The organism is Ralstonia chuxiongensis, from assembly GCF_024158925.1.
Lineage (GTDB): Bacteria > Pseudomonadota > Gammaproteobacteria > Burkholderiales > Burkholderiaceae > Ralstonia > Ralstonia chuxiongensis.
Window position 1 is genome coordinate 225,793 of the sequence record NZ_JAMYWC010000003.1, and the last position, 57,671, is coordinate 283,463.

General features: G+C 62.9%; 45 protein-coding genes, 1 other RNA gene and 1 pseudogene (2 of these 47 only partly in view). 33 read left to right on the forward strand and 14 right to left on the reverse strand.

What is annotated here, in order from left to right:
• The 4 genes from NKG59_RS10270 to NKG59_RS10285 form a co-directional block, all read right to left on the reverse strand.
• Positions 1–450, reverse strand: the 5' portion of a protein-coding gene (locus NKG59_RS10270; protein WP_045204539.1) for a tripartite tricarboxylate transporter permease. It extends 1,053 nt beyond the left edge of the window; the window shows 450 of its 1,503 coding nt (coding positions 1–450); its start codon is at positions 448–450; its stop codon lies off the left edge, out of view.
• Positions 451–469: 19 nt separating this feature from the next.
• On the reverse strand, positions 470–892 hold the full coding sequence (locus NKG59_RS10275; protein ID WP_253537477.1) for a tripartite tricarboxylate transporter TctB family protein: 423 nt from the start codon (positions 890–892) through the stop codon (positions 470–472).
• A gap of 295 nt (positions 893–1,187) precedes the next feature.
• Positions 1,188–1,640: a DUF2214 family protein gene (locus tag NKG59_RS10280; protein ID WP_045204537.1), complete on the reverse strand. Its 453-nt coding sequence runs from the start codon at positions 1,638–1,640 to the stop codon at positions 1,188–1,190.
• A 32-nt stretch (positions 1,641–1,672) separates the two neighbouring features.
• Positions 1,673–2,893 (reverse strand): CaiB/BaiF CoA transferase family protein, encoded by a 1,221-nt coding sequence (locus NKG59_RS10285; RefSeq protein ID WP_045204536.1) that lies wholly within the window; start codon positions 2,891–2,893, stop codon positions 1,673–1,675.
• Positions 2,894–3,099: 206 nt separating this feature from the next.
• Here NKG59_RS10285 and alaS point away from each other — a divergent pair, with 206 nt between their 5' ends.
• On the forward strand, positions 3,100–5,742 hold the full coding sequence (gene alaS / locus NKG59_RS10290; RefSeq protein WP_253536630.1) for an alanine--tRNA ligase: 2,643 nt from the start codon (positions 3,100–3,102) through the stop codon (positions 5,740–5,742).
• A gap of 79 nt (positions 5,743–5,821) precedes the next feature.
• Here the strand turns inward: alaS and NKG59_RS10295 are convergent, their stop codons facing one another.
• Entirely contained in the window at positions 5,822–7,642 is a 1,821-nt protein-coding gene (locus NKG59_RS10295) for an ArnT family glycosyltransferase (RefSeq protein WP_253536631.1), read from the reverse strand.
• A gap of 412 nt (positions 7,643–8,054) precedes the next feature.
• Between NKG59_RS10295 and NKG59_RS10300 the strand changes: the two genes are divergently transcribed.
• The 3 genes and pseudogenes from NKG59_RS10300 (at position 8,055) to NKG59_RS10310 (ending at position 12,550) form a co-directional block, all read left to right on the forward strand.
• Positions 8,055–9,170 (forward strand): purine-nucleoside phosphorylase, encoded by a 1,116-nt coding sequence (locus NKG59_RS10300; protein WP_024976299.1) that lies wholly within the window; start codon positions 8,055–8,057, stop codon positions 9,168–9,170.
• A pseudogene (locus tag NKG59_RS10305) lies at positions 9,167–10,204 on the forward strand (purine-nucleoside phosphorylase); the annotation flags it as partial. The gene NKG59_RS10300 and the pseudogene NKG59_RS10305, both read left to right, overlap by 4 nt.
• Positions 10,205–10,441: 237 nt before the next feature.
• Positions 10,442–12,550 carry a TonB-dependent siderophore receptor gene (locus NKG59_RS10310; protein WP_253536632.1) on the forward strand — a complete coding sequence of 703 codons (2,109 nt, stop codon included), beginning with the start codon at positions 10,442–10,444 and terminating at the stop codon, positions 12,548–12,550.
• Between the two features lie 6 nt (positions 12,551–12,556).
• Here the strand turns inward: NKG59_RS10310 and NKG59_RS10315 are convergent, their stop codons facing one another.
• The 3 genes from NKG59_RS10315 to NKG59_RS10325 form a co-directional block, all read right to left on the reverse strand.
• Positions 12,557–13,315: a slipin family protein gene (locus NKG59_RS10315; protein WP_253536633.1), complete on the reverse strand. Its 759-nt coding sequence runs from the start codon at positions 13,313–13,315 to the stop codon at positions 12,557–12,559.
• Between the two features lie 11 nt (positions 13,316–13,326).
• A complete protein-coding gene (locus tag NKG59_RS10320) occupies positions 13,327–14,715 on the reverse strand; it encodes an NfeD family protein (protein WP_253536634.1) in 1,389 nt (462 codons plus the stop codon).
• 75 nt (positions 14,716–14,790) lie between these two features.
• Positions 14,791–15,699, reverse strand: coding sequence for a LysR family transcriptional regulator (locus NKG59_RS10325; RefSeq protein ID WP_253536635.1), 909 nt, complete (start codon positions 15,697–15,699; stop codon positions 14,791–14,793).
• 102 nt (positions 15,700–15,801) lie between these two features.
• Between NKG59_RS10325 and NKG59_RS10330 the strand changes: the two genes are divergently transcribed.
• From NKG59_RS10330 to NKG59_RS10355, 6 genes are all read left to right on the forward strand, one after another.
• Positions 15,802–17,016 (forward strand): YbfB/YjiJ family MFS transporter, encoded by a 1,215-nt coding sequence (locus NKG59_RS10330; protein ID WP_253536636.1) that lies wholly within the window; start codon positions 15,802–15,804, stop codon positions 17,014–17,016.
• Between the two features lie 75 nt (positions 17,017–17,091).
• A complete protein-coding gene (locus NKG59_RS10335; RefSeq protein WP_253536637.1) occupies positions 17,092–17,877 on the forward strand; it encodes a class II aldolase/adducin family protein in 786 nt (261 codons plus the stop codon).
• 37 nt (positions 17,878–17,914) lie between these two features.
• Positions 17,915–18,103, forward strand: a complete 189-nt coding sequence (locus tag NKG59_RS10340) for a 4-oxalocrotonate tautomerase (protein ID WP_004629375.1) — start codon at positions 17,915–17,917, stop codon at positions 18,101–18,103.
• A 35-nt stretch (positions 18,104–18,138) separates the two neighbouring features.
• On the forward strand, positions 18,139–19,185 hold the full coding sequence (locus tag NKG59_RS10345) for a threonine aldolase family protein (protein ID WP_253536638.1): 1,047 nt from the start codon (positions 18,139–18,141) through the stop codon (positions 19,183–19,185).
• Positions 19,186–19,199: 14 nt separating this feature from the next.
• Positions 19,200–19,781, forward strand: coding sequence for an NUDIX hydrolase (locus NKG59_RS10350; RefSeq protein ID WP_253536639.1), 582 nt, complete (start codon positions 19,200–19,202; stop codon positions 19,779–19,781).
• Between the two features lie 47 nt (positions 19,782–19,828).
• Positions 19,829–20,056, forward strand: a complete 228-nt coding sequence (locus NKG59_RS10355; RefSeq protein WP_024976289.1) for a sulfurtransferase TusA family protein — start codon at positions 19,829–19,831, stop codon at positions 20,054–20,056.
• Positions 20,057–20,149: 93 nt separating this feature from the next.
• Here the strand turns inward: NKG59_RS10355 and NKG59_RS10360 are convergent, their stop codons facing one another.
• Positions 20,150–20,782 (reverse strand): LysE family translocator, encoded by a 633-nt coding sequence (locus NKG59_RS10360; RefSeq protein ID WP_253536640.1) that lies wholly within the window; start codon positions 20,780–20,782, stop codon positions 20,150–20,152.
• A gap of 271 nt (positions 20,783–21,053) precedes the next feature.
• Between NKG59_RS10360 and NKG59_RS10365 the strand changes: the two genes are divergently transcribed.
• From NKG59_RS10365 to NKG59_RS10405, 9 genes are all read left to right on the forward strand, one after another.
• Entirely contained in the window at positions 21,054–21,389 is a 336-nt protein-coding gene (locus NKG59_RS10365; protein WP_253536641.1) for an RcnB family protein, read from the forward strand.
• A 189-nt stretch (positions 21,390–21,578) separates the two neighbouring features.
• Positions 21,579–24,041, forward strand: a complete 2,463-nt coding sequence (locus NKG59_RS10370) for an ExeM/NucH family extracellular endonuclease (RefSeq protein WP_253536642.1) — start codon at positions 21,579–21,581, stop codon at positions 24,039–24,041.
• A 77-nt stretch (positions 24,042–24,118) separates the two neighbouring features.
• Positions 24,119–24,625 (forward strand): rhombosortase, encoded by a 507-nt coding sequence (gene rrtA, locus NKG59_RS10375; RefSeq protein WP_253536643.1) that lies wholly within the window; start codon positions 24,119–24,121, stop codon positions 24,623–24,625.
• Positions 24,626–24,893: 268 nt separating this feature from the next.
• Positions 24,894–27,347, forward strand: a complete 2,454-nt coding sequence (locus NKG59_RS10380) for an ATP-binding protein (protein ID WP_253536644.1) — start codon at positions 24,894–24,896, stop codon at positions 27,345–27,347.
• 341 nt (positions 27,348–27,688) lie between these two features.
• Positions 27,689–28,282 carry a fimbrial protein gene (locus tag NKG59_RS10385; protein ID WP_253536645.1) on the forward strand — a complete coding sequence of 198 codons (594 nt, stop codon included), beginning with the start codon at positions 27,689–27,691 and terminating at the stop codon, positions 28,280–28,282.
• Between the two features lie 83 nt (positions 28,283–28,365).
• A complete protein-coding gene (locus tag NKG59_RS10390) occupies positions 28,366–29,112 on the forward strand; it encodes a fimbrial biogenesis chaperone (protein WP_253536646.1) in 747 nt (248 codons plus the stop codon).
• A gap of 118 nt (positions 29,113–29,230) precedes the next feature.
• Positions 29,231–31,798: a fimbria/pilus outer membrane usher protein gene (locus tag NKG59_RS10395; protein ID WP_253536647.1), complete on the forward strand. Its 2,568-nt coding sequence runs from the start codon at positions 29,231–29,233 to the stop codon at positions 31,796–31,798.
• A 208-nt stretch (positions 31,799–32,006) separates the two neighbouring features.
• A complete protein-coding gene (locus NKG59_RS10400; RefSeq protein WP_253536648.1) occupies positions 32,007–33,017 on the forward strand; it encodes a fimbrial protein in 1,011 nt (336 codons plus the stop codon).
• Between the two features lie 381 nt (positions 33,018–33,398).
• The gene (locus NKG59_RS10405) at positions 33,399–34,394 is read left to right on the forward strand and encodes a fimbrial protein (RefSeq protein WP_253536649.1); all 996 of its coding nucleotides are present in this window, start codon (positions 33,399–33,401) and stop codon (positions 34,392–34,394) included.
• A 142-nt stretch (positions 34,395–34,536) separates the two neighbouring features.
• On the opposite strand, the gene ssrA is transcribed toward NKG59_RS10405, so the two are convergent.
• The 4 genes from ssrA to ubiG form a co-directional block, all read right to left on the reverse strand.
• Positions 34,537–34,894: a transfer-messenger RNA gene (gene ssrA, locus NKG59_RS10410) on the reverse strand.
• Between the two features lie 32 nt (positions 34,895–34,926).
• Positions 34,927–38,703 carry a DUF748 domain-containing protein gene (locus NKG59_RS10415; RefSeq protein WP_253536650.1) on the reverse strand — a complete coding sequence of 1,259 codons (3,777 nt, stop codon included), beginning with the start codon at positions 38,701–38,703 and terminating at the stop codon, positions 34,927–34,929.
• Positions 38,704–38,822: 119 nt separating this feature from the next.
• Positions 38,823–39,512, reverse strand: a complete 690-nt coding sequence (locus NKG59_RS10420) for an HAD family hydrolase (RefSeq protein WP_253536651.1) — start codon at positions 39,510–39,512, stop codon at positions 38,823–38,825.
• The gene (gene ubiG, locus NKG59_RS10425; RefSeq protein WP_253536652.1) at positions 39,509–40,225 is read right to left on the reverse strand and encodes a bifunctional 2-polyprenyl-6-hydroxyphenol methylase/3-demethylubiquinol 3-O-methyltransferase UbiG; all 717 of its coding nucleotides are present in this window, start codon (positions 40,223–40,225) and stop codon (positions 39,509–39,511) included. Before ubiG ends, NKG59_RS10420 begins: the two co-directional genes overlap by 4 nt.
• A 160-nt stretch (positions 40,226–40,385) precedes the next feature.
• Here ubiG and NKG59_RS10430 point away from each other — a divergent pair, with 160 nt between their 5' ends.
• Positions 40,386–40,892 carry an outer membrane lipoprotein gene (locus tag NKG59_RS10430; protein ID WP_045204514.1) on the forward strand — a complete coding sequence of 169 codons (507 nt, stop codon included), beginning with the start codon at positions 40,386–40,388 and terminating at the stop codon, positions 40,890–40,892.
• A gap of 177 nt (positions 40,893–41,069) precedes the next feature.
• On the opposite strand, the gene ompA is transcribed toward NKG59_RS10430, so the two are convergent.
• On the reverse strand, positions 41,070–41,726 hold the full coding sequence (gene ompA / locus NKG59_RS10435) for an outer membrane protein OmpA (protein WP_253536653.1): 657 nt from the start codon (positions 41,724–41,726) through the stop codon (positions 41,070–41,072).
• 432 nt (positions 41,727–42,158) lie between these two features.
• On the opposite strand from ompA, the gene gyrA reads away from it, so the two are divergent.
• From gyrA to NKG59_RS10500, 13 genes are all read left to right on the forward strand, one after another.
• Entirely contained in the window at positions 42,159–44,828 is a 2,670-nt protein-coding gene (gyrA, locus tag NKG59_RS10440) for a DNA gyrase subunit A (protein WP_045204513.1), read from the forward strand.
• Positions 44,829–44,956: 128 nt separating this feature from the next.
• Positions 44,957–45,517 (forward strand): DUF2059 domain-containing protein, encoded by a 561-nt coding sequence (locus NKG59_RS10445; protein ID WP_253536654.1) that lies wholly within the window; start codon positions 44,957–44,959, stop codon positions 45,515–45,517.
• Between the two features lie 114 nt (positions 45,518–45,631).
• A complete protein-coding gene (gene serC, locus NKG59_RS10450) occupies positions 45,632–46,768 on the forward strand; it encodes a 3-phosphoserine/phosphohydroxythreonine transaminase (protein WP_253536655.1) in 1,137 nt (378 codons plus the stop codon).
• A gap of 87 nt (positions 46,769–46,855) precedes the next feature.
• Entirely contained in the window at positions 46,856–47,971 is a 1,116-nt protein-coding gene (gene pheA, locus NKG59_RS10455) for a prephenate dehydratase (protein WP_045204512.1), read from the forward strand.
• Between the two features lie 52 nt (positions 47,972–48,023).
• The gene (gene hisC, locus NKG59_RS10460; RefSeq protein ID WP_253536656.1) at positions 48,024–49,148 is read left to right on the forward strand and encodes a histidinol-phosphate transaminase; all 1,125 of its coding nucleotides are present in this window, start codon (positions 48,024–48,026) and stop codon (positions 49,146–49,148) included.
• 96 nt (positions 49,149–49,244) lie between these two features.
• Positions 49,245–50,153, forward strand: a complete 909-nt coding sequence (locus NKG59_RS10465) for a prephenate dehydrogenase (protein WP_253536657.1) — start codon at positions 49,245–49,247, stop codon at positions 50,151–50,153.
• A 25-nt stretch (positions 50,154–50,178) separates the two neighbouring features.
• Entirely contained in the window at positions 50,179–51,483 is a 1,305-nt protein-coding gene (gene aroA, locus NKG59_RS10470; protein ID WP_253536658.1) for a 3-phosphoshikimate 1-carboxyvinyltransferase, read from the forward strand.
• Positions 51,484–51,509: 26 nt separating this feature from the next.
• A complete protein-coding gene (cmk, locus tag NKG59_RS10475; RefSeq protein WP_253536659.1) occupies positions 51,510–52,205 on the forward strand; it encodes a (d)CMP kinase in 696 nt (231 codons plus the stop codon).
• A gap of 135 nt (positions 52,206–52,340) precedes the next feature.
• Positions 52,341–54,029: a 30S ribosomal protein S1 gene (rpsA, locus tag NKG59_RS10480; protein ID WP_045204507.1), complete on the forward strand. Its 1,689-nt coding sequence runs from the start codon at positions 52,341–52,343 to the stop codon at positions 54,027–54,029.
• A gap of 45 nt (positions 54,030–54,074) precedes the next feature.
• Positions 54,075–54,503: an integration host factor subunit beta gene (locus NKG59_RS10485; protein WP_045204506.1), complete on the forward strand. Its 429-nt coding sequence runs from the start codon at positions 54,075–54,077 to the stop codon at positions 54,501–54,503.
• Positions 54,504–54,685: 182 nt separating this feature from the next.
• Entirely contained in the window at positions 54,686–55,009 is a 324-nt protein-coding gene (locus NKG59_RS10490; protein WP_253536660.1) for a LapA family protein, read from the forward strand.
• 3 nt (positions 55,010–55,012) lie between these two features.
• Entirely contained in the window at positions 55,013–56,287 is a 1,275-nt protein-coding gene (gene lapB, locus NKG59_RS10495; RefSeq protein WP_253536661.1) for a lipopolysaccharide assembly protein LapB, read from the forward strand.
• Positions 56,288–56,351: 64 nt separating this feature from the next.
• Positions 56,352–57,671, forward strand: partial view of a UDP-glucose dehydrogenase family protein gene (locus NKG59_RS10500; protein ID WP_253536662.1) — the 5' portion only. It continues 45 nt past the right edge of the window; the window shows 1,320 of its 1,365 coding nt (coding positions 1–1,320); its start codon is at positions 56,352–56,354; its stop codon lies beyond the right edge, outside the window.

Genomic DNA, 57,671 nt, shown 5'->3' on the forward strand with positions numbered 1-57,671 from the left:
CAGCGCGAAATACTCCGCCGGCCCGAAGTTGAACGCGAATTCCGACAGCGGCGTGGCAAACGCCGCCAGCACCAGCGTGGCCACGCAGCCGGCGAAGAACGAGCCGAGGCCCGCGGTGGCCAGCGCCACGCCTGCGCGCCCCCGCCGGGCCATCTGATAGCCGTCAATGGTGGTCACTACCGATGACGATTCGCCCGGCAGATTGACGAGGATGGCCGTGGTGGAGCCGCCGTACTGCGCGCCGTAGTAAATGCCGGCCAGCATGATGAGCGCGGCCACCGGAGGCAGTGCGTATGTGGCGGGCAGCAGCATCGCAATCGTGGCGATAGGGCCAAGGCCAGGCAACACGCCGATCAGCGTGCCAAGCACGCAGCCGATGAACGCGTAGATCAGGTTCTGTATGGAAAGCGCGGTGGAGAAACCGAGCGCAAGATTGGCAAAGAGATCCATGATGTCGTCCGCGTCCCGCTCAATTGCCGATGAAGGCGGGCCACACCGGAAACTGCAGCTTGAGCCCGTAGACGAAGGCCGCGAGGCTCATCACCACCATCGCGATGGCGGTGCCGGCGGCGCCCTTGAGCGTGAACTCGTGGCTCGCCATGCTGGAGACCAGCACGAGCACCACAATCGAGAGCACCAGCCCAAGCGGTTGCAGCAGCAGCCCGAACAGCACCACGGAGCCGAGAACCCACAGCAGCGTTTTGACGTCCCAGCGCGGAATGCGATCGGCCACACCCTTGCGCGACAACGATTGCACGACCACGACCACGCCCAGCAGCACGAGCACCACGCCCAGCCAGAACGGGAAGTAGCCCGGGCCCATGCTGCCCGCCGTGCCCATGCGGTAGCTGCGCGCCAGAATGGCAAACGCCGCACCGGCGACGATGAACATGATGCCGGATGCAAAGTCCTGGTGACTGCGGATCACCGGACGACCTTGTGGATCGTTCTGCAAGTCTGGTCTCCTCGGGATGGCGTGCTGCGCCGGGTATGGCAGGGCGCCTTATGCCTTGTAAGGCGGCCAAGTTTGCACGCTAAGCAGACCGGCTTTCAAGCACCTTGCGGAGGGGAAGGCGGGCTTTCTCATGGCCCGGCGCGGCGCCTGGGCAAACGATTCAGGGTTTGTCCCTAGCGTTGCCTTGGGGAAGACTTGGGGCCGAGCAATGCGGTTGCGCGGCCCTGTGTAATTACATGCCGATACCGCGCGCCATCAACACAGCCGCCAGCGGAATGAAGATGATCAGGTGCGACTCGATCATGACCCAACGCCGCGTTTTTGCAATTTCCGCGGGCGTGGGCACGAAGTTGGGCAGCGTCTTACCCTGCTTCTTCCAGCGCAGGATCGTGACAGTCGGAATGATCGACATCAGGCCGATCAGGATGAACAGGCCGACCTTGACGTGGAATACCGGGTTGTGAACGTAGAACGCGTAGCCTTTGGCACCATAGAACACGCGCAGCAGCCCCGTTATCAGCACCGCGAGGGCGGCAAACCCGAACACGGCGTCATAGCGCGCCAGGCGCTTGCACGTCTCGGGCGTCATGTCCGGGCGCAGTACCACGGCCTCGGCGGTGAGAAAGACGATCAGCGTGAAGATCGAGATGTAATGCAAGTAAGCCAGCAACGCATCAAGCCACATGAGGACCTCGTCTTGGGTGGAAGAAGTTGCGATTAGATGACGCCTTGCGCGCGCAGTGCTTCGATCTGCTCGGGCGAGAAGTCGAGCACGTCGCGCAGCACGGTTTCGGTGTGTTCGCCCAGCAGTGGCGGGTGGCTCGCGGCCTTGGGTGGCGTGGCACTCATCTTGACCGGACTGCCGACCAGCTTGACGGTACCGGCGCTCGGGTGAGGTAGGTCGACGCGCAGGCCGCGCGCCTGTACCTGCTCGTTGTCGAACACCTCGTCGAGCGAATTGATCGGGCCGCACGGCACGCCGGCGGCTTCGAGCTTGTCGATCCATTCGCCCTTGCCGAAGCGTTTGACCATCTCGGCCAGGATCGGCACCAGCACGTCGCGGTTGGCCACGCGCTGCGGGTTGGTGGCAAAGCGCGGGTCGTCGGCCAGTTCGGGCATGCCGCCGGCGTCGACAAAGCGGCGAAACTGGCCGTCATTGCCGACTGCCACGATGATCCAGCCATTGGCGGCCTGGAAGGTCTGATACGGCACGATGTTCGGATGTGCGTTGCCCCAGCGCTTGGGTGCCTGACCGCTCGCCAGATAGTTCGTGTTCATGTTCGCCAGCATCGCGACCTGCACGTCGAGCAACGCCATGTCGATGTACTGGCCCTCGCCGGTGCGGTCCCGATGGGCAAGGGCGGCCAGCACGGCCACGGTGGCGTACATGCCGGTCATCAAATCCGAAATGGCCACGCCGGCCTTCTGCGGGCCGCCGCCGGGCAGGTCGTCGCGCTCGCCGGTCAGGCTCATGAAGCCGCCCATGCCTTGGACGATGAAGTCGTAGCCGGCACGCGCGGCGTAAGGGCCGGTCTGGCCGAAACCTGTGATGGAGCAGTAGACGAGGTCCGGCTTAACGGCTTTGAGCGATGCGTAGTCGAGCCCGTATTTCTTGAGCTGGCCGACCTTGTAGTTTTCGAGCACCACGTCCGCATGTGCCGCCAGTTTGCGGACGATGTCCTGGCCCTCTGGCGTGCTGATGTCGACGGTGATCGAGCGCTTGTTTCGATTGGCCGCGAGGTAATAGGCGGCTTCGGTGGTGTCCTGGCCGGCTTCGTCCTTGAGCCACGGCGGGCCCCATGTGCGCGTGTCGTCGCCGGCGCCTGGGCGTTCTACCTTGATGACATCGGCGCCGAAGTCGGCAAGATTCTGCGCGCACCAGGGGCCGGCAAGCACGCGGGTCAGGTCGAGAACACGGAGATGGCTCAGAGCGCCCATGGATTGACGAATCGACACGATTGGAACGGGTGCACTCTACACCACGCCCCGGCAGGGCCCCAGCCCCATGCGTCAAACCGGGGAAAATGCGGCGCAGAATGGGCGCGACCCGGGCGCGAACCCCGTATAATCAACGGTTTGCACTAATCCAAGGCGCTCAGGGGCGGATGCTCCAAGGCGCAATGCTGACTCCGGCACCCCGCGACATGAAAGCCTCCGATATCCGCCAAAAATTCCTGACCTTCTTTGAGGGCAAGGGCCACACTGTGGTGCGCTCCTCGCCGCTGGTGCCGGGCAACGACCCGACGCTGCTGTTCACCAACTCCGGCATGGTGCAGTTCAAGGACGTTTTCCTTGGTACCGACAAGCGCCCGTACGTGCGCGCAGCCTCCGTGCAGCGCTGCCTGCGCGCCGGCGGCAAGCACAACGACCTGGAAAACGTCGGCTACACCGCGCGTCACCACACGTTCTTTGAAATGCTGGGCAACTGGTCGTTCGGCGACTACTTCAAGCTCGACGCCATCACGTGGGCGTGGGAACTGCTGACCAAGGAATACAAGCTGCCGGCCGACAAGCTCTGGGCCACCGTTTACCAGACCGACGACGAGGCCTACGACATCTGGACCAAGGTGATCGGCCTGCCGCCGGAGCGCGTCGTGCGCATCGGCGACAACAAGGGCGCGCCGTACGCCTCCGACAACTTCTGGCAGATGGCCGAAACCGGCCCGTGCGGCCCGTGCTCGGAAATCTTCTACGACCACGGCCCGGACGTATGGGGCGGCCCCCCGGGGAGCCCGGAAGCCGACGGCGACCGCTACATCGAAATTTGGAACAACGTGTTCATGCAGTTCGATCGCCAGCTCGATCCGGCGACCGGCGAATACACGCTGACCCCGCTGCCCGCACCGTGCGTCGACACCGGCATGGGCATGGAGCGTCTGGCTGCGATTTTGCAGCACGTGCACAGTAACTACGAGATCGACCTGTTCCAGGCGCTGATCGCCGCCGCCGCGCGCGAGACCAACACCAAGGATCTGGCCAACAACTCGCTGCGCGTGATTGCCGACCACATTCGCGCGTGCTCGTTCCTGATCGTCGACGGCGTGATCCCGGGCAATGAAGGCCGCGGCTACGTGCTGCGCCGGATCATCCGCCGCGCTATCCGCCATGGCTATAAGCTGGGCTGCCGCGCCGCGTTCTTCCACAAGCTGGTGGACGATCTCGTCGCCCAGATGGGCGAAGCCTATCCGGAACTGCGTGAGGCGCGCGACCGCGTGGTCGAGGTGCTGCGCACGGAAGAAGCCCGCTTCTTCGAGACCATCGAGCACGGCATGTCGATCCTCGACACTGCGCTGGGCGAGCTGAAGACCTCGGGTGCCAAGATGCTCGACGGCGAACTCGCTTTCAAGCTGCACGACACCTTCGGTTTCCCGCTGGACCTGACGCAAGACGTCTGCCGCGAGAACGACGTGATCGTCGACGAAGCTGCCTTTGACGCGGCCATGAACCGCCAGCGCGAGCAGGCACGCGCGGCCGGCAAGTTCAAGATGGTTGCCGGCACGCTCGACTACACCGGCGACAAGACCACCTTCCACGGCTACGACCAGCTTGTGCGCGAAACCGCGCGTGTGACGGCGCTGTTTGTTGACGGTGCGTCGGTGCAGGAAATGCACCCGGGCCAGACCGGCGTGGTGGTGCTGGACCACACCCCGTTCTATGCGGAATCGGGCGGCCAGGTTGGCGACCAGGGCACGCTCAAGGCCGCGACCGTCTGGTTTGACGTGGCGGACACGCTCAAGGTGCAGCCGGAAGTATTTGGCCACCACGGCGAGCTGCGCACCGGCGTGCTGAAGGTTGGCGATGCCGTGGCGGCGGAAGTGGACGCTGTGCGCCGCGCGCGCACCATGCGCAACCACTCGGCCACCCACCTGATGCACAAAGCCCTGCGTGAAGTGCTGGGCGGCCACGTGCAGCAGAAGGGCTCGCTGGTCGATGCCGACAAGACCCGCTTCGACTTCTCGCACAACGCGCCGATGACGCCGCTGCAGATTCGCGAAGTGGAAGCGCGCGTCAACGCAGAAATTTTCGCCAACGCCGCGACGAGCGCCCAGCTCATGGGCTTTGACGATGCGGTCAAGAACGGCGCGATGGCGCTCTTCGGTGAAAAATACGGCGATGAAGTGCGCGTGCTGTCGATCGGCTCATCGAAGGAACTGTGTGGCGGCACGCACGTGGCGCGCACGGGCGACATCGGCCTGTTCAAGATCGTGAGCGAATCAGGCGTGGCAGCGGGCATCCGCCGCGTGGAAGCGATCACCGGCGACAACGTGCTGCATTACCTGCAGACGCTCGACACGCGCATCAACGAAGCGGCCGCTGCACTGCGTGCGCAGCCGTCGGAGCTGACGCAGCGTATCGGCCAGGTGCAGGATCAAGTCAAGACGCTGGAGAAGGAGCTGGAGCGCCTGAAGTCGAAGTTGGCCGCAAGCCAGGGCGACGAACTGGTGAGCCAGGCGGTGGACGTTGCCGGCATCAAGGTGCTGGCCGCCAAGCTGGATGGCGCCGATGCCAAGACGCTGCGCGAGACCATGGACAAGCTCAAGGACAAGCTGCAGACCGCCGCCATCGTGCTGGGCAGCGTCACCGACGGCAAGGTTGCGCTGATCGCCGGCGTGACGGCTGACGCCACGGGCAAGGTCAAGGCCGGCGAGCTGGTCAACTTCGTCGCCCAGCAGGTCGGTGGCAAGGGCGGCGGCCGCCCGGACATGGCACAGGCCGGCGGCACGGAGCCGGACAACCTGCCGCAGGCGCTGGCGGGTGTGGCAGCGTGGGTGCAGCAGAAGGTCTGATGTAACGCCTTCGCATCGGATGCGCTGAACGGCGCGCGTTCCCGGCAACGGGGCGCGCGCCGTTTTTGTTTTGGGGCGATCAGCGAGGCGGCGTGGTGTCCAGCCGGAAGACGCGCAGCCGTTCATTCCGATCGCCATGGCGGGCGCCCGACCAGAACGGTGCCCACTCATCTCCTGGCGTCCGCGCGTGTGCGTGGCTGTCTTGGACGATCAGCCATCGGCACGTGTGGGCTGTGGATTGTGCAACGGGCCGGTGCAGGATGCCGGTGAAGTAGCGCAGCATGGGGGCTTCCGATTCGCCCAGATGCCAGCTCGCCATGCAATCGTCGGTGCGCCATGCCGGCGCCAGCTTGGCACTGAGACTGTCGAACACCGAGCGATAGCTCTTGGCCTCGTCCAACCAGGGCAGCAGCAGGGTGCCGATCAACCCCCAGCCGACCAGGGTGCCGGCCGCCCACGAGAGCGCACCGCGCCATGCGCCGGCTTGTTTCAGCCGTGGCAGCAGCCAGAGCCATCCCCCTGTCAGGGCGAGTGCCGCGGCCACCAGCGTGGGGTCGAGCGGCAAGGTCCAGTCGACCGGCAACCAGCGGTCGAGCCAGCGCAGGCCTGCATGCGATGTGTTTTCCGTCATGACGGCCCACAGCAGCCATGCGAGCAGCACGATGCTGCCGAACAGCGCGCGGCTGAGGTAGTCCCACATGGCGTGCACGCGCATCGGCAGCCGCGCGATCGCCTGCTGGCCCAGCATCGCCAGCGGCACGATGAACGGCAGCAGATACAGCGGGCGAGCGGTCGCCGAGACCTGGAGTGCAAGCAGCCCCACGGCCGCGAACGCCAGCGGCAGCGCCACACGCGGTGTACGCCAATCACGCCACGCGCCGCCAGTCAGTGCGACGAGCGCGAGTGGGCCGGCCGGAAACCCGATGGTCAGCAGCGAATGCCAGACGTAGAACGGATCGTCGTTCTCCGCGCCCAGCACGGGTACGGAAAAGCCCAGGAAGCGGCCGATGTTGTTGTCCCAGAACCAGACGTGGAAGAGATCTGGCGCGCGCAGGTAGAAGAGCGTCGGCCAGATCGTGGCGAATGGAAGGAAGACCAGCACCGCCGTGCCGAGTTGTCGCACAAACGCGCGAATGCGGCACGCGGGAAGCAGCACGCAAGCCCCGGCGATCGTGATGCAGAACACCAGCGGAATGAATACGCCCTTGGCCAGCAGCGCCATCCCCATACCGATGCCGAGCAGCCATGCCGCGCCGCGAGAACGCGTTGCCGGCAGCGCGCATTCGAACAACCCGCAGAAGCCGATGGCAGTGCCCGCCAGCAACGCCACGTCGGTGATCATCTCGTGCGCGTGCTTGACCACGATCAGCGAGCCTGCGCACAGCGCCACCGTGCCCAGCACGCGTAGGTCCGTCCATGAAGAGGCACCTGTCGCCGCCCGTGCGAGCCGCGCGGTAAACGCAAGGGCCAATCCGGCAAACAGCGCACTAGCAAGCCGCGCGGCGTCATGCGCGGGCAGCACGTCACCCAGCAGCCAGACCAGCGCGCTTGCTGCCCACGCATAAAACGGTGGTTTCTCGACAAAGGGTTGGCCGGCGCTGACCGGCACGATCGCGTCTCCGGTTTCCACCATGTGCTGGACGATGCCGAACGTATAGGTTTCGTCCTGCTTCCATGGGTCGTGGCCGAGGGTGCCGGGCAGCAGGTAGGCGCAGGCGATCAGCGCGACGAGAAGCCATTTGCGCAACGCTTGCCATGGCCATACGCGCACTGATGGCGAAGTGGGTGCGAGCACCCCGCCTGCGGCAAGCAGGGCAGGGTTTGCCGTGAAGTCACGCGCGTGCGTGGTCGCGGCGGGCGTGGGTGCGCTCCGCCGTCCAGGGCGTGTGGGTTCCTGCATGGTGCGAGGTTTCCGGTTTGCCGGATGCGGCCCGGAAGGTGGCCGGCCGATCGGCTTGGATGACTGACAGAACGCCCCGATCCGGTCTGGGTGGGGCGCTGTGCAGTACATCACGCACAACTTACGGAGACCCTGAGCGCCGCGTCGCAAACCTGAGCAACGGATTTCCATGGGGCAGGCCGCGCGGCTTTCGGGGCACAGCGCGCCCTTCGTTGGGGCTTGTCTGCGTCATGAGAACAAGCTCGGGAACGCGGCCCGGCTGGAGACAGGCCCCGCCATGGCCTATACCGGGAAAACGTTGCCGATTGTGTAGGGATTGTGTGCCGCTTGGCAGGCAATTTGCATCGGTGGCGCGTGCTGTTCCCCACAGCGCGGGTTGATCCCATTCCTATCCCCAAATCCGAGGAGAACCATGAGCGTCCTATCTGACAAGGTCGACGCCCCGCCACCGCAGCCGCCGCACCGGCTGCTCGGGCGCAAAGGCAAACGATTGGCGCGTGCCGTCGCGGTTGGCGCCTTGCTGGCGGCTGGCGTCGGTGCATCGACACAACCGGTTGCGCAACTTGCGCCGGAGTCGCACGCGCGCAAGGTCAAGGTGCTGATCATCAGCATGTTCGCGCCCGAGGCGCAGCCGTGGATCGACAAGCTTGGCCTCACGCAAGACGTGCCGGTGCCGGGCCTGTCGATCGACTACCCGAACGTGCATTGCAACGCCAGCGACGTCTGCCAGCTCACCACGGGCATGGGGAAGGCGAATGCCGCGTCGTCGGTGTCTGCGCTGATCTACAGCGGCAAGTTCGACCTGCAGCGCACGTACTTCCTTGTTGCCGGCATTGCCGGGATCGATCCGTCGCAGGGCACGCTCGGCAGCGCGGCGTGGGCGCGCTTCCTGGTCGACAGCGACATCGCGTGGGAGATCGATGCGCGCGAGGTGCCCGCCAACTGGCCCAACGGCTTCATCGGCATCAACACGCAGGGCCCGGGGCAGAAGCCGCCGCTGGATTACAAGACCGAAGTCTTCCGCGTGAACGAGGCGCTGCTACAGAAGGCGCTGGCGCTTTCCAAGGGCGCGGTGTTGGACGACAACGCAACTGCACGCGCCTATCGCGCCAACTACCCGAGCGCACCGGCCAACCAGCCGCCTTCTGTCGTGCAATGCGACACCGCTGCGGGCAACACGTACTGGCACGGCGCCAAGCTGGGCGAGCGCGAAGCGGCATGGGTCAAGCTGCTGACGGACGGGCAGGGCACGTACTGCACCACGCAGCAGGAAGACAACGCCACGTTCGAGGCGCTCACGCGTGGCTCCAAGGCGGGGCTGCTCGACCTGCAGCGTGTGGCCGTGCTGCGCACTGCATCGAACTTCGACCGGCCGTATCCGGGGCAAACGCCGTATGACTCGCTGGTCAACAGCAACTCGGGCGGGTTCGTGCCGTCGCTCAACAACCTGTATCTGGCGGGCGGTCCGCTGGTCAACGAGATCGTCACGCGCTGGAGCGTGTGGAAACACGGAGTGCCTTCGCCATGATCGATTCCCGACTCAAGACACCCATGCGATCCATCGCCAAGCTTTGTGCGGTCGGTGCCGCTGCGCTGACCTTGAACAGTTGTGCGTATGACGGAGTGAAAGTCATCGTCATCAACATGTTCCAGGGCGAGGCACAGCCCTTCATCGACCGCTACGACCTCAAGGAGAGGGTCTACATCTCGGGCCTGTCACCCGACGCGCCCAACATGCTGTGCAACTACGATGGCATCTGCCAGGTCACCACGGGCATGGGCTATGCGAATGCCGCGTCCACGATTTCCGCGTTGCTCTATCGCAGCAAGCTGGACCTCTCGCACACCTACTTTGTGATTGCCGGCATTGCGGGCATCGATCCGGGCCAGGGTACGGTGGGCTCGGCGGCGTGGGCGCGGTATGCGGTCGATTACGGCCTCTCGCACGAGATCGATGCGCGCGAGATGCCGGCAGGCTGGCCCTACGGCTACTTCGGCATCGGCACCAAGGGCCCGGGCGAGAAGCCGCCGATGGACTACCGCACCGAAGTGTTCCAGCTCAACGAGACGTTGCTGCAGCGGGCATACACGCTGTCGAAATCGGCGACGCTGGAAGACAGCCCCGAGGCCATCGCCTTCCGCAAGAACTACCCTTATGCGCCGGCCAATCAGCCACCCGCCGTCATCCAATGCGACGTGGCCTCCGCCGACACCTGGTGGGCCGGCCGCAACCTGGGCCAGCGGGCGCGTGACTGGGTGAAGACGATGACCGACAACAAGGGCACGTATTGCACGACCGCGCAGGAGGACAACGCCACGCTGGAAGTGCTCACGCGGGGCGCCCGTGCTGGCAAGGTCGACTTCAGCCGCGTGGCGTTGCTGCGAGCCGGGTCCGACTTCGATCGCCCGTACGATGGCCAGAGCGCCTCCGACGGGCTCATCAACTACGCGCAGCAGGGCGGTTTTGTGCCGGCCACGCACAACCTCGTCAATGCGGCCAAGCCGTTGTTGGACGACATCGTGCAGCACTGGCCTCAATGGAAACAGGGGGTACCGGCGAATTATCAGTTGCTGACATCACATTTCAATCTATATAATGCGAATCATTCTCATTTGTTGGGTGGCGACGGGCAACTTGCCTGACCGCTGACCATCGCTCTTGCCGGGCGAGCCAGCGGGTTTCCACCTGCCAGCCAACGGATCGACGCGCCGCGTGATGTTTTGCGGCGCGTTTTCTCTTCTCTAAGCGCATTTCCGCGCGCCCGGTTTCGCTAATCCTGATCGACCCTGTTGCCTGCGATGAACCGTCATCTCGCGGCCCGCGCATTCTCCTGCGCGCTCGCCGCCATTCCTCTCGCCGTTTCTACATTGACGCATGCCGAAGAGAGCCAGCCGGCCGCAGGTGCCGCCACGGTCGACCTCAACGAGACGACCGTCACGGCTGGCAGTCAGCGCGGCTTTGCGGCCAGCACAGCGCAGGTCGGCGCGTTCCGCGGCATGGCGCTGCGCGACATCCCTGCCACCGTGAATGTGGTCACGCGCGAGGCGCTCGATGCGCAGCAGGACACGTCGCTGCACGACGCCCTGCGCAATACGGCGGGCGTGACGCGCCAGCAGTTGTCGGGCGAGACGTTCGACAACCTCGCCATTCGCGGCGTGACGCTGGAGAACCGCACCAATTTCCGCTTCAACGGCTCGATGCCGATTCCGGCGCTTACGGCAATCCCGCTTGAAGACAAGGAACGCGTGGAAGTGCTCAAGGGCGTGTCAGCGCTGTATTACGGCTACACGACCCCGGGCGGGGTGGTGAACCTCGTCACCAAGCGGGCAGGCAACACACCGGTCACCACGCTGGGCATGCAGTTCGACAGCAACGGCACCGTGGTCGGCACGCTCGACGTGGGGCGCCGCTTTGGTGAAGACAATCAATATGGCCTGCGCTTCAACGCGGCGGGTGGCTCGCTGCAGTCGCCGACGAGCGGCATTGACGGCACGCGCCAGCTTGCCGCTGTGGCTTTCGACTGGAAGGTCAACAGCCGCCTGAGCCTGAAGGCCGACGTGGAATACTCGCGCAAGGTCATCACGGAGCAATCGGTGGTGACGCTGCCTGCTGCCAAGAACGGCGTCATCACATTGCCCACCATGCCCGACCCGGCCAAACGCATTTCACCGGGGTGGGCCGACTTTGACGGCAACAACACCAATGCGTTGCTGCGTGCCGATTACGCGCTCGCCGATACGTGGCTGCTGACGGTGGAGGGCGGCATGTCGGAGACGGCGCGCACGCGGGCGTTTTCGGAATTTCGCCTGACCAACGCGGTGACGGGCGCCGGCACGCTGTCCGGCCAGCGTCAGAGCGGTCGGTGGAATACGAGCCACGTGCGGGTGGACGTTTCCGGCACCCAGAAAACGGGCTGGATCACGCATGACCTGACCTTCGGCATTGCGCGATCCGACATGCGCCAAGCGGCGGTGTTCTCGGACCGCTTCTCCGGCGCGCAGAATCTGTACAACCCGGTCGACCTCGGCTGGTTGCCGACCACGGGCACGGGCTTCACCGCCGAGCAGCGTGCCGTGGATACGGGCGTCTACGCGCTGGACCGCATGACGTTGTCGCAGCACTGGCAGGTGATCGCCGGCCTGCGCTATACGCGCTACACCAGCGAGCAGGCGCCCAACCGCTACGAGGCCAGCAAGACCACGCCGCTGGGCGCCGTCATCTACAAGTTCACGCCGGCACTGTCGGCATACGCGTCGTACGCGCAGGGTTTGGAAGCCGGCGCGCGTGCGCCCAACACGGCCGCCAACGCCAATGTGGCCATGCCGCCTGCGCTGTCGGAACAGAAGGAAGTGGGCGTGCGCTACGAGACGCCGGCCGGGACGCAGCTTGCCGCTGCCGTGTACGACATCGACCGCGCAGCGAGCTACACCAACGACGCGAACATCTTCGTGCAAGACGGCCGCGAGCGGATTAGGGGCGTCGAGCTGACCGCCCAAGGCCGCGTCACGAAGGACCTGTCGCTGCTGGCTTCCGCTGGCTGGACGGACGCGAAGTTCCGCGGTGTCGGTAACGGCCTCGACGGAAAAACGCCGGAGAACACGCCGCGCAGCACCGCCAGCCTCTTTGCTGAATACACGTTGCCGATGTTGCGTTCGGTCTCGTTCAATGCAGGCGCCTATTACCTTGGCCCGCGCCCTGTGAATGACGCCAACCAGGCAGAGCTGGGCGGCACGACGCTCTTCAGTGCAGGCGTGCGTTACGTAACGCGTATCTCGGGCAAGCGGACAACGCTGCAGTTCAATGTCGACAACCTGACCGACAAGCGCTACTGGGCGGGCGCCGGCAACAACCGCCTGTCGATGGGCGCGCCGCGGCTGTTCAAGCTCGGCATGAAGATCGATTTGTGATGCGTGTCAGCCGGCGGCGGCTTTCTTCACCGCGCCCAGCACTTCCATCGGCAGCGGAAAGACGATCGTCGAACTTCTGTCACCAGCGATCTGCGTGAGCGTCTGCAGATAGCGCAACTGGATTGCTTCGGGCTGCTGGGCCAGCATGCGTGCGGCTTCGAGCAGCTTTTCCGACGCCTGCAGCTCGCCTTCTGCGTGGATCACCTTGGCGCGGCGTTCGCGTTCGGCCTCGGCCTGGCGGGCGATGGCGCGGATCATCGATTCGTTGAGGTCAACGTGCTTGATCTCCACGTTCGCGATCTTGATGCCCCACGGGTCGGTCTGGATGTCGAGCACCTTCTGGATGTCGAGGTTGAGCTTTTCGCGCTCGGCCAGCATTTCGTCCAGTTCGTGCTTGCCGAGGATGGCGCGCAGCGTCGTCTGCGCGAGCTGGCTCGTGGCTTCCAGATAGTTGGCCACCTGAATGATGGCGCGCTCCGGGTCGACCACACGGAAATACACCACCGCATTGACCTTGACCGATACGTTGTCGTGCGAGATCACATCCTGGGGCGGCACGTCCATCACCACCGTGCGCAAGTCCACGCGCACCATTTGCTGGATGGCCGGCACGATGAGCACCAGCCCCGGCCCTTTCACGCGCCAGAAGCGGCCGAGCAGGAACACCACGCCGCGCTCGTATTCGCGCAGCACCCGAAACGACGAGATGACCAGCAGTACGGCCAGGAAAATCAGGCCGCCTGCACTGAAGAAGCCGTAGAGCATTTTTCTTCTCCCTATGAAGACGCGGCGAGGGGGGCGACGGGTTCGACCATCAGTGTCAGCCCATGCCGGGCGATCACACGCACCTGATCGCCACGCGCAATGCCACCTTCGCAGCGAACGCGCCAGCGCTCGCCATGGATGCGCGCCCAGCCATCGTTGTCGGCATCGGCATCCGGTGTATCGACGTCCAGCACTTCGCCTGTCATGCCGATGAGCGTATCGCCGCCGCTCACGATCGGCCGCCGTCGTGCACGCACCGCCAAGCTGGAGATCGCTAGAACAACGGTCAGGCTCACGAAGGCCAGTCCGATGATGAGCGGCAGCGGCACGCCAAAGCCCGGCGTTTGCGTGTCGATCAGCATCACCGCGCCCAGCACGAACGCAACGATGCCGCCCACGCCGAGTGCGCCGAACGTCGGCAGGAATGCTTCAGCAACCATGCAACCGAGGCCGAGCGCGATGAGGGCAAGGCCCGCGTAGTTGATCGGCAGCATCTGCAGCCCGTAGAGCGCCACCACGATGCACACTGCGCCGAGGATGCCGGGCACAACCATGCCTGGCGTCGAGAACTCGAAGATCAGTGCATACACGCCCGCCGTCAGCAGCAACAGCGCCAGGCTTGGATCGGTGATGACGCCGAGGAAGTGGTTGCGCCAGTCCGGCTCCAGCGTGACGATCGTGGCCTCTGCCGTATGCAGCGTGACCACGCCGGCGGATGTGCGCACCGCGCGGCCGTCGACTTGCTTGAGCAGATCAGGAAGGCTCGCCGCAACAAGGTCGATCACGTGCTGGCTGGCGGCTTCGGGCGCGTCGAGGCTCACGGCTTCACGCACGGCGCGCTCGGCCCATTCCGCATTGCGACCACGCAGTTGCGCCAGCCCGCGGATGTACGCCGCCGCGTCGTGCATCTGCTTGCGGGCGAGGGTGTCTTCGTTGCTGGAAGAGGCGGCTGGCGCGCTGGCCGGTTTGGCGCCGGGGCTGGGAGCGTGGCCGCCCATGCCGATCGCCACCGGCGACGCCGCACCCAGGTTCGTGGCGGGCGCCATCGCGGCAACGTGACATGCATAAAGGATGTAGGTGCCCGCGCTCGCTGCCCGCGCGCCGCCGGGGGCCACGTAGCCTGCCACCGGCACGGGCGACGCAAGGATGGCCTGAATGATCTGGCGCATCGACGCATCGAGGCCGCCGGGCGTATCCATTTGCAGCACAACGAGCTGCGCCCCTTGATCGTGCGCCTGTTGCAGGCCGCGGATCACATAGGCTGCGCTGGCGGGCCCGATGGCACCGGTGACCGGCAACACCACGACCGGCGCGGCTGCCACGGCAAGGCTGGCCCAGACCGCGGCGATGACCGCTGCCAACCATCCTATCCAACGCCGCATCCGCAACGACGGTCGCATTCGCGCCTCCGTCCGTGATTGCCGCGGTTGTTGCCTGATCAGACCTGCGGCTCGGTCCCGATATCCGCTTTCAGTTTAGGCGGCAATGGCCTCGCGCGTGGGTGCGCTTGGCGCTGGTTGCGGCTCGCTCAGCAACTGAACCAGCGCCTGTAGGGCAGGCCCTGCCATGTCGCGGTGCCAGGCAAGTAGCGTGTCGACACGGCCCGGCTTGCCCAGCGCGTGGATGCTGATTTCCGGGGCATTCGTATACAGCTCAAGCACCGAGCGCGGCACCAGGGCCACGCCAATGCCCGCCGCCGCGCACGCGATGATGGCGTGGTACGAGCCAAGCTCCAGCACGCGGGACGGCACCACGCCATCTGCGGCGAACCAGTCTTCGATCAATTGCCGATAAGCGCAGCCGGGTTCGAACGCGAGCATGCCGGCGGTCTGCACATCCGTAGCGCGGCGGATGGGCGGGTGGGCGCGGTGAGCAATCAGCACAAGCTCTTCCGCAAAGGCCGGCAGCGTCGTCATGGCGGCGCGCGTGTTATCCAGGCATGCCGTCTCGGCAAGGAACGCGCAATCGACTTCAAAGTTGGACAGCGCCTGGAGGGACTGGCGCGTGGTCATCGTCACCAGTTCAAGCTGCACGCGCGGCCAGCGCTGATGCAGCGTGGCGAGCAGGGCTGGAAGGCGGCTGGCAGCCGTGCTTTCCATCGAGGCGATGCGCAGGCGACCGTGCGGCTCGCGTGGCTGCACGGCTTGGCGCGCTTCTGCGGCTAGGCGAAGGATGTCGTCGGCGTAGGTCAGCAAGGTCTGCCCGGCGGGCGTGAGCACCATGCGCTTGCTCTCGCGCACGAACAGTTGCACGCCCAGCGAGGTCTCGAGCTGGCGGATGCGTGTCGTCACATTCGACTGCACGCGATTGAGCTGCTGGGCCGCCCGCGTGACACCGCCTTCCCGCACGACCGTCCGGAAGATCTCCAGCGAGGACAGATCCATGATGTATCTCAAATGCTAATGGGTTCGTTCAATATAATTCATTTTTCAGGATGGACGGCCTTGCGTACGATGAAGTGCCGATTTCCTCATCCGGGCCCTTCCATGGAGCACACGCTGTCGTCTACCTCTGCCTCGTCCACCGCCCATTCCCGGCGGGCCACCGCATGGCGCGTGGCGATTGCGGGCATGGTGGCGCTGTCCGTGGCGATGGGCATCGGCCGCTTCGCCTTCACGCCGATCCTGCCGATGATGCTTCACGACGGCAGCCTGACGTTGGCGCAGGGCAGCTGGCTGGCAACCGGCAACTACCTGGGCTATTTCGTTGGCGCGCTGGCCTGCATGGCGGTGCGCGGCGACGCGGCGCGGCTCATCCGCACCGGTCTGGTTGCGACGGTGCTGCTGACTGCCGGAATGGGCGTGCTGCAAGGGCAGCCTGCGTGGCTTCTGCTGCGCTTTGCAGCCGGCATGGCCAGCGCGCTGGTGTTTGTCTTTACGGCGGGCTGGTGCCTTCATCGGCTGACCGAGCTGGGCCATGCGGCGCTCGGCGGCATCATTTTCTGCGGGCCGGGTCTTGGCATCGCCATTCCAGGCTTGGCGGCCAGCGGGATGGTGGCGCTGGGTTGGCACGCGACGTCGGCATGGATGGCGTTTGGCGTGCTGTCGGCGCTGCTCTCGGCGGCGGTGTGGTCGACCATCCGGCCAGAAGCGCATGCGCATGCCGCTCCGGCGCCGGCTGCATCCGGCACGGCACCCGGGCTGGATGCGCCCACCAGCGCGCTTACGCTCGCCTACGGCCTGGCCGGCTTTGGCTACATCATCACCGCCACGTTCCTGCCCGTGATCGCGCGCAAGGTGCTGCCGGCGGGTTCGGTCTGGCCCGATCTGTTCTGGCCGATGTTCGGTGCGGGGGTGGCGCTCGGGGCGTTTCTTTCCACACGGATCAGCCTAGCGCGCGACAACCGATCGCTGCTGGCCACGGCCTACGCCATGCAGGCGGTTGCTGTGACTACCAGCATCGTGTGGCCAACGGTGGCGGGGCTGGCGCTTTCCAGCACGCTGCTCGGCCTGCCGTTCACGGCGATCACGCTGTTCGCCATGCGCGAGGCGCGCCGGCTCTGGCCGCATGCCGTGCCGCGTCTGATGGGGCTCATGACGGCCGCGTATGGCATCGGCCAGATCGTCGGGCCGCCGCTTGCGAACCGTTTGTTTGCGGCCACGGGCGGCTTCAATGCATCGCTGGCCGTGGCAGCGGTGTCGCTCGTGGCGGGCGTGGCGACCTTTCTTGCGGTCAAGCGGGCGGCACCGGCGCGTGCGTGATGCGCGGCATGTGAAGGCGCGTACAACGCGCCCAGCGCACCCGTTCTAGAATGCCTCCTCCATTGGAGGAGCCCCATGTCTTTTGCCCTGCGCCCCGATGCAGTCACGTCAGGCGGCGAAATGAGCCAGGCCGAGCGCGCGGTGCGCGTCGATCTTGCCGCCGCATATCGCCTGGCCGCGCTCAGCGGTTGGGACGACCTTGTCTACACCCACCTGTCGGCCACCGTGCCGGGCGAGCCTGATCACTTCCTGATCAACGCCTTCGGCCTCGCGTTCGACGAAATCACCGCATCCAACCTGGTCAAGATCAATGGACGCGGCCAGCTTGTCGGCGATTGGCCCGACGCAGCTACGCGTCCGTCCGTCAACGTGACGGGCTTTGCATTGCATGCAGCCGTTCACGCTGCGCGGCCCGATGCGCAGTGCGTGATCCATCTGCATAACACGGCGGGCATTGCCGTGTCGGCGCAGAAGCATGGGCTGCTGCCGCTGTCACAGCATGCGCTGCGGTTTCACCAGCGCATTGCGTATCACGATTACGAAGGGCTTGCCTTTACGCCGGAAGAGGGCATGCGCCTTACCGCGTCGCTTGGCAATCATTTCGCCATGCTGCTGAGCAATCACGGCACGCTCACCGTCGGCCGCACCGTGGCGGAAGCGCACGTGCTGATGGCCACGCTCATCAAGGCATGCGAGATCCAGATTCAGGCGCTCGCTGGCGGCGAGGTCGTCTCGCCCGCGCCGCACGTGGCCGATCGCGCGGCGGAACAGCTCGAAGATGGCGGCGCTATTGAAGGCATGATCGAGTGGCCGGCGCTCTTGCGCAAACTGGATAAAATCGACGCTTCGTATCGCGACTGACGCGACTGTCAAAGCGACCCCCTAAACAGGAGACACCATGCCGACTTTCCACATCGAGATGTTCGAGGGCCGCAGCGTTGAGCAGAAGCGCAAGCTCGTCGAAGAGGTGACGCGCGTCACCTGCGAATCGCTGGGCTGCGCGCCGGGCGCCGTCGACATCATCATCACCGACATCAAGCGCGAAAACTGGGCCACCGGCGGCGTGCTGTGGTCCGAACAGAAGTAACCCGTCCGTCTTCCACTCACATTTGCCGCCCCGCCATGCAGCCCAAGCAGCATTTCGCCTCAGACAACTACGCGGGCTTCTGCCCGGAGTCTCTGAAGTATTTCCTGGAGGCCAACGGCAGCGGCCATGAGCCGGCCTATGGCGACGATTCCTGGACGCAGCGCGTGTGCGACCGCATCCGCGATCTGTTCGAAACCGATTGCGAAGTCTTCTTCGTCTTCAACGGCACGGCGGCCAATTCGCTGGCGCTGTCGTCGCTGTGCCAGTCGTATCACTCGGTGATCTGCCACGAGCTGGCGCACATCGAGACGGACGAATGCGGCGGTCCAGAGTTCTTTTCCAATGGCTCCAAGCTGCTGACCGCCAAGGGCGAGAACGGGAAGCTCACGCCGGACGCGGTGGAAGCGCTCGTTACGCGGCGCTCCGATATTCACTACCCGAAGCCGAAGGTCGTTTCGCTGACGCAGTCGACGGAAGTCGGCACCGTCTACACCGTGGACGAGGTGCGCGCCATTGCCGCGATTGCCAAGCGTCGCCAGTTGCGCGTGCACATGGACGGCGCGCGTTTCGCCAATGCGGTGGCGTCGCTCGGCGTGCATCCGTCTGAGATTACGTGGCGCGCCGGCGTGGATGTGCTGTGCTTTGGCGGCACGAAGAACGGCCTGCCGGTCGGCGAGGCGGTTGTCTTCTTCGATCGTCGCCTGGCGGAGGACTTTGCCTATCGCGTCAAGCAGGCAGGGCAGCTGGCCTCGAAGATGCGGTTCATCTCGGCACCTTGGCTGGGTTTGCTCGAAAACGACGTGTGGCTGCGCAACGCGCGTCACGGCAATGCGATGGCGCAACTTCTGCATGCGCGCATCGCCGATGTGCCAGGCGTGCGCATCATGTTCCCGACCGAATCGAACGCCGTGTTTGCCGAGTTGCCGGTGCCCGCCATCGAAGCGCTGCGCGCACGCGGCTGGCGTTTCTACACATTCATTGGCGCCGGCGGCTGCCGCCTGATGTGCTCGTGGGACGTGGAGCCCGAGACGGTGGAAGCCTTTGCCGCCGACATCCGCGCGGCCTGTGAGCAAGCTGTCTAACGCATCTCTCTGCCATGAGCTTTGACTACCGCTTCTGCCCCCAATGCGCCACGCCGCTCGTCGAGCAGCACAACGCCGGCCGCCTGCGCATCGCGTGTCCGGTGCCGGACTGCGGCTTCGTCCACTGGAACAATCCGTTGCCGGTCCTGGCGGCGGTGGTCGAGTATCGCGGGCAGATGTTCCTCGCGCGCAACGCGCTATGGCCCGAAGGCATGTTTGCCCTCGTCACCGGCTTTATGGAGCGCGATGAAACGCCGGAAGAAGGCATTGCCCGTGAGCTGAAGGAAGAGACGAACCTCGACGCGCAATCGATCTCGCTGATCGGCGTGTATGAGTTCATCCGCAAGAATGAGCTGATCATTGCGTACCACGTGGTGGCCGATGGCGAAATCGCGCTGTCGGAAGAACTCGTCGAGTACCGTCTGAAGCCGTTTGAGAAAGTCCGTCCGTGGACGGCCGGCACCGGGTATGCCGTTGCTGATTTCCTGACCGCGCGCGGCCTGCCTGTCAGCTACATCGACATCCGCACCGGCGAACCCGCCGAGCCGCCGCCGCGCCAGTGGCAGCCGACGCGGCTCGTTACAATCACGGAATGACTGATGCAAACGGCACCGCGCCGCTTGCCCGTACCACTGAGGAAGACATGGAGTTTCAGAAGGAAATCGACGCGCGCGGCCTGAATTGCCCGCTGCCCATCCTGCGCACGAAGAAGGCGCTTGCCGACATGCAAAGCGGCGACGTGCTCAAAATTCTTGCCACCGACCCCGGCGCCACGCGGGACTTCCAGGCATTCGCCAAGCAAACCGGCAACGAGCTGCTGGAGCACAGCGAGCAGGACAAGGTGTTCACGTTCTACATGCGCCGCCGCTGATCTGGCAGTGCGTTCAACGAAAACGGGGCGATCCGGTTTGGCCGGATCGCCCCGTTTTCATTGGCTGCGAATCGTTTCGCAAACTCGCGTGGCTTACTTGCGTGCTTCCATTGCCATGCGCAGCGCCAGGCTAGTCAGCACGGTGCCCATCAGGTAGCGCTGGACCGACAGCCAGCTCGGCTTGCGCGAAAGGAACGCGGCGATGCTGCCCGCCGTGGCCGCGATCATCGAATTGACGGTCACGCTCACGCAGATCTGCGTGAGCCCCAGGCAGACCGACTGCACCAGCACGCTGCCGTGCGCCGGCTCGATGAACTGCGGCAGCAGCGACAGATACAGCACTGCCACCTTGGGGTTGAGCATGCTGGTCAGCAAGCCCATCGTGTACAGCTTGCGCGGGCTGTCCACCGGCAGCTCCCGCACCTGGAATGGCGCGCGGCCACCCGGGCGCACGGCTTGCCAGGCCAGATACAGCAGGTAGATCGCGCCGCCAAAGCGCAACGCATCGTAGGCAAACGGCACCGCCATCAGCAAGGCTGTGATGCCGAATGCGGCGCACAGCATGTAGAAGACAAAGCCGGTGGCAATACCCGCCAGCGACACCAGCCCGGCGTTGCGCCCCTGGCAGATCGAACGGGAGATCAGGTAGATCATGTTCGGGCCGGGCGTCAGCACCATGCCGAGAGCAACCAGGGCAAAGGTGAGCAGGTTGGTGAGGGTAGGCATGGCGGGCTCGATGTCAGCGGCAAGGACGAAGAGCTTGCAGGCTAGCACCCGTGGTCAATCGCCCAACAGGTACAGAAAAACACAAAATTCGGCAATTCTGTATTGGTTCTCCAAGGAGAGCCAACCGCGACCGTTGGATAACGCACGCGGCGCACAGCGCACAAAAAATCGTCTGTTACATCCTTAACGCGGTTTGTCACAGCCTGTAGCCCGGTGCGGCATAGAGTGGAAACAAGGTTCGGCATGTCCGGACGCTTTAAGGGAGCACTCCATGCAAAAAACCAAGTTCCTGATGTCATTGATGCTGGCTGTATCTGCGCTCGCGCCGCTAGCCGGCCATGCGCAAGACCGCGATCACCGCTGGGACCGCGACCGCCACGACGAGCGTGTCGACGTGGATCGCCGCGCCGATCGCGAGATGGCTCACCGGTGGAACCGCGGTGAACGCATTCCGCCCGAGTACCGCGATCGCCAATACATCATCGACAACTGGCGTGAGCATCGTCTTTCGCCACCCCCACGCGGCTATCACTGGATCGGTGTGGACGGTGGCTACTATCTTGTGAGGCCGGACGGTCTCGTCTTCAATGTGACGATCGGCGGCTAGTTGCTGATCCGCTGAGAGAAGAACCCGCGACTGCGAAAGCGTCGCGGGTTTTTCATTTTTTGGTGAGAGCGGGCTTCTGGGAGAGGGTGCCTTACAGAATGCTGAATGGTCGGTGGCCGCGCGCCATGCATACGTCATCGGCGTTGTTGAAGGTATGCCGAATCCATTCCCTCACCCCCTGATCCCCCAATGCGCCCGCATTTCCTCATTCCCGCCGTGCTGTTCACGGTGTTGCCTGCTCATGCCGAGCTCCTCATCAGCGAGTACGTAGAAGGCAGCTCGAACAACAAGGCCATCGAAATCTACAACCCGGACGCAGCAGAGGCCGATCTGTCGGTCTACAAGATCGAGCAGTACAACAATGGCGGGAGTACGCCCACCGCATCGTTTGCGCTCTCGGGCAAGCTGGCGCCGCGCTCCGTACATGTGATGGCTCACAGCACACTGGCCAGCGTGCTCGGCACACGCGTCAATCAGACTGCGGGCTTCTCCTTCAACGGCGACGACGCGCTGACGCTCACCCGCTTTGGCGTTGTTGTCGACCGCATCGGCCAGGTTGGCTATCAACCGCCATCCGGCTTCTGGGGGACGGCCAGCGCTGGCACGAAGGACCACACGCTGCGCCGCAAAGGCTCGGTGAAGGCGGGAGATACGAATATCACCGCCGCCTTCGATCCATCCGTGCAATGGGACACGTTCAACGTCGACGACTTTTCCGATCTTGGCTTGTACAACGGGCAGGGCACCGTCACGCCGCCACCCGCCGCTGCCGTGTGCGGTGCCGCAGCAACGCATCTTGCGGATGTGCAGGGCGCGGGCGCAACTTCGCCGCTGGCCGGCCAGAACGTTGAAATCGAAGCGGTCGTGACGGCCGACTACAGCGGCACCAACGGATTCAACGGCTTCTTCGTGCAACAGCCGGACGCGCAGCGCCGAAGGCTGCCCGGCGTGTCGGAAGGGCTGTTCGTCTACGCGCCCGGCGTCACCGCGCGCGCAGGGGACCTTGTCCACCTCGTCGGCAAGGTGGAGGAGAAGTACGGCCAGACGCAATTGACGCTGGCCACGAGCGGCATCGCAAGCTGCGCCAGCGGCAACAGCGTGACGCCGATCGACGTGACATTGCCTGTGGCCGATGCCAAGGCGTTGTCGGCGTATGAAGGGATGCTTGTGCGCTTGCCGCAAACGCTGACGGTGAGCGAGACGTACGAACTTGGACGTTACGGCAGTCTCCTGCTCAGCAACGGGCGCCTCCCATTGCCGACAAACGTGGCACCGCCTGCAAATGGCGCGGCGGCGCAGGCCGCGGCCAATGCGCTGAATCGCATCGTGCTTGACGATGGCTCCAATCAGCAGAATCCCGCCAGCGTGCGCTATCCGGCGCCGGGCCTGTCTGCGGCGAATCCCGTGCGCGCCGGCTATACCGTGAGCGGTGTGCAGGGCGTGCTGGAAACGCGCTACAACGCCTGGCGCCTGCAGCCCGTGCCGGGTGCGGCTGCGCCGGCTTTCAACGCTGCCACGAACCCGCGTGCGGGTGCGCCGGCACGCCATGCCCAAGCCGATGTGCGCGTCGCCTCGTTCAACGTGCTGAACTACTTCAACGGTGACGGCAAAGGCGCCGGCTTTGAGGATCCGACCAACCGCGGCGCCAAGACACAGGCCGAGTTCGAGCGCCAGGAAGCCAAGATCGTTGCTGCCATCCGCGCCATCAATGCCGATGTGGTCGGCCTGATGGAAATCGAGAACGACGGCTACGGCGAACTCAGCGCCATCCGCCGCTTGACGACCCAGCTCGGTGCCGACTGGCGCTACGTCGATCCGGGCGTGCCGAAGCTGGGCAGCGATGCGATTACAGTGGCGATCCTCTACAACAGCCGCACGGTGGAGCCCGTCGGCATTCCGGCCACGCTGGCCATCGACAACAAGAACCGCCAGCCGCTGGCGCGCAGCTTCCGGCGCATCGGCGGCACGCAGAACTTCACCGTGGTGGTCAATCACCTGAAGTCCAAGGGCTGCACCGGCGCAACTGGCAAGAACGCCGACCAGGGCGACGGCCAGAGCTGCTGGAACCCCACCCGGGTGCGCGCTGCCGGTCTGATCGCCGACTGGCTGGCGACCTCGCCAACCGGCGTGCCTGACGTAGGCAAGCTGCTCATCGGTGACCTCAACAGCTATGCCAAGGAAGATCCCGTCTTGCTGCTTGCCGACAAGGGATATGCCGACTTGGTGCAGAAGTTCGTCGGCAAGGATGCCTACAGCTATGTCTACGGCGGCGAATCCGGCTACATCGACCATGCGCTTGCCACCTCCGGCTTGGCCGAGCGTGTACGCGCCGTGCACGAGTGGCATATCAACGCCGACGAACCGATTGCACTGGAATACTCGTTCGCATACAAAAACGCCGAGCAGCAACAGGAGTTCTACGCGCCGGACGCGTATCGGTCGTCGGATCACGATCCGGTGCTGGTCGACCTCGCGCTCAACACACAGGCAGCAGGTGGTGGCACCGCCCCCGAAAGCGATGTGGCTCCGGGTAGTGGCACTGGCACTGGCAGTGTCGGGGAGTCTGGCGCCGGCGTGGTGGACCCACTGATCGGTTTCGCGCTCGGGGCCGGTGTGGTGGCCCTGGTGCGGCGTCGCGCGGGGCGTGTCTGAACATCCCGGCTCTTCGCCGTCCAGCGTGGTGGTTGCGCGGCCAGGTGCATCCTGGCTTCCTTGCGGCCGCTCTGCTGATGCTCGCCTTGCAGGCCGGCGGCGCCACGGTCGCGGATGCGCTGCGCTACGAACGTGCCTCCATCGCGTCCGGTGAAGTCTGGCGGCTGGTCTCCGGGCACTTCGTCCATTTCACCTGGGCGCATTGCCTGCTCAACGTCGGTGGTCTCGTCGTGCTGGCGGTCATTCTTCCCGCGTCGCTATGCGTGTGGCGCTGCTGCCTGTGGCTTGCGGCGTCGATCGGTTTCGTGCTTTTTTTCGCGCTGCCCGGGCTGCAGCACTATGCCGGCTTCTCGGGCATCGCATACGGTCTCGCCGTGATGGCGTTGCTGCCAACTGCGCGTGACGAGCCGATTGCGGCCGTCGTGCTGCTTGCGTTCGTGGCACGAGCGCTCTGGCAGTGCCTGGGCCCCGGCAACGCTGATGCGATGGTTTGGCTGGGAGCGCCGCCGCTTGCTGCTGCACATCTGGCCGGGCTGGCAGCCGGCGCGCTATTGCTTCGCATTCAGCGCCCGACATCCGCCTGAGTGTCCCGTCCGTTGACGTGCCGGGGCATGCAAGCAAAAAGAGGTCGATCCGCAAACCGGCCCAACGAGCAATGCGCACCGCAAAATCGAGTACCTGAAGACGGTGCAGTCACCCATCAACAGACGATCGAGTCAGGACATTCGCTCGCCGGTCCATGCGCCCGGCAAGTGAACTTTCCGGCGCGCCGGCTTTGGACTGAATTAAGCTTCTGAATTGGCGTGATCGGCGACATCGCGAACCCGACGTGCTGACGCATTCGATTCTGATATGGCGACTGGGGATGATGTGAACAATGTAGCGACGGCGGTGCGCGCGCTGATCCTGGGCGTATGGCTTGGCTTGATGTCCGCCGGCAGCCACGCGGCCGCGCCTTCGCTATTCACACCGGAGGAGCAAGCGTGGGTGGCCGCGCATCCGGTCGTGCGTACCTGCGTCGATGCGCATTGGCGCCCGTTCGAGTTTGTCGAGGCCGGAAAGGTGGTCGGCATGGTTCCATCGTTCCTCGATGCAATTGCCGAACTTAGCGGGTTGCGCTTCGAATACGTCGATGGTGCGTGCTGGAACGGCTCGGCTGCGGCATTGCGGTCAGGCAGCGTCGACATGTTGCCCGACTGGGGCAAGCACGATGACGTGGTCCCTCACCGAGAGGGTGTCATCGCCAGTACGCCGTACTACGTCGGCACAATTGCGATCGTCACGGCCGAGCGTGAAAACCTGTTTGCCGGTTTCACGCAGCTGGCGGGCAAGCGGATTGCGATCAAAGGCGGCGGCGGCCTCGAAATGGCAATCCGCCATAGCGGCATGCAGGTAAGGTTGCAGACATTCCAGGATGAATCCGACGCGTTGGATGCCGTCGCAAACGGCGAGGCCGACGCCGCGCTCGGGACGGACGCGTCGATCATTCCGCAGTTGCAGCGGCAGTTCCAAGGCCGGCTTTTTCTCTCGGGAAGCCTCTGGGACCGCCCGTATGCGCTGACGATGGTCACGCGCGAGGACAACCCCGTCCTTGCGTCGATTCTCGATAAATCTCTGACCGCCATTCCGGCATCGGACGCAGATGCGATTCGGCGCCGATGGCAGGAAACAACCGACTACGGCGCGCCGTCACTCGCGTCGATCCTGCATTACCGCTGGCGGCAGGTCATCCTCGTTGCGGGCGCCGTTCTGGTGTTTGCGGTGCTGGCGTATGTACTATGGCGCGCGCGTGTTGCGGCCGTGCGCAGCGAGCGCGATAAGGCGATGTTCCTCGCGTTCATCAGCCACGAAATCCGTACGCCGATGCACACCATTCTTGCTTCGCTGGAGCTGCTCCAGCGCTCGCAGTTGACCGGCCAGCAAGCCAGCCGTGCGGACGCCGCCGTCTCGGCATCGGAAACACTGCTGGCGCTGCTCGACGATGTCCTCGAATACTCGCGTCTCGAATCTCGCAGCGTGACACTCGTGCTTCTGCCCACGACGATTGGGCCGTGGGCCGAGCAGACCCTCGACATGGTCCGTTGGCGCTCGGAAGAGAAAAAGCTGGCCTTGTCGCTCGATCTTGCCTGCGCGCCCGATTTCAGCGTGGAGATCGACGCCATGCGCGTGCGGCAGATCGCCCTGAATCTGCTGGTGAACGCGATCAAATTCACCACGGCCGGCAAGGTCGTTTTCCGCGTCGACTATCTGCCCGGAAAACGACGCGGCATCGGAACGCTCGTACTAGAGGTCAGAGACACGGGCATGGGCATTCCTCCAGAGCGCCAGCGGAACATTTTCGAACCGTATGCACGCGTGGAAAGCCCAGGCAATCGTGGTGCCAGCGGCAGCGGGCTGGGCTTGTCGATTTGCCACGAACTCGTCGACCTGATGGGGGGCGTGATCACCGTCAGCAGCAGCCCCGAGGTCGGCACGGTGTTCACCGTCATGTTGCCGACACGCGAGGCGCACGCAGAGGCGGCATTGCCGAACGCTGCAGATGCATCGCCGGCGTCTGCGCCCCTCGTGATATCGCCGAAGGCGCAAAAGACGCTGTCGCGGGAATCGAAGGAAGGGCCGCTTGTCCTCGTGGTCGATGATCACGAGGCGGTACAACATGCGATTCAGCATCAGTTGGACGCACTGGCTTGCCGGTCTGCCATTGCCGGCACCGGCGAGGCGGCGCTCGAACAGTTTGCGTCAGCAGCGTTTGACATGGTGCTGCTCGACTGCAATCTGCCAGGCATTGATGGATATACCGTCGCGCAGCGCATGCGGGAAATCGAGCATGAGCGCGGGGGCGAGCGCACGCCGATTGTTGCCATCTCGGCTGCGACCGACGACGCGCACCGCGTCCGGTGTTTCGACAGCGGCATGGACGGTGTTCTTTGCAAGCCACTGCGCCTCGCCGCGTTGCGGGAACTGATCGAGCTCTGGTGTGCTCATGGTGATTCCGCCCCCAACGCGGAGTCAATGGAGCACGACATGGCGCCGTCGGCGGACGTACTCGCGATCTATCGACAGACCATGAAGACCGATCTTGAGATGCTTAGCCAGGGCATCGCACATCGGGATATCGAGCAGGCACGTCGAGCCGCTCATCGAATTTCGGGCGCTGCGGCCGTTGTGGAAGATCGGCAGACGCGCAACCTGGCCAGTGAACTGGAACGACGTCTTTCGACCCCGTCCAGCGACATCAACGCGGACATTCAGGCACTCTTCGCAGAGCTCCAATCGCTGCACCGGGCGGAAACCCCAGACGCCTGATCCTTTCCCTCAGCGGGGGCGGCCTCGCCCTGATCCTGCATTCCCGCATATGCGCTGTTCGCCTCTCCTGCGGCGGCGTGCGCGTTGTGCTGCCCGCATTCCTCCGTCTCGACGGCCCAATCAGCGGAACCGCTGCATTTACAACGAGAAAGCCTCTGCACGTAAGGGGCGCCGGTCTTCATCGTGCAGACCAAACGCATCAATTCAGGCTGCTTTTCAGAGCAGTCTGATATGGCGCGCCCGCCTCGCTTGGAATACTTGCGCCTGCCTCATTCGATAGGCATTTCTTCTCGACCAAGTCCCGGCACCTTTCTGCTGCGGTCTCATTTAAGGGTAAGTCAATGAAAGCAAAACTGTTCCTGGCGGGCGTCGCCATGTCTGCTCTGTCCTCCGTCGCAATGGCCGCCGATCCGGTGGTAAAAGAAACGGTGGACGGCGTCATCAACTTCCAAGGCGCGATTCTGAACGACACGTGCAAGGTGTCGTCGACCTCGGGCGACGCAGGCGCCATCAACGTGAGCATGGGCAACATCGCCGCTGACGATATCGGCACGCTCGCTGCGCCGAAGCGTCTGACGAACGGTGCCGGCTCGGCCAACTTTGACGTGGTGTGCAAGAAGGGCGCCAAGGTCAGCATGAAGTTCGCCGGCAAGGCCGCAGAACTGAGCGCCGACAAGAAGACGCTGCGTGTGAACAACGGCGCCACTGCCGACGGTTTCGCCCAGGGCGTGAGCATCGCCGTGTACGAAGGCACGGGCGCGAGCGCGAATGCGTTCGACCTGAGCACTGGCGACCTGCTGGCACAAACCGAAGTGCCGGAGGGCGGCGGCGCCATCAACGTGCGCTTTGCCGCTGCTTACGTGGCTGCCGACGCCACCAAGGTGAAGCCGGGTATCGCCAACGCAAGCTTGCCGTTCACGCTGAGCTACGAGTAAGCCAAGCGCCAGCCACCCAGGCTGGCTTCAATCGGCAGCGGCGCCTGTCCGCTGCCACCTCTTTCTTCAAGGCAATTCCGGATATGAAAGCAAAACGATTCGCCGTTGGCGCGGCGTTGGCGTGCGCGTTGGCTGCGTCCGCGAGTCACGCCAGTATTTCCTTAGGTACCACGCGGGTGATCTTTGATGGCAAGAACAAGGAAAGCTCCGTGGTCGTCATCAACGATGGCACCGACGCACTGATCCAGTCGTGGCTGGATCCGCTTGATGACGTCGCCCATACGCAACTGCCGTTTGCCATTACACCGCCGTTGGCTAAGGTCGGGGCCAAGCAGCAGCAACTGTTGCGCGTGCTGTATGAAGGCGTGGGCATGCCCGCGGACCGTGAGTCCGCCTTCTGGCTCAACGTGCAGGAAATTCCGCAAGCAGCCAGCAACGACAACGTGCTGCAACTTGCCGTACGCCAGCGCATCAAGGTGTTCTATCGACCCGTTGGTTTGGCCGGCGATCCTCTCAAGGCGGCTACGAGCCTGCAATGGCAACTGAACCAAGACGGCGGCAAGGCGATGCTGCACCTGAGCAACTCGAGCCTCTATCACGTGACCGTGGTGGACGCCAAGCTGCACGCCGGCAACACGGATGAACCTGTCGTGGACGCCAAGATGGTCGCGCCAGGTTCCACGGTGACATTGCCCGTCAATGTGCCGGCCGGCCACACCGGCGCACGGGAACTGCGCTACGAAGTCATCAATGACTTCGGCGGACGCGAAAGCTACCGCGTCACCCTGCACGGCAGCCAGCCGAGCACGCCGGTTTCCGCCGGCAACTGATCGACCTAGTCGAGTTCTTCGATCCAGCCTTCATGGGTTGGATCAGCCCGCACCTCTTCGTAGCGGAGCTTGCCTATGTGACACCCCCCGATTCCCAAGGCCAAAAGCGAGCATTGCGATGTCTAAACGCCAGACCACCAAAACGTTCCCTAGAAAGACCGATGGAAAAGCGCTCGCTGCTCGCCCCAGCGCAACCCCGCTGTATTTGGCATTGTGTCTGGCGATGTTCAACAGCGCGCGCGCGGCGGAGGGTGAAACGCTCGTCGCGCAGGTCGATCCGACGCTGCTTGCGTTCAACACCGGCTTTCTGCATGGCCAGGGCCGCTCGGCAGATCTGAGTGCCGTGCTCTCTTCCGGCAACAGCGTGCCGCCCGGTACGTATCGTGTCGAGGTGCAAGTCAATGGCGACCTGGTTGGCCGCCGTGACATCGATTTCTATCAAGATGGCGGCAAAGGTAAGCTGCGCCCGTGCCTGACCGCGCAGATGCTGCAGGACTTTGGCGTCGACCTGAGTGCCATCACGCCGCCGCTGGATCTCAACAGCCAGGCGTGCCTGGACTTGCCGCATTTGATGGACCAGGCCTCTGCCGATTTCGACGCCGGCAGGCTGCAACTCAACCTGAGCATTCCGCAGGCATTTCTGTCGCGTGCCGCGCGCGGCTATGTGGACCCAGCTTTGTGGGACGAAGGCGTCACCGCTGGCTACGTCAACTACCAGTTCAGCGGAAACTACGGCCACGGCCGCGTTGGTAATGACAGCCGCAGCTATTACTTTGGCCTGCAGAACGGCGTGAACATTGGCCGTTGGCGTCTGCGTAATGAATCCACGCTGACCGGAAGCAACGATGGCCAGACGCGCTTCAAGAGCAACCGCACGCTGGTGCAGCGCGACGTGGACGCTATCAAAGGCCAGTTGACGCTGGGCGAGCAATACTCTGACGCCACGCTATTCGACAGCGTACGTTTTCGCGGTGTGCAAGTCGGCTCCGATGACGGCATGCTGCCCGACAGCGAGCGCGGTTACGCGCCCGTCATTCGCGGTCAGGCGGCCACCAATGCCGTGGTCGAAGTGCGCCAGAGCGGCTACGTGCTCTACCGCGCCAACGTGCCGCCCGGCCCGTTCCAACTGACCGACATTTTTCCGTCCGGCTCCAACGGCGACCTGGAAATTACCGTCATCGAAGCTGACGGTAGCAAGCATGTCACGCATCAGGCGTTCTCCAGCTTGCCGCTGATGCTGCGCAAGGGCCGCCTGAAGTACAACTTCGCGGCGGGCAAGTACGATGGAGACCAGGGCGCATCGCCCAATCTGGTGAGTGGCTCGCTCGTCTACGGCCTGACCGACAACAGCACGGTGGCCGGCGGTTTCCAGGCCTCGCGCGACTTCCAGGCCGTCAACGTGGGCGTGGGTACAAACACGCCCATCGGCGCGCTGTCGGTGGACCTGACCCAATCGACCAGCCTGGCGCGGGGCAAGCGCGATACCGGGCAGAGTGTGCGTATCTTGTATGCCAAGACCTTCACGCGCACCAACACCAACTTCACGCTTGCAGCCTATCGCTACTCCACATCGGGCTATCGCACGTTCAACGACCACGTTAACGACCTGAGCAATACCGACGGTGCGCAATCCGGCCGCAGCCGCTCGCGCATCGACTTGACGACCAGCCAGGACTTAGGCGGCCCAGATCGCAAATATGGCAGCGTCTACCTGAACGTCAGCCAGCAGACCTATTGGAACCAGCCGGGCTCCAGCCGCAGCATCAGCGTCGGTTACGGCAATAGCTGGAAGCGGCTCAGCTACAACCTGAGCCTGAGCCAGACCAAAGACAGCCGCTTTGGCAGCAGCGGCAGCAATACGCAGGTCATGCTCACGATGTCGATCCCGCTGGGTAGCAAGCTGCAATCGCCGCGTGCCTATACCAACGTGAGCAATGACAGCAACGGCGGCACCAATGTTCAAAGCGGCCTGAGTGGCTACGTGAGCGAAAACACCTCGTACGCCGTGCAGGCCGGCTATACCAGCCGTGGGCGGGGCGAAACCGGCGGCGCGAGCCTGACGCACAACGTCGACGCGGGCCAACTCTCCGCCAACGTGAACGTCGCGCGCGATTACCAATCGGCAAGCGTGGGGGCCACGGGCGCTGTGGTTGTGCATGGCGGCGGGGTCAACCTGAGCCGCACCGTGGGCGACACCTTTGCATTGATGAAGATGGAAGGCGTCAAGGGCGCGGACGTGCGCACCGACGGCGGTGCCTCGGTCGGCCGTAACGGCTATGCGGTGGTGAGTTATGCGCAGCCGTACCGCTTGAACGCCCTGCGCCCCGACACCCACAACCTGGGTGCGGACGTAGAGCTGGAAGACACCGTCAAGCAGGTGGTGCCGCGCCGTGGCGCCATCGTGAAGGCGGTCTTCAAGGGGTACAGCGGCCAGCGTGCGCAGTTCACGCTGCAGCAGGCCGATGGCAAACCGGTGCCGCTCGGCGCCAGCGTGGAAGACGCGCAAACCGGCAGGCAGCTGGGCATTGTGGACCCGAACGGCAGGGCTTTTGTGCTGCTCAATCAAGAGCAGGGCACGCTGGCGGTGAAGTGGAAAGAAGGCCAGTGCCAAGCGCCCTATACCTTGTCGAAGGCGGAGCCTGGTCGGAATTATCAACGGCAGACACTGCGTTGTCGGTACAAATGATGATCGCTCGTCGAACATTGGTGACCCTCACATGCATTTCCGCTGCCGCCTTTTCCTGAGTGCCACTTCGACGCGACGGTGACGCCGGGCACAGTAAAGGCGCCGATGTCTGTCACGCTTAGGTATCGTTAAGAAAAAATGGGCGCCCCATCATTTTGCGAGCAAAGCCGGTTGGGTTGAGCTCAACAGAACTAGCAAGGAAGCACTGATGAATGAGATCTTTTTGGCAAGAAAATCGAGTCACTTCTTCGGTGGTTTGAGAATGAGGATGGTTATTGGCCTGGCGATGTTTTCCGCAGCGCCGTCTTACGCTGCGAATTGTGAATTTCAAAAAGATCAAAAGACTAAAAATCTCACATTTACAATACCCAGCGATCTTCGTGTGCCACGTGATGCGCCCGTTGGCACTGTCGTGTGGGAAAGTGCCGTCCAGAGCGGCGCTGGGGCAAACAACGCTGATGTCTGTGCCGACACCCACAAATGGGGCCTGGTTAATGGGGTTGGAGCGAGTGCCAGTGCCGCCAGGAAGACAGAATTGCCGATCGGAACGACCGGGCTCGCTTGGAGCTTCGTGTACGAGAACAGCAAGGGCAAGTTGATTGTGGAGGATCTCTCCTTAGGGGGATTCAGTCAGGGAGGGGGAAGGTACGGCTGGGAGAACACTAAGCTCCAACTGCAAATCAAGAAGATTGGCCCTGTCACAGCAGGTGCCAGTGTGCCGGCAGGGCGTCTTGGCTACCTCAACAAAAACAATGAGATTGACCTTTTTTCGATAAACACCAGTAACAAGGCCAGCGTCGGCACACGCAGTTGCAAGACGCCTGATGTCGTCGTGCGGATGGGAGATCGGAATCGTGTCGGGCAATTCAAAGGAGTTGGCACTTCATTGGCGCCCGTCAATTTTTCGATCAATCTGAAGGAGTGTCCCTCGGCTATCAGCAAGGTTTCTTATCTACTGAAGCCGAACACCCAAATCGTGGATGCTACGCAGACAGTTGTCGCGCTTGATGCCGGATCGGTAGCCAAGGGCGTCGGTCTGCAAGTTCTTAACCAGAACGGAAAGCCCGTGACGTTGAACGAAACGGTCGTCTATAGCGAGTACGACAAGGTTGGCGGAAATTTCAGTATTCCGTTCAAAGCAGCCTATTACCAAACCGCTCCAGTTGTTGAAGCAGGCTCGGCGAATAGTTCGCTGACACTTGTGATGAGCTACGAATAGGGAATCGCTGATCACTGATTGCAGTGAAGGCTCGCGAGCCATCCGGTCCCGGTCCTTTCGAATCGAGGAAAGGGATCGATTCGGCACGGCTTCCTTTGATTTCGTGCTGTTGGCTAGGAGCGGCGTGCTCTCAAGGCTGGCCAGTAACGCCCTGTTGGCAAGCACCCGATTGGCGAGACCCGACAGACCGAGCGGTTGCACCGTGGTTTTGGTCCGGCCCCTGTAACGAGCCGAGCGCTGATCAAACCGATTGTTGATGAAGTGGGGTCGATGTTTGACCCAAGCACGCTACTGAGCATTTGGTCTCCTCCACCGCGATCAGCGAATCCTTAGTAGCACGATCGCACGCCGCTTCATGTAGTGACGCCTGGGGAACAACTGATGAGTAAGATATTTTCGATGGGTAGCTCGAACCGCCTCTTTGGTGGTTTTTGCGTTCTGGTGACGACTTTTTGGGCGATTTTTTTTGTTGCGCCAGCTCACGCCCAAACCTGTTCGTTTATCAATGGCAACACTAATCGGACAGTGACGTTCACGATACCTCGCAACCTTAGTATGCCGCGCAATCCGCCAGTCGGGACAGTTGTCTGGGAAAGCTCCACGCACACGCACATTGGCGCGAACGAGGTTTTCAGATGCAACGCAGCCTACAGAGTCGGGGTAACGAGTTCGGTCGGTGGGTGGCAAACTGTGGGTCAGACCGAATTTCCGATCGGCAATACCGGACTTGCGTGGAGTCTAATCGCCAACAACCGGACGATTAGGAGCATATATGGGTCGCTGACGCGGCCAAACAACGGCGCGAGTGGTTTCGACCGTTGGCAATTCAAGCTTGTAATCAAAACCATCAAATCGGTTTCGGCCGGCGCCACGATTCCAGGGGGGGACCTCGGTCACTACAGCATTCACGAGGAACTCAATGGCCTCACGTTCAAAACGAGCAACCAGGCCAGTGTCAGTACGCTCAGTTGCAAGACGCCGGATGTTACCGTCAAGATGGGAGACCAGAACCGCGTGCGCCACTTCAATGGCGTTGGTACGTCGTTGGCACCGGTCAATTTCTCGATTGCCCTGAAGGAATGTCCCGAAGGCCTCACGAAGGTGTCTTATTTGCTGAAGCCCAATACGCAAATCGTGGACGCTGCGCGCTCAGTCGTCGCGCTCGATGCCACATCGATCGCGAAGGGCGTCGGCTTGCAAATACTTGACGAGGGCGGCAAGCCGGCGGTGCTGAACAAGAAGATTGCTTTTAGCGGTTACGAGACGGTTGGCGGAAATTTCAGTATTCCGTTCAAAGCGGCCTATCACCAAACCGCTCCAGTTGTTGAAGCAGGCTCGGCGAATAGCTCTCTGACACTTGTGATGAGCTACGAGTAGCTTGGTCTGCACGCGGCTTCGTCAAGCATGGCAGCCGGTGCGAGTTCAGTGATCGGCGTACTTGGCGCGCCAACAAAAAACCCCGCAGAGCCAAGCCCAGCGGGGTTTCGTTGCCAAACGTTGGGGACGTTTGAAGTGTAACTGGTGGAGCCGGCGGGAATCGAACCCGCGTCCGCAAGCCCTCCACAGAGAGTTCTACATACTTAGTTCTGTCATTTGATTTAACCGCCGCATCGCGGACGAACACGCTCTACGACGGCGATTCACTAAGTTTTCGTCTCTAGGCCCGTGACTCACCTAAAGCTTATCTGACGTAGATGACCTCGCTAGTCTTTCGACCCTAGCCCGTCAGCGAGCCAGTGCGAGGACGGCGGCCCTTAGGCTGCCAGTGCGTAACGTTCGTCGTTAGCAGTTATTGCATTCCCATTGATTAACGAGGTGACGGGTCCTCGGTATGCCCTCCACTGCTTCGCAACCCACGTCGAAACCAGGTCGGCCCCAGTAAGGAAGTGTTGATTATCCCATAGATGGGCTACTTCAGCGAGAAATCAACCCGCGTCGTCTTGCCCTTGTCCTTGATGCCATCCGCGTTGAGCTTGGGGGCTACAACAAAGAGGCGTCCCGGATCCACGCGTTCGGCAAGTGCAACATGCACCGCATTCGCCCGACGCTGCGCGAGCTCTCGCAGATCCGCATCCGTCACTTGCACATTGGTTTCCATCAGCTTGCGCATCTCGTCGGGCGGCAAGGATTTGGCCAGCCCGATCATGTTGCGCGGTTTCGGGAATTTGGCTGCCTTGTACGCGCGTTCAAGATACTTGTTCTCTTCTTCTGGCTTGACCGTCGTGTCGGCTTCGGCGGAGTCGCCGGCATCCTTGAGCTTCTGTTCACGAATTTGACGGTTCACAGCCTCCCGGCGCAGGCCGTCGCGGTCAAATTCCGGGTCGACGCGGCCGACGATGTCGACCTTGAGCGCCGGGCGGTCCTTGAGAGCAGTGGCGAGCTTGTCGAGCTTGGCGACAGACGCCTGGCTGAGGTCTGACGTTCCTGGAACAAACTCGATGTAGCCGAGTTCTTCGCCGCCGCTGCCGCCTAATGCGCTGGCGAGCAAGGAGAACGGTGCCGTCACGGCGCGTGCAATCAGGTTGACGAATGCGCGCAGGATGACGCCGCCGATGCTGAACTGCGGGTCATCGAGCGAACCCGACACTGGCACGCGCACGTCGATTTCCCCACGCGAATTCTTCAGCAGCGCCACGGCCAGGCGCACCGGCAGGTTGGTGGCGTCTTTGCTTTCTACGCGGTCGCCGAAGGTGAGCTGGTCGATGAAGATATGGTTGTCGGCGGTCAACTTGCCTTGGTCGAGCAGGTAGTGCAGATCCATCGTCAGCTTGCCCTTGGTGATCGGGTAGCCGGCGTATTTGGCGGAGTAGGGCGTGAGGTTGGTCAGCTCCACGCCGTCGGCCTTGGCTGTGAGATCCACAAAGGCCGTGGGCGCGAGCGGGTTGACCTTGCCGTGGATGTCCACCGGCGCCGTGCCGTCGACGCTGCCGCGCAGCGTCACGTCGGCAGGTGTCTGGTTGGCGGCGGTGCTGATCGTGCCGATCGAGCCGCCAATGGCCGTGAGGTTGGCGGTGTAGTTCGGTTTGACGAAGTTGTCGGTGAAGCGGATGTTGCCGTCTTGCAGCGTGATGGCGTCGACGCGCAGATCTGCGCCGCCGGCCTTGGGTACGAGCGCGGTGGCGGTTACGGCCGATGCAGGTGTCGCCACGGGAGCCGAAGCCGTCACAGGGGCCGCAGCAGGAGCGGAAGCTGCGGAAGCAGATGCCGATGCGGGTTCGCTTTGCGTCAGCGATCGGCGCTGCTCGGTCGGCTGCACTCGGATGTCTTGCAGGTTCAGGCGGCCGTTCGGGTTGATGATGATCCGCGCATAGAACGTCGATAGCGCAACGGCGCCCACCCGCACGCGCGGCGTGGTGCCGTCGTAATTCGCCTGGATGCGGTTGAGCGCGAGAGAGCGCCAGCGCAGGAAGTCATCCGAGCTCACGCGGTCTTGCAGGCGCACGTTGCCCAGCGTCGCGTTGCCTTGGTAGCTGACTGTCAGCGCCTTCCCCTGGTTCAGGACGAGGCGTCCGTCCATCGACAGCAGCGCGCTCGTAATCGCCGCATTCAGAGACTTGTCCAGATACGGGTCGAAGCCCGCCAGCGACAGGTTCTGCGAGTTCACGCGCAGGTCGGCCTTCAGCGGATGTGGCACCACCTCGCCGCGCACATCGAGCTTGCCCTTTGCGCCCAGCCCCGCACCAATCTGCACGTTGACGGGCTTGCCGAGATCGGACGACGCGTTCTGCACGACCACGTTCAGCGGCTCGACACGCACCTTGACCGGGCGCGAATTGGATTGGTCTTCAAAGCCGACGGCACTGTTGTCCAGCTTCAGCGTCTGTACCGTCACAGCCCAGGGTTTTTCGGCCGGGGCGTTCGACCTTGCGCCGGATTTGATCGGCGCCGCCGATTTGCCCGCCGTCGGTTGCGGACCATCGAGCAGCGTCAATGTGGTCGTACCGTCCTTCTTGCGCAGCGCGTCGATCTGCAGGCCGTCGGCGCGCACTTCGCTGAGTGCAATGGTGCGGGCGCTCAGGTCGAAGCTCTTTACATCCGCGCGCAGCAGCTTGGCGCGCAGCGCGGTGTCCTTGCCCGTGGCGGGCGCCAGCGACAGGTCGGCCAGGCTTGCGGTCAGCGGCTCCGCGCGCACGTTGAATTTGTCCGGCCCGAAGTCGAGCGCCACCTTGCCGTCGGCCGACAGCGCGCCGTTCTGCAATTGCGGGGCACCCGCCTGGCGCAGATATGGGCCGATGCCGGCCAGCTTCACGCCGTCCAGCTTCAGTTCCATCTCGCCGGTGTTTTTCTCCAGCGATGTGTTGCCTTTGACATTGAGGGTGCCGCCTTGCGCCAGCTTGGCGCCCACATCAAGCGTGGTCGGGCCGCCCAACGTGCGCACGCCAATGTCGCCGTGGAGATCTTCGAGTGTCAGGTCGGCTGCAGGCTGCGTGGTCGCGTCTCGCCAATGGACCGTGCTGTTCGCCACTTGTAGCTTGCTGACCACCACATCCAAGGGCTTCGGCTTGGCGATCGGCGCAGGCTCTGCCTTGGCAGCATTCGCTTCGGCAGGTACGGGTTTGCCGCCCAGTTGCGCGAAATTGATCGCTCCATCTGCACCACGCGTGGCATCGACGCGCACGCCATCCAGCGTCAGCGCATCGAGGTGGAATACGTTGTCGAGAGGGCGCACGTCGCTCAACGTTGCCCGCACCTGTTTAGCGGCCACCAGTGGCGCTTTCTTGGCATCGACCACTTCCAGGTTGTCGAGGCCGGTCGTGCCATGCAAGCGCAGCACCGGCGCGCCGCTTTTCGGCTTCTGGAACTCGATTGTCAGGTCGGTCGTCAGCAAGCCTCGCGGCACTGCCACCGGCAGCGGGCCGGGCACGTAGCCCAGGTAGCGTGGCAGATCGAGGCCATCGATCTTGACGTTGAGGTTGGATTCGAGCGAATCGGCAAATGGCTTTGTCTTGCCCGCAAAACGCAGCGGTGCGCCGTCGATGCGCGCTGCCAGCAGCGGTTGCACGAAGATGTCTACATCGGCTGGTAGGCTCGCCAGGAAAGGCACGCCGATCTGCAGGCCATCCACCTTGTGCTCAGTACCGAGCGGCTGGTCGACAAAATCGATCGCGCCGTTGGCCAACTGCAGATTGGCGAAGACGAAACGCGCCGGCTCGGTTGACTTGGGCTTGGGCGGGGTCTCTGGCTGGCTTAGCTTGTCGACGATATCGGAGAAGTTGAAGCGCTGTTCGGCGGTGCGCACGATACGCACCTGCGGCGCCTCAATGCTGAGCTCTTCAATGACGGGCGCGCGACGGAAGATCGAACTCCACGACGCGTTCACATGCAGATGGCCGACGTCGACGAACGGCGTTTTGCCGTCGCGCTCGGCAATGTGGAGCTGGTCGACATCAAGCCGCAGCGTGTATGGGTTGATGCTGATTTTGCCGACCGAAACCGGCCGTTCCAGCAGCTTGCTGAGTTGCGTTTGAGCCAGGTGGCGTAGCAGCGGCGGGCCACCGAATGCACCCAGCAGCCCGAACACCACCAGGAAGATCAGCACGCCGATCCCAGTGCGCTTGGTGCCTCGCGATGTACCAACCTGAGCCGCGCGTTGCCAGCCTGCCGTAGCGCGCACGCGGGCAAACCGCGCACGCCAGCCGTTGGTATTCGATTGCAGATCAGGGCGCGAATCGGGGGAGTTGCTCATGCTGGTGTCGGTCCGGCCATGGCGTGGCCTACTTCGTCAGTCGGTCGACCGCCACGTCCCCGGGGGGAGGCGGCGGTCCTGAAAGATGCGGCGCCCAGGCTTTCACCTGGGCATCGTGGTCAAGCGCGTTGCGATTCGAGCAGCAGCGGAATCAGCTCGGCCGCGCTGGCAATCAGCGCATCGGCGCGCCATTCCACGGGCGACAGTCCATTACCACAATAGCCGTAACTGGCGGCAATGGTAGGCATGCCGGCAGCACGGCCGGCTTCGATATCGCGAAGGTCATCGCCCACGTAGACGATCTGCCGTGCATCGACGCCGATGGACTCGGCTGCATGCAGCAGCGGGGCTGGGTGGGGCTTGGCGTGCGGCGTGGTGTCGCCTGCAACGACGCAGGCCGGCGGCACCGGCAACGGCAGCTGCGCAACCAGCGGTACCGTCAGGCGCCCCGACTTGTTGGTGACGATCCCCCAGGGGATGCCTGCGCGGCCCAGTTCCAGCAGCACGTCGGCCATGCCTGGAAACAACCGCGTGCGCACGCAGATCTCCGCCTCGTAGTTGGCGAGAAACGCCAGCCGTAGGGATTCGAATTCCGCATCTCCCGGCCCAACGCCGAACGCCACGCCAATCAGCCCGCGGGCACCATGCGAGGCAACCGGGCGCAGCGCTTCGTAGTCCACCGGTTCGAGGCCTCGGTCGGTGCGTACCTTGTTGGCCGCCGCGGCAAGATCGGGGGCCGTGTCCGCAAGCGTGCCGTCCAGGTCGAACAGCACCGCGCCTAGCGGATCGGGAAACTGGCGCACGGTCATGCCTCGGCCGGACGGCGCGTCGCCATCAAGTAGTTGACGCTGGTGTCCTGCGTAAGGGCGTAGCGGCCGGTGATCGGGTTGTATTCCAGCCCGCGCATCTCTTGAGCCTGGAGGCCAGCCCCGCGTACGAACGCGCTCAGCTCAGAAGGGCGAATGAATTTGGCGTAGTCATGCGTGCCGCGTGGCAGCATGTTCAGGACGTATTCCGCACCGATGACCGCCAGCAGATACGCTTTGGCATTTCGGTGGATGGTCGAGAAAAATACGTAACCGCCTGGCTTCACCAATGTCGCGCACGCGCGAACAACCGATGCCGGATCGGGCACATGTTCGAGCATCTCCATGCAAGTAACGACATCGAAGCTACCCGGCTCGCGTGCGGCCAACGCTTCCGCGGCGATCTCCTCGTAATCGACGGTAATTCCCGCCTCGAGGCTGTGCAGGTCTGCGACACGCAATGCTTTGCGGGACAGATCGATGCCTTTGACGTTCGCCCCGGCACGCGCCATGCTCTCTGAGAGGATGCCGCCGCCACAACCGACGTCGACGACGCGTTTGCCAGCCAGCGGAGCAATCGACTGAATCCAGTCAAGGCGCAGCGGATTGATTTCGTGGAGAGGTTTGAACTCGCTGTTCGGGTCCCACCAGCGGTGGGCGAGTTCGCTGAATTTTTCGAGTTCGCCGGGATCGGCGTTCGCGTGAGTGGTCGTCATGTTGCGCTGCGCCAGGGCATATCTGCTAGGTGAGGAAATGTACCAAAAAGCGTCGCCCCGACCAAATCACGGGGTCCGCAAAAAGGTTTCACATTGAAACAGAGGTGAACAAATGCGCATGCACTTCCTCCAACTGTCACCTTCGCTCAAGGAGAGATCAATGAAATCCAAACAAATTCTGATAGGACTGGGTGTTGCGAGCCTGACGGTGCTGGCGGGCTGCGCCGCGCCCGGTTACGGCGGTGGCTATAACGGTGGGTATGCTCAGCAGCCCGCCTATGGCCAACAACCGGCTTATAGCGGGCAGCCGCAGCAAACGGGCGCCCTTTACGGCCGGGTTGAATCGATCCAGCCGATGCAGGCCCCGGCAAATAGCCCGGGCATTTTGGGCACGATCATCGGCGGCGTGGCTGGCGGCATTCTGGGCCATCAGGTTGGTGGTGGTACGGGCAACACAGTCGCGACTATTGGTGGCGCAGCACTCGGTGCCTATGCAGGCAACCAGGTCGAGCAGCGCGCCGGAGCGGGTGGGCAAACGGTGTATCGCATCACCGTGCGCCTGGATGATGGCCGCGTCGCCACCGTCACGCAGCGAAACCCGAACAACCTGCGCGTTGGCGATCGCGCCATGGTTGCTAACGATCAGGCGACACCTTCCTATCAATAAGAAGGACGGTCATGAGAAAGGGGCATCGGGCGCCCCAAACAAAAAAAGCGATGGCGCATTTGGTGTCATCGCTTTTTTTAGTGCCCATTTCCGCAGCAGCCCAGAGGAGGGCATTTGCCGGAGTACAGGCGAAAAAAAGCCCAGCTTTCGCTGGGCTTTTTCCCGGTGTGAGCCGAATTACTGAGCCTTGCGGGTGCCGACCACTTCGACGTCCACGCGGCGGTTCGGCTGCTGGCAGGCGATTTGTGCCTTGCGAGTGCCCTTGCACGACTTCGGATCAACCTTCAGCTGGCGCTTGCCCTTGCCTTCCGTGTAGACACGGTTGGCTTCGATGCCCTTGCTGACCAGGTAGCCCTTGACGGCTTCAGCACGACGGACCGACAGGCGGTCGTTGTACTTGTCCGAGCCGAACGAGTCGGTGTGGCCAACGGCGATCACGACTTCCAGGTTGATGCCCTTCAGCTTCGAGACCAGGTCGTCCAGCTTGGCCTTGCCTTCCGGCTTCAGCACAGCCTTGTCGAAATCGAACAGGGTGTCAGCAGCGAACGTAACCTTTTCGCTCGACACAACCGGGGCAGCCGGAGCACCCGGAGCAGCCGTCGGAGCAGCAGCCGGAGCCAGAGCGCCGTCGCACTGAGCGTTGGCGGTTGCCGGCGTCCAGAAGCCATTGCGCCAGCACAGTTCGTTCGTGCCGTTCTTCCAGACCCACTCGCTCGTGCCGTTACCCCAGTTGTCGTTGACGGCCTTCTTTTCGTAGGGCACCGACTGAGCGTAAGCGGACGCAGCCATGGCTACCGCAGCTGCAGCGAACGCGAGCTTGGCAAATTTTTTCATATTTCTCCTCTCAGGATGAGATCACCGCAGAAGACTGCGAGCAGATGGGACGAAAACAAGTCATACATTCTTCGGAGTATAACATTCTCGGTGTGGTGAAGGCTCCACTTCGAACAATGTCTGCCTCTTCGCTGGGGGATTGTGCCACAAGCACGCACTCCTAAAAAGCAAATATAAGCGATTCGAACGGGGCGCCACGGCCTTGTGGTGTGTACGCAACAAGGCAGGAAATGGCTCGCAAACCCTTATGGGGACTGGCTCGCCGGTTTTGCCCTCCCTCGCAGGGAACGTGCCCGGGGTTGACGATGCGTCGCTCGCGCGTATGAGGGGAGGGGGCTTGCGGCATGGTAAAATGTTCTGTTATTCGCGCAACCGCAGCGTCCCGCTGTGGGCATCACTGTGCTCACTAGGGGACCTCTCACCGTTCGCCCAATGGATCAATTCGCCAAAGAGACACTCCCGGTATCGCTCGAAGAAGAAATGCGTAGCTCGTACCTCGCTTACGCCATGAGCGTGATCGTGGGCCGCGCCCTTCCAGATGTGCGGGATGGTCTCAAGCCGGTGCATCGTCGTGCGTTGTACTCGATGCACGAGCTGAACAACGACTGGAATCGCCCCTATAAGAAGTCCGCCCGTATCGTCGGGGATGTGATCGGTAAGTATCACCCCCACGGCGACACTGCTGTATACGACACCATCGTGCGGATGGCGCAGAACTTCTCCCTGCGCTACATGCTGGTCGACGGCCAGGGCAACTTCGGCTCCGTCGACGGCGACAACGCCGCGGCGATGCGTTACACCGAAATCCGCCTGTCGAAGATCGCCCACGAATTGCTGGCCGACCTAGACAAGGAAACGGTCAATTTCGAGCCGAACTACGACGGTTCGGAAACCGAGCCGTCCGTTTTGCCAGCCCGCATTCCCAACCTGCTGATCAACGGTTCGTCCGGGATCGCGGTGGGTATGGCGACGAACATTCCGCCGCACAACCTGAATGAAGTCGTTGATGGCTGCCTGCATTTGTTGCGCAACCCGGAAGCGACGGTCGATGAGCTGATTGAGCTGATCCCGGCGCCGGATTTCCCGACGGCCGGCATCATCTACGGCATTTCGGGTGTGCGTGAAGGCTATCGCACCGGCCGCGGCCGCGTGGTGATGCGTGCCAAGACGCACTTCGAGGACATCGACCGGGGCCAACGCCAGGCGATCATCGTCGATGAACTGCCCTACCAAGTTAACAAGCGTACGCTGCTCGAGCGTATCGCCGAGCTGGTTACCGAAAAGCGCATCGAAGGCATTTCCGACATTCGCGACGAGTCGGACAAGTCCGGCATGCGTGTGGTGATCGAACTCAAGCGCGGTGAAGTGCCGGAGGTTGTGCTCAACAACCTCTATAAGAATACGCAGCTGCAGGACACGTTCGGCATGAACATGGTGGCGCTGGTCGACGGCCAGCCGCGTCTGCTGAACCTGCGTCAGATGCTGGAGTGCTTCCTGCTGCACCGCCGCGAGGTGGTGACGCGCCGCACCGTCTTTGATCTGCGCAAGGCGCGCGAGCGTGGTCACATTCTGGAAGGTCTGGCCGTTGCACTTGCCAACATCGACGAATTCATCGCAATCATCAAAGCCGCTCCGACTCCGCCGGTTGCGAAGGCTGAGCTGATGAACCGCAGCTGGGATTCGGGCCTCGTGCGCGACATGCTCGTTCGCGCCGAGAGCGAAACCTCGGGCGGCGGTGGCGCCTATCGTCCGGAAGGTCTGCTGCCTGCATTCGGTATGCAAGGCGATGGTTTGTACAAACTGTCGGACACGCAAGCGCAGGAAATTCTGCAGATGCGCCTGCAGCGCCTCACCGGGCTGGAGCAGGACAAGATCGTTCAGGAATACCGCGAAGTGATGGCGCAGATCGCCGATCTGCTGGACATCCTGGCGCGACCGGAACGCATTACCGCCATCATCGTCGAGGAACTCACCGCGATCCGCGCGGAATTTGGCGATGAGCGGCGCTCGCAAATCGAGCACAATGCGACCGAGTTGGACACAGAAGACCTCATTACGCCGCAAGATCTGGTGGTGACGTTGTCACACAGCGGCTATATGAAGAGCCAGCCGATTTCCGAATACCGGGCGCAGAAGCGTGGCGGTCGCGGCAAGCAAGCTGCCGCGACGAAGGAAGACGACTGGATCGACACGCTATTTGTCGCCAACACGCATGACTACATCCTGTGCTTCTCGAATCGCGGCCGTCTGTATTGGCTGAAGGTCTGGGAGGTGCCGCAAGGCAGCCGTAACTCGCGCGGTCGTCCGATCGTCAATATGTTCCCGCTGTCACCGGGCGAGAAGATCAACGTGATCCTGCCGGTGAAGCAGTTCGACGAGCAGCACTTCGTCTTCATGGCCACCTCCAAGGGGACGGTCAAGAAGACGGCACTGACCGATTTCTCGAACCCGCGCAAGGCCGGCATCATCGCGGTGGATCTTGATGAGGGCGACTTCCTGATCGGCGCGGACATTACCGATGGCCAGCACGACGTGATGCTGTTCTCAGACGCCGGCAAGGCGGTGCGCTTCGATGAAAACGATGTGCGCCCGATGGGTCGCCAAGCGCGGGGTGTTCGCGGTATGAACCTGGAAGAGGGCCAGCAGGTGATTGCGATGCTGGTCGCGCCAGCGGAAACCGAAGGCGAAGGTGCTCAGTCGGTGACTGGCAGCGTGCTGACCGCTACCGAGAACGGCTACGGTAAGCGCACGCCGATCTCGGAATACACCCGACATGGCCGCGGCACGAAGGGCATGATCGCCATCCAGACCTCCGAGCGTAACGGTAAGGTGGTCGCCGCTGCCCTGGTGGCACCGGAAGACGAGATCATGCTCATCACGACGGGTGGCGTGCTGATCCGCACACGGGTGGACGAGATCCGTGAAATGGGGCGCGCCACTCAGGGTGTCACGCTCATCTCGGTGGGTGAGGGCAACAAGCTGTCGGGGCTGCAACGTGTGATGGAGTCCGATGCTGAAGGTGCGGACGGTGTCGAAGGTGCCGACGCGGCGGATGCCGCCCCCGGTGCCGATGCACAGACGGATGACAGCAGCGAGACATAATTAGAAACATCTTTTGCTTGCCGTTAGGCGCAGTTCTGTCATGATGCCGGACCTGTGCGCGGCAAGGGCTTGGAACTTTTGCGTCACACGCCCGGCCTAAACGCAACGCTTATCTCAAGGGAGCAACAATGCACAAGAGTCTCAAACTCAAACATCTGATCGTGGTGGCCGGTTTCGCTCCGCTGTTTGCGTTCGCGCAGGCTGGCGACGCTGACAAGACGGCTGCCATCAAAGATCTGCTGTCGACGATGAACGTCGATGCAGCCATCAAGGGTCAGGGTGAAGTGTTGGCCAACGGCGCTAAGCAGGAAGCCCCGCTGGTGCTGGAGCAGGCACTGGTCGAGAACAAGACTCTGAACGACAAGCAGAAGCAAGCTGCTGTCGACAAGCTGAAGAAGAACGGTGCCGTGCAGCGCATGACCGACGGTGCAGGCAAGGACTTCGACACGGAAGCCTTCCGCAAAGACGCTCTGCAAGCTCACTATGACTCGCTGGGCAAGTACTACTCGACCCAGGAAATCAAGGACTTGACCACGTTCCTGAAGACGCCGAGCGGCCAGAAGTTCATGGCCAACCAAGGCAAGGCCATGCAGGAAGTATGGGGCAACGTGATGCAGAAGTACGGTCCGCAAGTTGGCAAGAAGATGCGCGACATGGCTGACAAGGAAGTTGCCGCCGCTGCGAAGTAATTAGCCGGCATAGGCGGACGATCGGGGGCGCAATCCCCGTCGCCCTGCCAGTTGGTAGATAATGGCTGTTTGGGTTTGCGCCCAGACAGCCATTTTTCTTTTGCACTTCGCCCCATGAACCAAGCGGATCGAGCCCTTCAAGCCAGCCAAGCGCGCGTGTACAACTTTTCGGCAGGTCCAGCGGTGTTGCCGCTCGAGGTGCTGGAACAGGCGAAAGAGGAGATGGTCTCCTGGCACGGCAGCGGCATGAGCGTGATGGAAATGAGCCATCGCGGCCGTGAATTTGAAAGCATCCTGGCAGCGGCGTTCGGCGATTTGCGGCAGTTGCTGGCAGTGCCGGACAACTACGAAATCCTCTTCCTGCAAGGCGGCGCCATCGCTGAGAACGCCATCGTGCCGCTGAACCTCATGCGTCGGCTGTCGGCGGATGCACCGAAGGCTGACTACGTCGTCACCGGCACGTGGTCGGTCAAGTCGCAGCAAGAAGCGCGCAAGTACGGCGAGGTGAACATCGCTGCCACCAGCGAGGCCGAGCGCTTCCACAAGATCCCCGATGTCTCGAGCTGGAAGCTGTCGTCGGACGCGGCCTACGTGCACCTGTGCACGAACGAAACCATTGTTGGCGTCGAGTATCAGGAGACGCCAGACGTCGGTCAGGCGCACGGGCGTGTGGTGGTGTCCGACGTGTCGAGCCACATCCTCTCGCGGCCGATCGACTGGAGCGGCTATCAGGTCCTGTACGGCGGCGCGCAGAAAAACATCGGCCCTGCCGGCCTGACGATTGCCATCGTCCGCAAGGACCTCCTGGGCCATGCACACCCGCTGTGCCCGTCGGCATTCAATTGGCGCCTGGTGGCTGAGAACGGCTCGATGTACAACACGCCGCCCACTTACGCCATCTACATCGCGGGGCTCGTGTTCCAGTGGATCAAGCGCCAGGGTGGGGTCGAGGCGCTGGAGACGCGCAACATCATCAAGTCGAAGATGCTGTACGACTTTATCGACGCCAGCAGCTTCTACCGCAACGAAATCCATCCGACGTGCCGGTCGCGCATGAACGTGCCGTTCTTCCTCAACGACGAGTCCCGCAACGACGCGTTCCTCACGCAGGCGCGCGAGCGCGGGTTGGTGCAGCTCAAGGGCCACAAGTCCGTGGGCGGCATGCGGGCAAGCATCTACAACGCGATGCCGCTGGAAGGCGTAGAGGCGCTGGTCGACTTCATGCGTGAGTTTGAAAGAGTGTCTGCGTAAGGCTGACACTCAATCACGGCAGAACATTGCGCGAAGCGCCCGCTTCGCGCGGCAATTTGCAATCCGTTGCCGAACCAGATTCCTACAATGACCAGTCAGTCAGACGATACGAAGCAAAACAAGGACGCCGCATTGGCGGCGGAGCTTGCGCCGTTGCGCACGCAGATCGACGCCATCGACAACCAGCTGCTTACGCTGCTCTCCGACCGCGCCAAGGTGGCGCAGGAAGTGGGCGAGGTGAAGAAGCGCTATTCGTCACCGGCGTTCCGGCCGGACCGCGAGCTGCAGGTCATCCGCAAGATGCAGTCCGGCAATCAAGGGCCCCTGCACGACGAGAGCATCGCCGCCATCTGGCGCGAGGTGATGTCCGCCTGCCGCGGCCTGGAACAGGCGCTGCGCATCGGCTACCTCGGCCCGGCCGGCACGTTCTCGGAGCAGGCGGTGATCGCGCATTTCGGCCACGAGATCCAGCCGATGCCGTGCCCGAGCATCGACGAGGTGTTTCGTGCGGCGGAGTCCGGCACGGTCGATTGTGGTGTTGTGCCGGTCGAAAATTCGACGGAAGGCGTGGTGTCGCGCACGCTCGATCTGTTCTTGCAGACGTCGCTGAAGATCAGCGGCGAGATCGCGCTGCGGGTGCACCATAACTTGCTGCACAAAACGGGCGACATGTCGCAGGTGAAGGTGGTGCGCGCGCATGCGCAGGCACTGGCGCAGTGCCAGCGGTGGTTGAACACGAACTATCCGAATCTGCCGCGCGAGGCTGTGTCGAGCAACGCCGAGGCAGCGCGCATGGCCGGCGAGGACGAAACCGTCGCCGCGCTGGCAAGCGTGCAGGCGGCCAACCGCTACGGCCTGCACGTGGTGCGTGCCAATGTGGAAGACGATCCGCACAACCGCACGCGCTTTGTCGTGATCGGCAACTACGAGACGGAGCCGAGCGGACGCGATCAGACGTCGTTGATCCTGTCGGTGCCGAACGAGGCCGGTGCTGTCTACAAGTTGCTGGCGCCGTTGGCAGAGAACGGCGTGTCGATGTGCCGCTTCGAGTCGCGTCCGGCGCGCAGCGGTGCGTGGGAATACTACTTCTACGTCGATGTGGAAGGTCATCAGCGTGACCCGCAGGTCGCGCGCGCGCTGGAAAAGCTGCGTCACGACGCGGCGTATTTCAAAGTGTTGGGGTCCTATCCCTCGGCACATTGAGGGATTCAAGGCGCTCTGCACGGGCAGAGCGTCGATAACAGAGGAGCACCCCATGTCTTTGCAGTTCGGCCCCGAGTATGTCCGCGCCATCGCCCCTTATGTGGCCGGTAAGCCGATTTCCGAAGTGGCACGCGAGTTCGGTCTGGATGCCGCGCGCATCGTCAAGCTGGCGTCCAACGAAAATCCGCTGGGCATGCCGCAGTCAGCCAAGAACGCGATGGCCTCGGCCATTGACGAGCTGGCGCGCTATCCGGACGCCAACGGCTTCAGCCTGAAGGCGGCGTTGCATGCCAGGTTTGGCGTGCCGGAAGCATGGATCACGCTCGGCAACGGTAGCAATGACATCCTCGAACTGGCGGCTCGCGCGCTGGTATCGCCGGGGCAGGCTGTGATCTATGCGCAGCACTCTTTTGCCGTGTATGCGTTGGCAGCTCAGGAGGTGGGTGCGCGTGCCATCGAGGTGCCGGCTCGCGATTACGGCCATGACCTCGATGCGATGGCCGCAGCGATTACCCCGGACACGCGTCTGATCTACATCGCCAACCCGAACAACCCTACCGGCACGTTTCTTTCGGCCGATGAGATTGCAGCGTTCCTGGCCAAGGTGCCGCCGACTGTCGTTGTCGTGCTGGACGAGGCGTACAACGAGTTCCTCAAGCCCGACCAGCAGTACGACTCCACCGCCTGGGTGCGCCAGTACCCGAACCTGCTTGTGTCGCGCACATTCTCCAAGGCGTATGGGTTGGCTGGCTTGCGTGTGGGCTATGGAATCGCGCAGCCGCAATTGACTGATTTGCTCAACCGCATCCGCCAGCCGTTCAACGTTAACAGCCTGGCGCAGGCGGCTGCGGTGGCGGCGCTCAATGATGCGGAATTCCTGTGCCGATCAGCCGAACTGAACGCTGCCGGTTACGTGCAACTGACGGACGCGTTTGATCGGTTGGGCCTCCAGTACGTGCCGTCCTCGGGCAACTTTGTCTTGGTGCGCGTAGGCGAAGACGCCAGCGCCGGTGCGCGCGTGAACCTTGCGTTGCTCAAGCAAGGTGTGATCGTGCGTCCGGTCGGCAACTACGGCTTGCCGCAGTGGCTGCGCATCAGCATCGGCTTGCCGGAAGAAAACGCCACATTCATCGATGCACTCGAAGTGGCGCTGGCGCAGGAAAAAGCCGCGGCGTAACTACTACCGCAACCGCTGCAGCGCCCCGTATCAGGCTCGGGCGCTGCGCACATCGGGCTACAATGCCGCTTTGCTTTTTTCTGGCAGGGCGGTGTTGTGGCCTCTTCTTTTTCCAGTTCCCGGTTGGTGATTGTCGGTGTCGGCCTGATTGGCGGTTCGCTGGCGCTGGGGTTGCGTCGTGCGGGTGTGGTTGGGCATGTCGTAGGCGTCGGGCGATCTGCCGCGTCGCTTGAGGCGGCGATCCGTCTTGGCGTGATCGACGAGGCCTTGCCGATGGAAGAGGCTGTGCGTGGCGCCGACATGGTCGTGCTGTGCGCGCCAGTCGCGCAGACGCTGCCGTTGCTGCTCGCCATGCAGCCGCATCTGGGCCCGGACACCATTGTCACGGATGCCGGCAGCACCAAGTCCGACGTCATCATGGCCGCCAAGACGGCGCTGGGCGATCAGGTCAGCCAGTTCGTTCCGGCCCACCCGATTGCCGGCCGTGAGCTGAACGGCGTGGAGGCTGCGCTGGCCGATCTCTATGTCGGCAAAAAGACCGTGCTTTGCCCCCTGCAGGAAAATCGCCGCAGCGACGTTGCCCGTGTGCAGGCGATGTGGGAAGCGGCGGGAGCGTATTGCCACATCATGTCGGCCGTGCAGCACGACGCCGTGTTCGCCGCCGTCAGCCATCTGCCGCACGTGCTGTCATATGCGCTGGTCGCGCAGATCATCAATGCAGAAGACGGGGCGCTCAAGCTCGATTTTGCCGGTGGCGGCTTCCGCGATTTCACGCGCATCGCCGCATCATCGCCCGAGATGTGGCGTGACATCTGCCTGTCGAATCGCGATGCGCTGCTGCGTGAACTTACAACGTACGAAGCCGTGATCGGGCGTCTCAAGACGATGATTGCGGAACGCGACGGCGCAGCGCTCGAGCGCGTGTTCCGCCGTGCCAGCGAAGCGCGCTTGGCGTGGCCGCAACGTGTGGCACCGGGAAATGCCGCTGGCGCACAACCTGAATAACGTTTGTTTTGAACTGAGTGGATTCATGGAATATCTGGACGTCGGTCCGCTGAAGACGGCGCGCGGCACAATCAAGCTGCCGGGCTCGAAGAGCATCTCCAATCGTGTGCTGCTGCTTGCGGCGCTCGCCCAAGGCGAGACCGTGGTGCGCGACCTGCTCGACTCTGACGACACGCGCGTCATGCTCGATGCGCTTGGCAAGCTGGGCGTCTCGGTCGAAGGCCTGGGCGACAACGCGTACCGTGTCATCGGCACTGGCGGCCGCTTTCCGAATAAGTCGGCTGATCTGTTCATGGGCAACGCCGGCACAGCCATCCGCCCGCTGACGGCCGCGCTGGCGCTGCAAGGCGGCGAGTACACGCTGCACGGCGTGCCGCGCATGCACGAGCGGCCGATTGGGGACTTGGTCGACGGCTTGCGCCAAGTTGGCGCAAGCATCGACTACACGGGCAACGCTGGCTATCCGCCGCTGGCGATCCACGCCGCGTCGGTCAAGATCGACGCGCCGATCCGCGTGCGCGGCGATGTGTCGAGTCAGTTCCTGACGGCTTTGCTAATGGCACTGCCGCTGGTCGAGTCTGCCGGCAATGTCACCATCGAAGTGGTTGGCGAGCTGATTTCCAAGCCTTACATCGAGATCACGCTGAACCTGATGGCGCGCTTCGGCGTGCAGGTTGCGCGCGACGGCTGGGCGTCGTTCACCGTGCCGACCGGCGTGGCCTACAAGGCGCCGGGCGAGATCTTTGTGGAAGGCGATGCTTCGTCCGCATCGTACTTCCTGGCCGCTGGCGCCCTTGGCGGCGGGCCGGTGCGTGTGGAAGGTGTGGGCATGTCCAGCATTCAGGGCGATGTCCGCTTTGCCGACGCGCTTAACCGCATGGGCGCCAACGTCATGGCCGGCGGCAATTGGATTGAAGTGCGCGGCGTCGAGCGCGACGACGGCAAGCTGCACGCCGTCGAGCTGGATTGCAATCACATTCCGGATGCGGCAATGACGCTGGCGGTGGCCGCGCTGTTTGCCGACGGCACGACCACGCTGACCAACATTGCGAGCTGGCGCGTCAAGGAGACCGACCGGCTAAGCGCCATGGCCACCGAGCTGCGCAAGCTTGGGGCCGAGGTGGAGGAGGGCCCCGACTACATTCGCGTGACCCCTCCGTCGCAATGGACCCCGCCGGCCGGCGGCATCGACACCTACGATGACCACCGCATGGCAATGGCTTTCTCGCTGGCGGCGTTCGGCCCAGTGCCCGTGCGTATCAACGACCCGCGCTGCGTCGCCAAGACGTTTCCGGAATATTTCACGGCGTTCGGCGGTATTACCGCTTGAATCGCAATTAACCGCCTGCATTCATCATGTCCGACACCGCTGCTTCCATGTCGTACCCGGTCATCACCATCGACGGTCCGACCGCATCTGGCAAGGGCACGGTCGCTCACCAGATCGCTGATCTGCTCGGTTTTCACCTGCTCGATAGCGGCTCGCTGTACCGGTTGGTGGCGCTTGCCAGTATGCGCGAGAACATCGACGACCACGACGTTGAGAGCCTCGTGCGTATCGCACGGGAACTCGATGTGCGCTTCAAGGCAGATCACATCTGGCTCAAGGGCGAGGATGTGAGTTTGGCGCTGCGACATGAATCCGTTGGCAACCAGGCTTCGGCCATCGCCGTGCATGGCGCGGTGCGTGAGGCGTTGCACGCACGTCAGCGGGCGTTCCTGGAAGCGCCCGGCCTCGTGGCCGACGGCCGCGATATGGGCACGGTGGTTTTCCCCGAAGCAGTGCTCAAGGTGTTCCTGACGGCAAGCGTGCAGGCACGCGCCGAGCGGCGCTATAAACAATTGATTGCAAAGGGTTTTTCTGCTACAGTGGAAAGTCTTTCGCAGGACTTGGAAGCGCGTGATTTGCGGGATCGCACCCGCAGTGTCGCGCCGCTGCGTCCGGCGCAAGATGCGCGGCAACTGGATTCGTCCGACATGACGGTCGATGAAGTGGTCGCGCAGGTACTGGACTGGTACCGTCAGGTGCAGGGCGCCAACAAGGCGAACTGACTCGGCTGAGCTGGTTCGATCGGTGCCGGTGGCATGTCGCCGCCGGCGGTTGTTCAACTTATAACCCCGCATGCGTGTCTTCGCCCATTCTGTGCGAAAGCAATGCGAGGCATGTTCTGCGGATGCCTATTTTTTATGTCCCAAACTAACGAATCTTTTGCCGCCCTGTTCGAAGAGTCGATCGCCCAGACCAATATGAAGGCTGGCGAGGTCATCTCTGCGGAAGTTGTGCGTATCGACCACAATTTCGTCGTTGTGAACGCGGGCCTGAAGTCTGAAGCATTTGTACCCATCGAGGAATTCCTGAACGATCAGGGTGAACTCGAAGTGCAAATCGGCGACTACGTTTCGGTCGCTATTGACGCACTGGAAAACGGCTACGGCGACACCATCCTGTCGCGCGACAAGGCCAAGCGTCTTGCTTCGTGGCTGAACCTTGAGAAGGCACTGGAATCCGGCGAGATCATCTCCGGTACCGTGACCGGCAAGGTCAAGGGCGGCCTGACCGTCATGGTCAACGGTATTCGTGCATTCCTGCCGGGTTCGCTCGTCGACGTGCGTCCGATCAAGGACACCACGCCGTACGAAGGCAAGACCCTTGAATTCAAGGTCATCAAGCTGGACCGCAAGCGCAACAACGTTGTGCTGTCGCGCCGTGCCGTGGTTGAAGCCACGCTGGGCGAAGAGCGTCAGAAGCTGATGGAAACGCTCAAGGAAGGCGCGATCGTCAACGGTATCGTCAAGAACATCACCGACTACGGCGCGTTCGTGGATCTGGGTGGCATCGACGGTCTGCTGCACATCACCGACCTGGCATGGCGTCGTGTGCGTCACCCGAGCGAAGTGCTGTCGGTTGGCCAGGAAATCACCGCCAAGATCCTCAAGTTCGACCAAGAGAAGAACCGCGTCTCGCTGGGCGTCAAGCAACTGGGCGAAGATCCGTGGGTCGGCATCTCGCGCCGCTACCCGCAAGGCACTCGCCTGTTCGGCAAGGTGACCAACCTGACCGACTACGGCGCATTCGTCGAGATCGAAGCCGGTATCGAAGGCCTGGTCCACGTGTCGGAAATGGACTGGACCAACAAGAACGTGGCCCCGTCGAAGGTTGTCCAGCTGGGCGACGAAGTGGAAGTCATGGTTCTGGATATCGACGAAGACAAGCGTCGTATCAGCCTGGGCATGAAGCAGTGCAAGGCCAACCCGTGGGACGATTTCGCGCGCAACCAGAAGAAGGGCGACAAGCTGGCTGGCCAGATCAAGTCGATCACCGACTTCGGCGTGTTCATCGGTCTGCCGGGCGGCATTGACGGCCTGGTGCACCTGTCGGACCTGTCGTGGCAAGAGACTGGCGAAGAAGCCGTTCGCAAGTACAAGAAGGGCGACGAAGTCGAAGCCGTTGTGCTGGCCATCGACGTCGACAAGGAACGCATCTCGCTGGGTATCAAGCAACTGTCGGGCGACCCGTTCAACAACTTCATCTCGACCAACGACAAGGGTTCGATCGTGCCGGTCACGATCAAGGCTGTTGATCCGAAGGGTGCCGTGGTGCAGTTGGCTGACGACGTTGAAGGCTACCTGCGCGCCTCGGAAATCTCGAGCGACCGCGTGGAAGATGCCCGCAACGTGCTGAAGGAAGGCGAAACGATGACCGCGATGATCGTCAACATCGATCGCAAGTCGCGCAACATCAACGTCTCCATCAAGGCGAAGGACAGCGCCGACCAACAGGAAGCGATGCAGAAGTTCTCGGCGGATACCGGCGCAGCTGGTACCACGAACCTCGGCGCGCTGCTGAAGGCCAAGCTGAACGAAACCAATCAGTAAGCATCAACCGGGTCGACCCTAAAGAACGACGAGGACGCGCGCAAGATGCCCATGACCAAGTCCGAACTCGTGGAAAAGCTGGCCGCTCGCTTTCCGCAGCTGCTGCTGCGGGATGCCGATATCGCGGTCAAGACGATCCTGGATGCGATGTCCGACGCCCTGGCGGACGGCCACCGCATCGAGATCCGCGGATTCGGAAGTTTCGGTCTGAATCGTCGTCCGCCGCGTGTCGGCCGCAATCCCAAGTCAGGCGAGAAGGTGTTGGTACCCGAGAAGCGGGTGCCGCACTTCAAGGCGGGCAAGGAGTTGCGCGAACGGGTTGACCGCAGCCTGGAGCGACAAGGCGAGCCTTCTTTGGAGGGTGAGCCTGCCGTGTCGCTCGCGACTGTAAAGGCTTCGAGACAGGCTGACAGCACCCGTCAGGCTGCCGGTTTTCCGGTAGACACGGCGGTGCCGCTGGCAATGTCGCGCTAAGCCTAGGTAGCACTTGGTAGTTTCAGGAACGCCCCGCTTGCCGGGGCGTTTTTTATTCCGGCGATGCTTGTCCGCCGCCAAGCCTGGCGTGGCTGGCCGCCATATGAATCCGCTACAATGCGGCACAACCCGGCAATCGCGCCGTTTCCGGCTGTTGCACCGCCGCCCGTTTCCGAATCCGCATGAAATTTCTCGTCTGGGCCATCCGCATTCTGTTGTTCGTGCTGCTCTTCGTGCTGGCACTGCACAACACGGCGGAAGTCTCGCTCGTGCTCCCGTTTGGCGTGGTCTGGCATGCACCGTTGATCCTGATCGCCTTGGCATTCTTTGTCGCCGGCATCTTGTTGGCCATGCTGGCGATGGCGCCGCGCATGATGCGGCATCGCTTTACGGCAAGCCGCTTGCGCCGCCAGATCGGTCGCATGAAGAAGGCGGATGAGGTGATCGAGGTGCCCACCCCCGTAGTCGCCGATTCTCCGTATCACGTTCCCGGCCCCAAGGTCTGACGCATGGATTTTGATCTCTGGTGGCTGTTGGCCATCCCCCTGGTGTTTGGCTTGGGCTGGGTGGCCGCTCGGCTCGATGCCCGCCAGTTGCGCACCGAACAATCGTCGCTGCCGCGCTCGTACTTCAAGGGGCTCAATTTCCTGCTCAACGAGCAGCCGGACAAGGCCATCGACGCTTTCATTGAAGTTGCGCGTCTGGACCCGGAGACCACGGAGTTGCACTTTGCGCTCGGTAGCCTGTTCCGCCGCCGCGGTGAAACCGAGCGCGCCATCCGCGTTCATCAAAATCTCGTCAACCGCCCGGATCTTCCCCCCAATGAGCGCGATCACGCGCTGTTTGAACTGGGGCAGGATTTCCTGCGCGCCGGCCTGCTGGATCGCGCAGAAGAATCCCTGCGCTTGCTGATGGAAGGCACATTCGCTGAGCCAGCCAAGCGCGTGCTGCTCGAGTTGTACGAAGTCGAGAAGGAGTGGCGCAAGGCCATTGAAGCAGCGCGTGAATTGCAGAAGCTGCAAGGCAAGGATTATGCCGTGCAGATCGCGCAGTTCTGCTGCGAGATCGCCCAGGAAACGCTGCAGCGCAAGGATGTACCGACCGCCATCGAGTGGCTGGAACGTGCGCTGCAGGAGAATCCGAAGAACGTACGCGCCACCATTCAGTTGGGCGATGTGGCACAAGGGCAGGGCGATGTGGAAGGCGCCATCAAGCGTTGGCGCAGCATCGAACAGCAAAACGCGGCCTTCTTGCCGTTGGTGGCTGAACGCCTGATGAAGGCGTACACGCAGCTTGGCCGAGCCGCCGAGGGACTCGCATGGCTGCGCTCCAAGATGGACGCGCGCCTGGGCCCCGAACTGCTCGATACGGTCTACAAGTACGAATTGGATGTGCACGGTATTGACGATGCCGTGGCGCTGATGCGCGACCAGATCCGTCGTCAGCCGTCGCTGATGGCGTTGACGCGGCTCGTGGAAGCCGAAGCGACTCGCGCGTCCGAGGCGGTTGGCAATGAGGCACCCGCGACGGCTGACGTAGCCGAAAGTGCGCTGGCAGACCCCGTTGAAGCGGGCAGCAATGCCGATATCCAGCGCGCGCAGGATCTCGGCGCCATTCGCGATTTGCTGCAAAGCCGTACGCGCAATCTGGCGCGCTATACCTGCCAGGAGTGCGGTTTCCGCGCGCGTCTGTTCTATTGGCAGTGCCCCGGCTGCAACCGCTGGGAAACATATGCACCGCGCCGTACCGAGACACTCGGCGGCAGCGGCGGTGCGAGCATGTAATTTAGTCCGGCGCGGCCTGTTTGTAGCAGCCGCGCTGGCGCTTTTTTAATCTTCAAGTGTTCGTATGAAAATCACCATCATCGGTAGCGGTTATGTCGGTCTGGTCACCGGCGCATGTTTGGCGGAGCTGGGCAACGATGTGTTCTGCCTCGACGTCGACCAGAAGAAGATCGACCTGCTCAACGCCGGCGGCGTGCCCATCTACGAACCGGGCCTGAAGGAGCTGATCGAGCGCAACCGCGCGGCCGGCCGCATCCAGTTTTCGACCGACGTGGCTGCCAGCGTGGCGCACGGCGACGTGCAGTTCATCGCTGTGGGCACGCCGCCCGATGAAGACGGTTCGGCCGACCTGAAGTACGTGCTCGCGGCCGCCCGCAACATCGCCCAGCACATGACGGGCTTCAAGGTGATCGTCGACAAATCGACGGTGCCTGTGGGAACGGGCGACAAGGTGCGCGCTGCGGTTGGCGAAGTCCTGGCAACGCGCGGCAAGTCGGACATCGGCTTTTCGGTGGTGTCGAACCCCGAATTCCTGAAAGAAGGCGCTGCGGTGGACGACTTCATGCGCCCGGACCGCATCGTGCTCGGCACGTATGGCGATAACGACGGTCTGCGCGCCAAGGCCATCATGCGCACGCTTTACGCGCCGTTCAACCGCAACCACGAACGCACGTTCTACATGGACGTGCGCTCCGCAGAGTTCACCAAGTACGCCGCCAATTCGATGCTGGCCACACGCATCTCGTTCATGAACGAGATGGCCAATCTGGCCGACAAGGTGGGCGCGGATATCGAACTCGTTCGCCTGGGCATCGGCTCCGACCCGCGTATTGGCTACAGCTTCCTCTACGCCGGCACTGGCTACGGCGGTTCGTGTTTCCCGAAGGATGTGCAGGCGCTGGTGCGCACGGCGCAGGAGTACGGTCAGACGCTGCACGTGCTGGAAGCGGTCGAAGCCGTCAACGACAAGCAGAAGGAAGTGCTGGTCAGCAAGATCGAAGACCGCATGGGCGCCGACCTGACCGGCCGCACGTTCGCCATTTGGGGGCTGGCTTTCAAGCCGAACACCGATGACATGCGCGAAGCACCAAGCCGCATCCTGATCGGTGCGCTGCTGGGGCGTGGCGCGCGCGTGCACGTGTATGACCCGGTTGCGATGGAAGAGGCCCGCCATGCGCTGGCGCTCGATCTTTCTGCCGAACAACTGGAACGCGTGACGTTCTGCGCCGGTCAGATGGACGCGCTCAAGAATGCCGACGCGCTGGTCATCGTGACCGAGTGGAAGGCGTTCCGCAGCCCGGATTTCAACGCCGTGAAGGCCCTGTTGAAGACGCCGATGGTGTTCGACGGCCGCAACCTGTTCGAGCCGCAAGCCATGCGCGAT

Bases quoted from the DNA above. Each gene is read 5' to 3' on its own strand.
- NKG59_RS10275 (WP_253537477.1), bottom strand. From the start codon at position 892: ATGTTCATCGTCGCCGGTGCGGCGTTTGCCATTCTGGCGCGCAGCTAC.
- NKG59_RS10280 (WP_045204537.1), bottom strand. From the start codon at position 1,640: ATGTGGCTTGATGCGTTGCTGGCTTACTTGCATTACATCTCGATCTTC.
- NKG59_RS10285 (WP_045204536.1), bottom strand. From the start codon at position 2,893: ATGGGCGCTCTGAGCCATCTCCGTGTTCTCGACCTGACCCGCGTGCTT.
- alaS (WP_253536630.1), top strand. From the start codon at position 3,100: ATGAAAGCCTCCGATATCCGCCAAAAATTCCTGACCTTCTTTGAGGGC.
- NKG59_RS10295 (WP_253536631.1), bottom strand. From the start codon at position 7,642: ATGCAGGAACCCACACGCCCTGGACGGCGGAGCGCACCCACGCCCGCC.
- NKG59_RS10300 (WP_024976299.1), top strand. From the start codon at position 8,055: ATGAGCGTCCTATCTGACAAGGTCGACGCCCCGCCACCGCAGCCGCCG.
- NKG59_RS10310 (WP_253536632.1), top strand. From the start codon at position 10,442: ATGAACCGTCATCTCGCGGCCCGCGCATTCTCCTGCGCGCTCGCCGCC.
- NKG59_RS10315 (WP_253536633.1), bottom strand. From the start codon at position 13,315: ATGCTCTACGGCTTCTTCAGTGCAGGCGGCCTGATTTTCCTGGCCGTA.
- NKG59_RS10320 (WP_253536634.1), bottom strand. From the start codon at position 14,715: ATGCGACCGTCGTTGCGGATGCGGCGTTGGATAGGATGGTTGGCAGCG.
- NKG59_RS10325 (WP_253536635.1), bottom strand. From the start codon at position 15,699: ATGGATCTGTCCTCGCTGGAGATCTTCCGGACGGTCGTGCGGGAAGGC.
- NKG59_RS10330 (WP_253536636.1), top strand. From the start codon at position 15,802: ATGGAGCACACGCTGTCGTCTACCTCTGCCTCGTCCACCGCCCATTCC.
- NKG59_RS10335 (WP_253536637.1), top strand. From the start codon at position 17,092: ATGTCTTTTGCCCTGCGCCCCGATGCAGTCACGTCAGGCGGCGAAATG.
- NKG59_RS10340 (WP_004629375.1), top strand. From the start codon at position 17,915: ATGCCGACTTTCCACATCGAGATGTTCGAGGGCCGCAGCGTTGAGCAG.
- NKG59_RS10345 (WP_253536638.1), top strand. From the start codon at position 18,139: ATGCAGCCCAAGCAGCATTTCGCCTCAGACAACTACGCGGGCTTCTGC.
- NKG59_RS10350 (WP_253536639.1), top strand. From the start codon at position 19,200: ATGAGCTTTGACTACCGCTTCTGCCCCCAATGCGCCACGCCGCTCGTC.
- NKG59_RS10355 (WP_024976289.1), top strand. From the start codon at position 19,829: ATGGAGTTTCAGAAGGAAATCGACGCGCGCGGCCTGAATTGCCCGCTG.
- NKG59_RS10360 (WP_253536640.1), bottom strand. From the start codon at position 20,782: ATGCCTACCCTCACCAACCTGCTCACCTTTGCCCTGGTTGCTCTCGGC.
- NKG59_RS10365 (WP_253536641.1), top strand. From the start codon at position 21,054: ATGCAAAAAACCAAGTTCCTGATGTCATTGATGCTGGCTGTATCTGCG.
- NKG59_RS10370 (WP_253536642.1), top strand. From the start codon at position 21,579: ATGCGCCCGCATTTCCTCATTCCCGCCGTGCTGTTCACGGTGTTGCCT.
- rrtA (WP_253536643.1), top strand. From the start codon at position 24,119: ATGCTCGCCTTGCAGGCCGGCGGCGCCACGGTCGCGGATGCGCTGCGC.
- NKG59_RS10380 (WP_253536644.1), top strand. From the start codon at position 24,894: ATGGCGACTGGGGATGATGTGAACAATGTAGCGACGGCGGTGCGCGCG.
- NKG59_RS10385 (WP_253536645.1), top strand. From the start codon at position 27,689: ATGAAAGCAAAACTGTTCCTGGCGGGCGTCGCCATGTCTGCTCTGTCC.
- NKG59_RS10390 (WP_253536646.1), top strand. From the start codon at position 28,366: ATGAAAGCAAAACGATTCGCCGTTGGCGCGGCGTTGGCGTGCGCGTTG.
- NKG59_RS10395 (WP_253536647.1), top strand. From the start codon at position 29,231: ATGTCTAAACGCCAGACCACCAAAACGTTCCCTAGAAAGACCGATGGA.
- NKG59_RS10400 (WP_253536648.1), top strand. From the start codon at position 32,007: ATGAATGAGATCTTTTTGGCAAGAAAATCGAGTCACTTCTTCGGTGGT.
- NKG59_RS10405 (WP_253536649.1), top strand. From the start codon at position 33,399: ATGAGTAAGATATTTTCGATGGGTAGCTCGAACCGCCTCTTTGGTGGT.
- NKG59_RS10415 (WP_253536650.1), bottom strand. From the start codon at position 38,703: ATGAGCAACTCCCCCGATTCGCGCCCTGATCTGCAATCGAATACCAAC.
- NKG59_RS10420 (WP_253536651.1), bottom strand. From the start codon at position 39,512: ATGACCGTGCGCCAGTTTCCCGATCCGCTAGGCGCGGTGCTGTTCGAC.
- ubiG (WP_253536652.1), bottom strand. From the start codon at position 40,225: ATGACGACCACTCACGCGAACGCCGATCCCGGCGAACTCGAAAAATTC.
- NKG59_RS10430 (WP_045204514.1), top strand. From the start codon at position 40,386: ATGAAATCCAAACAAATTCTGATAGGACTGGGTGTTGCGAGCCTGACG.
- ompA (WP_253536653.1), bottom strand. From the start codon at position 41,726: ATGAAAAAATTTGCCAAGCTCGCGTTCGCTGCAGCTGCGGTAGCCATG.
- gyrA (WP_045204513.1), top strand. From the start codon at position 42,159: ATGGATCAATTCGCCAAAGAGACACTCCCGGTATCGCTCGAAGAAGAA.
- NKG59_RS10445 (WP_253536654.1), top strand. From the start codon at position 44,957: ATGCACAAGAGTCTCAAACTCAAACATCTGATCGTGGTGGCCGGTTTC.
- serC (WP_253536655.1), top strand. From the start codon at position 45,632: ATGAACCAAGCGGATCGAGCCCTTCAAGCCAGCCAAGCGCGCGTGTAC.
- pheA (WP_045204512.1), top strand. From the start codon at position 46,856: ATGACCAGTCAGTCAGACGATACGAAGCAAAACAAGGACGCCGCATTG.
- hisC (WP_253536656.1), top strand. From the start codon at position 48,024: ATGTCTTTGCAGTTCGGCCCCGAGTATGTCCGCGCCATCGCCCCTTAT.
- aroA (WP_253536658.1), top strand. From the start codon at position 50,179: ATGGAATATCTGGACGTCGGTCCGCTGAAGACGGCGCGCGGCACAATC.
- cmk (WP_253536659.1), top strand. From the start codon at position 51,510: ATGTCCGACACCGCTGCTTCCATGTCGTACCCGGTCATCACCATCGAC.
- rpsA (WP_045204507.1), top strand. From the start codon at position 52,341: ATGTCCCAAACTAACGAATCTTTTGCCGCCCTGTTCGAAGAGTCGATC.
- NKG59_RS10485 (WP_045204506.1), top strand. From the start codon at position 54,075: ATGCCCATGACCAAGTCCGAACTCGTGGAAAAGCTGGCCGCTCGCTTT.
- NKG59_RS10490 (WP_253536660.1), top strand. From the start codon at position 54,686: ATGAAATTTCTCGTCTGGGCCATCCGCATTCTGTTGTTCGTGCTGCTC.
- lapB (WP_253536661.1), top strand. From the start codon at position 55,013: ATGGATTTTGATCTCTGGTGGCTGTTGGCCATCCCCCTGGTGTTTGGC.